Below are 57671 nucleotides of genomic sequence, written 5' to 3' on the forward strand. Positions count from 1 at the left end.
CCTTTAGGTAATTTTCAGTATGTATTTTCTACCGGAAAGAGCCTTGATTCTTTAAGTATACAAGGACATGCCGTAGATGCCTTCACAAGGCTTCCAATTGAGAAGGTCCAGATTTATGCTTATTCAAATCATCAGGATTCAGTTCCTTTAACAACCATTCCTGATTACGTTGCACAAACAGATACGGCTGGACATTTTAATTTAAGTAACCTTAAAGCCGGGACCTATAAAATTTTTGCATTAGTTGATGGTAATCGCGATTACAAATACAATGGGCCAGGCGAAATTATTGGTTTTTTAGATACACTTCTGACTCCGACTGCTCAGACTTTCCAGAAAATGGATAGTATTACGCCCGATTCATCAGCTTTGAGAACCTATACGGCCTTTAGTCCAGCTGACGTTCATATCAACTTATTTGAGGAAGAGAACCCCTTATTATATCTGACCAAGTATGCACGCTCTCGTCGGGAGAAACTAGATTTTGAGTTTTCTTTTAAACGAACTGATGATTTAAAGATTGATTTCTTAGATATAGACGATGATGCCAATAGTTTTCTTATCGAGAGCAATAAAAGACGGGATACTTTATCGTATTGGATTGTTGACTCAAATATTTATAAAAGGGACACATTAACGGCTGTTCTAAACTATTTAAAGACGGATTCTACCAATCAGCTTGTTAGTTTTAGTGATACCGTAAAATTGAATTTTAAAGCTCCTAAAAAGGCGAAACAAACAAAAAAGCAGGAAAAGAAATCTAAAATAAAGAAACCTGTTTATGAATTTAAAACCAATATAAAATCCTCCCAAGATCTGAATAAAGATATTGAGTTTGAATTCAACGAGCCTTTGGCGGAGTTTACTCTTGATAGTATCAAACTTGTCAAGATTGTTGATACTTTAGAGTTTGCTGTTCCTTTTGACTTTGTAAAAGACACTGCTCTGTTAAGGACCTATCATATGAATGTGAAATGGGAATCAGAAACGAATTACCGATTGGATATTGATTCTACAGCTTTTAAAAATATTTTCGGACTTGAAAGTGATGCCTTTACCAAGAAATTTAAGACGAAGGAATTGGAGTATTATGGCAAAATTCTCCTGAAAGTTGATCAGGTTCATAAGCCTTTAATCGTTCAGATTTTAGAGAATAATAAAAATGAAACACTTATACAGAGTAAAAAGATTTATTCTGATCAGACCATCACTTTTGATTATCTTGAACCTAAAATCTATATTATCAAGGTGATTGAAGATTGGAATGATAATGGAAAATGGGATACGGGCAATTATAAGCTAAAATTACAGCCGGAAACCATTCATTATTTCCGTAAGGAGATTAAGGTGCGTTCCAATTGGGATGTAGAAGAAAATGTTGTTTTACCTCAAGCTCATTAAAAATTAGTCTATGTCAGCTCTTTTAGAATTTGCAATTTTCCCAACAGATAAGGGAGATAGTGTCAGCCAATATGTGAGTCAGGTGATTGAAATGATCCGCGAATCGGGGGTCGATTATCAATTAACAGCAATGGGGACTCTTATTGAAACGGATACTCTACCGGAAGCATTGAATATCGTGAATCAGGCTTATGCGATTCTTGAGCCACACTCCGATCGTGTTTATTCAACGATGACTGTAGATATTCAAAAAAATAAGCATAATCGATTAAAATCGAAAGTAACGGCTATTGAAAATAAAATTGGTAAGGTTAATCTTTAATATCTATTGATTTGAAATATACGCTTTTCTTTTTCTTACTCATTATCTCTTTTACTCAGCTGAAATCTCAGGAACAAGCCGGGATAGAGAACTTTGCTTTTCAGTCAGGTGAGAAATTGACATATCGGGGCTATTACAATTGGGGTTTTATTTGGGTAGCTGCCGGCGAAGTTAAGCTCGAAGTGAAAGATGAAGCTTATTCTAACAAACCCGCTTATAAAATTGAGGCGGAAGGTAAAACCTTGAAGGCATTTGATTGGTTTTTCAAGCTGCGCGATACCCTTTCATGTTACGTAGATTCAACCAATTTAAAACCCTTTTATTTTGATAGAAAAACCCATGAAGGGGATTATATTGCCAGACACCAATATTGGTTTGATTACGATAAGGATCAGGTTTATTCCAGAATTAGAAAAAGACAAAAGCCAGTCAAGAATGATACCATAGAGAATAAAAATATCAGTTCGGATATTGTATCGGTTGCCTATTTCACTCGAAATTTAGATTTTACGAAGTATAAAAAGAAAGAGAAGATACCACTTCGAATGTTAATTGATAATGAGATTCATAATTTGTATATCAGATACAAGGGGATAGAAAAAGTCAAACTAAAAAATGGTGAGGTTTACGAATGCCTCAAGTTCTCACCTATGCTTGTAAAGGGTAACCTTTTTAAAGGAGGAGAAGATATGACCATATGGGTGAGTAATGACAGAAATAGAGTTCCCATTATGGTTGAAGCCAAAGTTCTGATCGGAAGTGTAAAAGGCCTTCTGGATTCTTATGAAGGCCTTAGATCAACGCGAGAGTCTTTGTTTAAGAAGAAATCAGGAAGGCTTGAAATTGAATAAAAATTGATTTAATCAATCTTTATTTCGAATAGCTTTGGCCAGCGTTTCCCTGTTACAAAAAGACGATTATTAATAGAATCATAAGCGATACCATTAAGAACGTCATCGCCTTCAGTCAATTTTCTTCTTTCGGCAGGTGTCAGAATTTTAGCTAAGTTTAAATTACACTCAACCTGTCCAGTAGATGGGGTGATTACAACAATACGATCGGTCAACCAAACATTAGCGTAGATTTTATCACCGATGTATTCAAGTTCATTTAGATTTGTTATCTCACCTTTTTCATCATAAACTTCAATCTCACCTATTTTTCCATAATTGTTTGGATCGACGAAGGTTAGTTTATTACTTCCATCAGAAATAACAAGTTTGTCATCAATAGTTGTGATACCCCAGCCCTGGCCATTTGTTGTAGGAGGTCTGAAGAAATCTTTTTGCGAAAAATCTTCCGCATCTATCACAAAGGCTTTTTTCGATTGCCAGGTTAGTTGAATAATCTTTCCCTTGTAGTAGGTAATTCCTTCTCCAAAATAATTTCGCTCCAGTTTTCTATCAAACAGACTTTCTCCTTTTTCGACATCAATTTTGCGAAGACTTGATTCGCCATATTGGCCTGTGCCTTCGTATAAATAGCCTTCGTGATAAAACAAGCCCTGAGTATAGGATTTCTTATCATGAGGGAATGTGTTTACGACTTTGTAAGTCAACTCTCGGGGAACTTTATTTGATTTAATATTGAAGTAGGATGAGATGTTGCCAATTTTTCCATCTTTGTGATAAGCCATAATTTGGAAGTTATGCTTGCCCATCTTTTTTTCGTTAGCAATATGAGAAAAACTCCAGGGCTTCGCATAAAGAGTTTGACTTGTCTTACCATCAACTATGAGTTGTACAGAATCGATGGCTTTTGAATTCTTTCTTTTTTTGATTGAAATTTCAATCGTATCAGCTTTGGTAAAAACCTTTCCTCTTTGTGGCTGTTTCAATTTTAAACTGTGAATAAATTCAATGGTTTTTACTTCAGTTTCTTTTTCTGTTTTTGAAACATTTTTAGGCGTACCATTGCATGAACTTAGAAGCGCTACAAATAAAAGGATGATATGAGATTGAATTTTCATATTTTCAGTGCGAGATGAAATAAAAAGAGATAAGTTGAAAAATAACTACTAACCATCAAAGTTAAAAGAATGTCTTTGATTTAACAATGATAAAAAAAACTGCTCGAATTTAATCGAGCAGTTTTTAAACTATTTAATGATTTCCCATTCGGAACCATCTTTTGTATCTTTTATGGCTATACCATAGCTGGCTAATTCGTCACGAATTTTGTCAGCAGTTGCCCAATCTTTGTTTTGTTTCGCTTCGTTTCGGGTTGTTAGTAATAAAGAAATAAGCTTGTCAAGAATTTCATTCGTTCCCCCTTCAGCTTCGTTTTCATCTTTCAGTCCCAATACGTCGTAAACTAGATCGTGATACAGTTTCTTAAGAGACTCCAATTGTTCCGCTTGAATATTTTCTTTTCCGGCTGCCAATGAATTGATCATTTTCACGCCATCGAAAAGGTGGGCGATAAGAATAGGTGTATTCAAATCGTCGTTTAAAGCCGCATAACATTTCGTTTTCAACTCTTCAACATTAACTGTTGATTCTGATCCGGCTTTAATTTTATCAAGTGTAGCAACAGCAGACATTAATCTGTTGAAGCCTTTTTCGGCAGCTTTAAGAGCGTCATTCGAAAAATCAAGAGGACTACGATAGTGTGCCTGCAAAATGAAAAAACGAATTGTCATCGGACTGTAAGCTTGTTCCAAAACGTCATTATCTCCTGAAAAAAGTTGATCGAGCGTAATAAAGTTACCCAATGATTTTCCCATTTTCTGTCCATTAATGGTAATCATGTTGTTGTGCATCCAATAACGAACAGCTTCGTGACCATGTGCTCCGGTTGATTGTGCAATCTCACATTCGTGGTGAGGGAACTGTAGATCAAGTCCACCGCCATGAATATCAAATTCGGCACCTAAATATTTTTGACTCATTGCCGAACACTCAAGGTGCCATCCAGGGAATCCATCGCTCCATTTTGATGGCCAACGCATGATATGCTCAGGATTTGCCTTCTTCCAAAGAGCAAAATCAAAGCTATTTTTCTTTTCGCTCTGTCCTTCTAGCTCACGAGTATTTGAGATAAGGTCTTCAATTTTTCTACCAGAAAGTTTACCGTAGTCGTGCTTTTTACTGTACGATTCTACATCGAAATAAACTGAACCGTTGCTTTCGTAGGCAAAACCATTTTCAAATAATCTATCGATAACCTCCATTTGCTCGATAATATGCCCTGAAGCACGAGGTTCGATACTTGGCTTAAGTACGTTCAGGTCATCCATGTTTTTATGGTAGCGATCAGTGAAATACTGAACCACTTCCATAGGCTCCAATTCTTCCAAACGCGCTTTTTGAGCAATTTTATCCTCCCCTTCGTCAGCATCGTTTACAAGGTGTCCTACATCGGTAATGTTACGAACGTAACGCACTTTGTAGCCGGAATGCTTTAAAAAGCGGAATAATATATCGAAAGTAATTGCCGGACGAGAGTGCCCCAAATGAGCATCACCATATACAGTAGGACCACAAACATATAAGCCAACATGTCCGGGGTTAATAGGTGTAAACAGCTCTTTCTTTCGGCTGAGTGTATTGTAAATGTGCAAATTATTTTCCATCGTCTTCATGTTTAGGTATCAGCTACTGATTGGAGTGGCTGTACAGCTTTAAATTGATCAAAAGAATCACTGCATTCTTTTGGGTGGGTAAAATTATAAAAAAATTATGGCTTCATCTCTTGATTCTGAGGAATTATGCGCGTTAATTTAGCTCTCTTCAATAGAGTATCAGTCTTATTTTCAATCAGTATAGTCTGTTTTAATGTTGAACAGCCATCTAATTTTGATGTAATTTAACAAAATTCGTCAGTGTCAATTGTGCTTAATCTTTAATTTTCTTTAATTTATGATACACATAAGATAGCTAAAAGGATTTTATCAGACTAATTGAGTACTTTTGTTTACAGAAGCTACTGGACTTCTGTTTTATCCAGTATTAATATCCATATTATGGTAGGAAAAAGAAAGAAAATACAATCCCGATATAACAAGCAAAGTTTGCAACAGCAAGTGCTTGAAATTTTTGTGAAAGAATCATCGAAAACACTGAATTATAAACAAATTGCTGCTGCTCTCGAAATTAAAGACATGGGCATCAAACGACTAATTGTTTCAATCTTATACGATTTGGTCGCCTTGGATCAGATTAGTGAAATCTCGACGGGAAAATTCAAATTAAAAGCCAAAATGGGAACCGTAACCGGAGTCGTTGATATGACTTCCCGAGGTTCGGCCTATATCGTTTCAGAGGAAACAACTGAAGATATTTTTGTGAGTCAGGCAAATTTGAACAGAGCTTTGCATGGCGATCAGGTTAAGGTCTTTTTGTTTGCTCGTAAAAAAAGTAAGCAACCCGAAGGCGAAGTGGTTGAAATTGTAAAAAGAAAGAAAACCAGTTTTGTTGGAACGCTTGAAATCTCGAAAAACTTTGCCTTTTTAATCCCACTGAGTAAGAATATGCCTTATGATATTTTTATTCCTTTGGGAAAATTGAATGGTGCTGAAAACGGTGATAAGGTCATTGCTCAAATCACTGAATGGCCTAAAAAGTCGAAAAACCCGGTTGGGCAAGTGACCGATGTTTTGGGAAAACCTGGTGATAACGATACAGAGATGCATGCCATTCTTGCTGAATTTGACTTGCCCTATAAGTTTCCTGAGCATGTGAATGAAGCGGCAGAAGAAATTTCTGATGAAATCACAAAAGAAGAGATTGCGAAACGTCGCGATTTTAGAGATGTGACGACTTTTACCATTGACCCGGCCGATGCTAAAGACTTTGATGATGCTTTATCGCTTCGTATGCTTGAAAATGGCAATTGGGAAATTGGTGTACATATTGCTGATGTGACTCATTACGTTCGTCCGGGCAGTATTATCGAGAAAGAAGCAAGTGAGCGTGCCACCTCTGTTTATTTGGTCGATCGTGTGGTTCCGATGTTACCTGAGCGCTTATCGAATGGACTGTGTTCATTGCGTCCCAATGAGGAAAAACTAACTTATTCGGCCGTTTTTGAGATGGACGAAAATGCTGATGTTCTTAAAACATGGATAGGTAGAACAGTGATCTGTTCTGATCGAAGATTTACTTACGAGGAAGCTCAGAATGTAATTGAAACCGAAGAGGGAGACTATAAAGAAGAGATTCTGTGTTTGGATAAGCTGGCTAAGAAGCTTAGAGCAAGACGATTTAAACAGGGTGCTATTGATTTTGATCGATATGAAGTGAAATTCGATATCGATGAAAACGGAAAACCGTTGAGTGTTTATTTTAAGGAATCGAAGGATTCAAATAAGTTGATTGAAGAGTTTATGCTTTTGGCAAACAAAAAGGTTGCTGAATCTGTTGGTCGGGTGCCTAAGGGTAAAACGGCAAAGACTTTTGTTTACAGGGTACATGATCAACCTAATACACAGAAATTAGAGACTTTTAATAACTTTATCCATAAGTTCGGTTTTGGAATTAAAACAGCTTCACCTTCTTCAATTTCGAAGTCGATGAATGAGCTTTTGCAAAATGTTAAAGGGAATGCGATACAGAATTTAGTGGAGACTTTGGCCATTCGTTCAATGGCAAAAGCCGAGTACACGACCAATAATGTGGGGCATTATGGCTTGCATTTTGATTACTATTCGCACTTTACTTCACCTATTCGCCGATATCCTGATATGATGATTCATCGATTGTTAAATCAGTATGAAAATGGTGGCAAATCCGCCAATCAGGATAAAACAGAATCGCAATGTAAGCACTGTAGCGATATGGAGCAACGTGCTGCTCAGGCGGAACGTTCTTCAATTAAATACAAGCAAGTCGAGTTTATGCTCGATAATGTTGGAGAGGAGTTTGAAGGAACCATTTCGGGTGTGACAGAATGGGGATTCTATGTTGAACTGAATGACAACAAGTGCGAGGGAATGGTTTCAATTCGTGAGCTTGAGGATGATTATTATGAGTTCGACGAAGATAACTACTGCATTGTGGGACGTCATCATCGAAAGATATACCAATTGGGCGACGAGGTGAAGATACTTGTTACGAAAGCTAATTTGGCTGCCAAACAGCTGGACTTTGTTTTAGCTTAAGTTAGAATACAGTCATAAAGAAAGGCTTCGAGCGTAATTGCTTGAAGCCTTTTTTATAAATATGTTTATTGTTTGAATAGGGTTTGGAACACCTGTCCGACTTTGCTTACAAAGTGAATTTTGATTTTGAACTTTGACGTATCCAGACCTTTCGAATTGTTTTTAGGAATAAAAATATGTTTGAAACCGAGTTTCTCTGCTTCACTAATTCGTTGATCAATCCGATTAACCGGTCTAATCTCGCTGGATAAACCAATTTCTCCGGCAAAACAGACTTCCTTTGGAAGTGAAATATCCATGCTTGAAGAAAGGACGGCTATTATAACTGCCAAATCGATAGCAGGATCGTTCACCTTAATTCCGCCTGCAATATTTAAGAACACATCTTTGGTTCCAATTCGGAAGCCGGCACGTTTTTCAAGCACAGCAAGCAGCATGTTTAGTCGTCTAAGATCGAAACCTGTTGACGAGCGTTGCGGGGTTCCGTATGCGGCTGTACTGACCAAAGCCTGAACCTCGATCAGAAAAGGACGCATGCCTTCCATTGAAGCTGAAATGGCCACGCCACTTAAACTCTCATCGTTTGATGAAAGTAACAACTCCGATGGGTTGCTTACTTCGCGTAAGCCATTGCTGCGCATTTCGTAAATTCCCATTTCTGAGGTCGATCCAAAACGATTTTTGGTTGCACGCAGAATACGATACATATGGTTCTGATCTCCTTCGAATTGCAAAACGGTATCCACAATATGTTCCAAAATTTTTGGCCCAGCCAAATTACCATCTTTAGTAATATGCCCAATAAGGAGAACTGGAACTGAGGATTCTTTTGCAAAACGTAAAAGTTGAGCGGTACATTCTCTGATTTGCGAAATAGAACCCGGAGCCGATTCTACAACTTGAGTGCCCAATGTTTGAATGGAATCAATCACCAGAATATCAGGCTTGGTATTTTTGATATGAGAAAAGATATTCTCCATTGAAGTTTCGCTCACGATCAAACATCTATCATTATCCGAGTTTAATCGATTCCCTCGTAATTTTATTTGTTGTGCACTCTCTTCTCCTGAAATATAAAGAGTTGTGTGATTTTTAAGATTTAAAGCAATCTGTAAAGCCAAAGTCGATTTTCCAATACCGGGTTCGCCGCCAATTAAAACCATTGATCCGGGAACAAGACCTCCTCCTAAAACCCGATTTAACTCATTGTTCTGAGTATTGTATCGTTTCTCTTCAGATGTTTCAATATCCGAAATTTTCTGAGGCTTATTGGGTTTCTGCCCATTACTTCCAACAGTTTGTTTGTTGTTTGTTTTTACAATCACCTCTTCCACAAAGGTATTCCATTCTCCACAAGAGGGGCATTTTCCAACCCATTTAGGTGATTCAACACCACAATTCTGACAGAAGAAAGCTGTTTTTGTTTTTGGAGGCATAGCTAATGAAGGTTAAAGAAGATAAAGGATAAAGTAAAAAGAAGTTTGTAGATAAACGTTTGTTGTAATTAGTGTGTGTTGATGATTTTATTAATGATTCCGGTAGAGGAAAATCCTTCGATAAAATCGAGTGTAATAATTTCACCACCTTTTGCTTTTACAATATCGTAACCGACAATATCTTCAGCATTGTAATCACTTCCTTTTACAAGAACGTCAGGCTGAATAAAGTTTATCAAGTCATAGGGGGTTTCTTCATCAAAAAAGATGACCATATCGATAAATCCCAATGAGGCGAGAAGTAATGCTCTGGAGTATTCATCGTTTATAGGGCGATTGGGTCCTTTTAAGCGTTGTACAGAAGCATCGGTATTTAATCCCATCACAAGTTTGTGTCCCAAATTCGAAGCTTGTGCCAGGTATTCCAAATGACCTCGATGTACAATGTCGAAACAACCGTTGGTAAAGACAATTTTTTCCTCTTTAAAACGCCAGGTTTGAAGGGTGGCGAAGGCTGATTCCTTTTCTTTAAATATTTTATTTTTGATAATTTCGAGCTTATTCATAAATGCTTTTTCTGAAAAATTTGAACCTTGAGGTTCAGAATTGTTAAAAAAATAAGGGGGAAGTTAATCATTCTCCATATGGCTACCAAAGAAAAAAGGCTGTTCGAAATGAACAGCCTTGTGTGTATCGTAAATTGATTGTTTAGATCAATTTATTGGTATCTGTGTCAGGAAAAACTAAGCTGGGTTCCCAGGTCTTAGCTTCTTCAAATTCCATTGAGGCGTAGGATATGATAATCACCACATCACCCACAGCGCACTTACGAGCAGCAGGACCATTTAAACAAATAGTACCAGAGCCTCTTTCGCCTCTAATCACATAAGTTTCCAGACGTTCACCATTGTTAACGTTAACAATCTGCACTTTTTCGTTTTCAATAAGATTGGCAGCATCCATTAAATCTTCGTCAATGGTTACTGACCCAACGTATTGCAGATTCGCACTGGTAACTGATGCTTTGTGAATCTTCGATTTGCAAACTTCAATATACATGTCGCTTAAAACTAAATATTATAAAGAAATATTATCTATCAATCTTACTTTTCCAACTTGAACGGTGATGCAAGCAATTCGATTGTTCGAATCCTCCCATTTTTCAATGGATTTTAAACTTGTATCATCAACAATTTCAAAGTATTCAACTTCTAGATAAGCGTTATTATTAATCTCGCTTATAACCCACTCTTTTAATTGGGATACGCCAAAATCGGGCACTAAGTTACAAGCTTTAAATAAAGTTTCAGATATTTTTACAGCATTTTTTCGTTCTACTTCTGAAAGCAGCATGTTTCTAGAACTCATTGCAAGACCATCTAACTCCCTAACAATGGGGCATGGTACTATATTTATGTCTAGTTTAAGATCCTTTGTCATCTGCTTAATAACAGCAACTTGTTGGAAATCTTTTTGGCCAAAATAGGCATTATCAGGCGTAATATAATTGAATAATTTGCTCACAACCTGCGCAACTCCGTTAAAATGACCAGGGCGATTCTTTCCTTCCATCACTTTATCGAGATCACCAAAGTCGAAAACACGTGTGTCCGGTTCAGGATAAACTTCTTCTACTTCAGGAATAAAGACGATATCGGGTTGGAATTTAGATAATAGCTCTAAATCTTTATCCAGAATTCTCGGATAAGTTTTTAAATCATTAGGGTTATTAAACTGAGTTGGATTAACGAAAATACTAACAACAGTAATATCGTTCTCCTTTTTCGATTGTTCAACTAATGATAGATGACCATCGTGTAAAGCTCCCATTGTAGGAACAAAACCAACACGTTTACCATTTGCCTTGTGTTCGCTAATGATTGATCGTGTTTCAGCAATTAATTTAACTATTTGCATCATTATAATTTCTATTGCCCAATTGGAGGCAATTTTATCGGCTATATGCTATTTAATCAATAAATAGATAATAACAGTTGGTTTATTTGTCTTATTATTAGATAGTCATGCAATAAATTCTTAAACGGATCGTTAGGAAAATTCGCACAAATGAAAGTGCAAATAAATAAAATTAATAAATACGAAGATCATAAATAGGTCATTTAATTGTACACTAGCTGTTTTAGATCGGCTTAAGTAGAAGTATTACAAATTATTTTCTTAATTTTGCACGGATAATCTGTATTACAATATAAGCGATCACATGGAAAAGACTAAAGTACTTTTTGTATCACAAGAAATAATGCCTTACCTCCCTGAATCTGAGATGTCTAAAGTGGGTAGATATTTACCACAAGGAATCCAAGAGAAAGGAAAAGAAATCAGAACATTCATGCCACGATACGGTTGTATCAACGAAAGACGAAACCAGCTACACGAAGTGATTCGTTTATCGGGTATGAACCTTATAATTGATGATACGGATCACCCATTGATAATTAAAGTAGCATCAATTCAAGCTGCAAGAATGCAGGTTTATTTCATTGATAATGATGATTATTTTCACCGCAAGAAGGTTTTATTAGAAGATGATGGTCAAGCTTTCGCTGATAACGATGAAAGAGCTATTTTCTTTGCCCGTGGTGTGCTTGAAACGGTTAAGAAGTTACGTTGGGCTCCTGATGTGGTTCACTGTCAGGGATGGTTTACAGGCCTTTTGCCTTTGTATCTGAAAAAAGCATTTAACGAAGATCCTTTGTTTACGGATACCAAGGTTGTTTTCTCGATGTATGATGATGAATTTCCAAGTACATTTAGCAGCGACTTTGCTGAAAAATCACTGATTGAAGGTGTTAATGCTGAGGACGTGAAGGTTCTTGAAAATGCTGATTATTTAGCGATAAATAAATTGGCTATCGATTGGTCTGATGCCGTTATTATGGGAAGTCCTTCAATTAATGAAGATTTGCTTGCTTATGCTAAGGCTTCAGGTAAAACTTTCATGGAATATAAAAACGGAGAAGAGTATGTACAAGCCTACTCAGACTTATATGATAGCTTGGTTAGCGAATAGTTAATCAGTTAAAAAAATATAAATGGTGAGTTTAAAACGATTGTTTTAAACTCACCATTTTTTTTAGGCTAAAATTTGTTTGTTAGTATTGAATCCTTCGCGTATATTTGAAAGAAATTATGATTATTTACTGATATTAAGGATATTTCATTCCTTTTTATTTCAGATTGATTGATAAAAGAAATAGGGACCTTAGTCCTAAAAATGGAACCTTAAAAGATATTTTTACTATGTGTGGAATAGTTGGATATATTGGAAAAAGGGATGCCTATCCTATTCTAATAAATGGATTAAAAAGACTTGAGTATAGAGGTTATGATTCTGCAGGAATTGCCTTAAGAACTGATGAAACTCGAGTTTTTAAATGTAAAGGTAAAGTACAAGATCTTGAGAATCATGTAGAAGGATTAGACATTTCGGGACATATTGGGATTGGCCATACACGTTGGGCGACTCATGGTGAACCGAATGATGAAAATGCTCACCCTCACCGTTCGATGAATAATAAGTTTGTAATTATTCACAATGGTATTATTGAGAATTATTCGTCTTTAAGAGAGAAGTTAATTCGCAGAGGTTACAAGTTCTCCAGTGAGACAGATACTGAGGTATTGGCCAATCTGATTGAGTATATTTACCTTAAAGGGAATGTAACAGCAGAGATGGCTGTGCGTTTGGCCCTTTCAAAGGTGGTTGGAGCTTATGGTTTGGTTGTTATTTGCGAGGATGAACCGAATCAATTGGTTGCGGCACGTAAGGGTAGCCCACTTGTAATTGGTGTGGGTAAGGGCGAATATTTTTTAGCTTCGGATGCGACACCTATCATTGAGTACACGCAAAGCGTTATTTATTTAAATGACGATGATGTTGCTATCATTAGTCGTGATGAGTTAACGCTTAAAACAATTCACAACGATAAGTTGACGCCACATATTCAAGAGTTGGATCTGGATATTGAGCAGATTGAGAAAAATGGTTACGAGCATTTCATGTTAAAGGAAATTTTCGAACAAACTCAATCAATTAAAGATACGTTTCGTGGACGTGTGGTTCCAGCTTCAAAGGAACTTTTCCTGGGTGGAATAAATGAAGTTATTCCTAAGTTGGTTGATGCTCGTCGAATTTTAATAATTGGCTGTGGTACTTCATGGCATGCAGGAATGGTTGGGGAATATCTTTTTGAAGAATTTGCCAGAGTTCCGGTTGAAGTTGAATATGCTTCGGAATTCCGTTACAGAAATCCGGTTATTTATAAAGATGATATCGTTTTGGCTATTAGTCAAAGTGGTGAAACAGCGGATACCTTAGCTGCAATCAATCTTGCTAAAGAAGCAGGAGCTACAGTTTTAGGTATTTGTAATGTTGTTGGTTCAAGTATTCCTAGAAATACTGATGCCGGAGTTTATACTCATGCAGGGCCTGAAATTGGTGTAGCTTCGACAAAAGCATTTACTGCTCAGGTAACTGTTTTGACAATGATGGCTATGTTGGTAGGTTACAGAAAAGGAACCCTATCTAAGGAAGAATACGAGAAGCATATTGATGAACTTGCTTGTTTACCAGAAAAGATTAAGTCTATTTTGGATAAGAGTGAAGCAATCAAGGAGCTTTCAGCAAAATATGTTGATTCGACCAATGCTTTATATCTTGGACGAGGTTATCTTTTCCCAGTGGCATTGGAAGGTGCGCTTAAGTTGAAAGAGATCTCTTACATTCATGCTGAGGGATATCCTGCTGCAGAGATGAAACATGGACCTATTGCTCTAATTGATGAGCAAATGCCAGTTTTTGTAGCTGCTACTAAGGATAAGTCTTATGAGAAAATTGTGAGTAATATTCAGGAAGTAAAAGCTCGTAAAGGGCATGTTATTGCTATTGTTACCGAAGGAGATACTGTGATTAAGGGTATGGCTGATCATGTGATTGAAATTCCGGAAACACTTGAGGCTTTGGCTCCACTATTGACTGTTATTCCATTTCAGTTGATTTCTTATTACATCGCTGTATTAAGAGGATGTAATGTTGATCAACCAAGAAACCTGGCAAAATCAGTTACTGTAGAATAAGGCTGTACCATACAGATATATTTAAAAGCGATGCTGAAAAGTGTCGCTTTTTTTATTTTTGAGCCAAACATTTTTTTTATCTTGGGTTTTGATCTGTAAACAAAGTTTGAATATGACCTCAAAGATTAAAATTGTAATTAGTGACCTGGATGGGACTCTTTTGCCATCTCAGGGTGAGGTCAGTGATCGTGATCTTGAAACACTAAATAGACTTCAGAAAGAGAAAATTGTGAGAGTCATCGCTACCGGACGAAACCTTTATTCTGTACTTTCAGTCCTGCCCGATGATTTCCCGATTGATTATTTGATTTTTGCATCGGGTGCCGGGATTTATGATTGGAAAAAGAAGCAATTGATTTTTTCTCAAAAACTCGATTCAGAACTTGTGCATGAGATCTCCTTGGAATTGATGAGCTTAGAGAATGATTTTATGATTTTGGATCCGATTCCCAATAACCATCAATTCGCTTATTACCGATCGGGAAAACCTAATCCTGATTTTGACCGCCGATTGAGTTTATATAAGCCCTTTGCAAGTCCCATTGGTCATTCTGATGATACCCAAAGGGATGCGTGTCAGCTAATCGTTATACTCTCCAATTGTATTAATGGATTCAATCAATTAAAAGCAAAATTTGAAAAAGTAAAGATTATCAGAGCAACCTCCCCTTTGGATCACGAGTCAATTTGGATGGAAATTTTCCCTCTGCATATATCTAAAGCTTATGGAGCGGAGTGGTTGTGTAATTATTTGGATATTAACCCCGTATTATCTATGGTGATTGGGAATGATTATAATGATCTGGACTTATTGGAATGGGGTAAACACCCTTTTGTCGTATCAAACGCACCTAAAGAACTGAGAGAAAAATATCAAGTATCGAAATCAGCTGATGAAAGTGGATTTTCACATGCTGTTGACCAGGTTTTGAAATTGAAACTAAATTTTAAGGCATAAAAAAAGCCACCCGAAGGCAGCTCTTTTTGAAGTTGTAAGTTGTTTAAAAATTGTAAGTAATACCGATACTTGGAATAAAGGCAGTGTTTTGGTATTCTCCACCAAAGCCATTAGGATAAGCTGCATTAGGATTAGTATCCATTGCGGTTCTTTTTTCTCCCTTGCTGTAAATGAATGAAGCATCAAGACTAAACTTCTCGTTTAATAAATATGAAAAACCACCTGTGATTCCAATTTTATCAGCACCTGGTGTTTCAGGAGCGTAATATTTGTCATTGGTTGGTGTTTCGTCATAATAGAAACCTGCACGCAGATCTAGCTTTTCATTTGCTGAATACTGAGCACCAATTCTATAAGTCATGGAATTATCCCAATTTCTTGTACTTTTTGTATCAGCTACCACAGGAACATCCATTGTTGTAGTTGGTGATGTAGGTACAGTAATAGAAGATTCATTTTCAAAATCAAAACTTAAAGATTCATATACATCCCATTTTACAAAGTTTACATCAGCAGACACTAACCATTTTTCATTGATTTGATATGCGAGACCGATATTTAAACTTGCAGGTAAAGGAAGAGTTGCGCTAACTCCTCCATTAGGGAAAAGAGTTGAAAATGCAGTAGGTACATTAAATTCAACATCACCATCTTTATAATCTAAATCAACATCTACTTGTGAGCGGTATGAAATACCAATATTTAGCTTTTCATTTGGCTGTAAGAAAATACCAATATTATAACCATATTGAACATTATTTCCTGAAAGTGTAGCTTTACCATCAGGAGCTGATGGGTTTTGAGCTAAACCTCTTAAATCTAGTGCTTTTTTAAGCTCAAATTCACCATAAACGATGTTTAGTCCTGCACCAACAGAGATCCAATCATTTAACTGGTATGATACGGTTGGTTGTATGTAAATTGCTTTCATTGAGATTTCCTGAACAGAATATTTTCCTGCCCAATTATCGCCCCAAACATTAGAACTACCAAAAGGTGTGTAAACGGCTAAACCAACAGCTAATTTATCCGTCAATTTTGCTGATCCATAAAGATAGAACGGAGTCGCCACTGGGTTATCCGTTTCAGTATTTAAGCTTGAGCTTGTTAAATTTGTGTATTCAGTATTTGTCCAAATTAAACATCCACCCATAGCCAGAGAGTACTTCGCATCAATAGTCGCAAGAGCACCAGGGTTAAATTGCATACTACTGGCATCCCAATTTAAGGCAACACCAACGTGTCCCATACCAATTTGTTTAGCACCTTGAACATTAACGGCATAGCCTTCTGCCTTTACGCTATAAGTGAAAGCAATAAGAGCTATTGCCAAATAAATTTTTCTTAACATGATTTGAGTTTTAAAATTTTCGGGTCCAATATAGACTTAATCTAATTTTCAAAAGAATATTCGGTATTCTTAGTGGTTTCTTGTTTTATGGAAGCCTTGATTTTATGATACTTATAGTGGATCATAATTATAAAGAAATAAATTTCTAATAAAACGGACGTTCAGATCTTATTAAATTATTTATATTTTTACTTCAACAAGGAGATTTTATTCAATTTAACGAACGTTAAGCTTAATATGAAAGGCAAGGGGAATTTTATTAATCAAACTTATCGCGAAGGCTATAAAAGCACATCTTCGTTTTTGATTAATCGTTCATTCGAATGGCAGGATAAGCAGATTAACATCATGCTGGAATCCTGCATGCACCGTCTTGGTGAGTTGAATGCTTATTGCAAATATTTTAAAGATATTGATACGCACCTTCCCATGTTTACTGCAATTGAGGTGACGGCTTCGAATATGATGGAAGGGATTCGTTCGAATATAACTCAGGCTTTTCTACCGTCAGTTTCAAAGGGGTATAGAAGTTTGATTGCTCATAAACAAGTCAGGAATTATATCAATTCAATTGATTGGGCAGTAAATGAACTTGAAAAATTTCCTTTGAGCCTTCATATGATAAAGGAAACACATCGTATGCTGTACGCTGATTTGCCTAGAGAAGAAGAGACTGCAGGTAAGCTGAGAATGAAGTATAATGCCAAGGACAACAAGTATCAGGAGTCTGAGGGGGCTAACTACTCGCCACCAAGCAAGCAAGAACTGAAAAGACTCATTAATGATGCAAAGTGGTTTTGGCGTAACGAAGATCTTGAATTGCCCTACCTTATAAAAATGGCCATATCTCTTTGCCAGTTTGAAACCATACTCCCTTTTCTCGATGGAAATGGTCGTACCGCTCGAACATTGATTCTATTGGAATTATTAAGCTTGAAATTTATCGAAAAGCCTATTTTTTGTCTTTCAGTTTTTTTCGAAAAGAATCGATTGGAGTATTACCACAGATTAAATTTAATCCGATCGAAAAATGATGTGGAGCAATGGATTCGTTTTTTCATTACAGGAATGAGTGAAACAGCCTCCTTTTGTATTGAAAAACTGGAAGACTTGCAAGCGCTAAAAGATAGCTATCAGGAAAAAATAGAAACCAAATTAGGTAAAAAGAGACACCCTTCAGCAAAGCAACTTTTACAAATCTTCTACTCAAAACCTTATCTTTCGGTTAATGAAATAAAAGAAGAAATGAATTTGAGTTTTCAGTCTTCAAACCAATTGGTGAAAGAATTTGAGGAAGTGGGTTTTATTAAAGAAATGGCTGGAGCCAGACGAAACAGAGTTTTTTATTTGTGGGAGTATTTGGCCATTTTTGAAATGTAAATGATGAATTATGGAAGAAGGTTTTTTGTTTAAGGATGTGTTCAACCCAAAGCTTGTTGCTATTATGGGGCAAAGAATTAAAGCTGTTTGGCCGCAATTTGATGATGTCTCATTTCAGAATCATATCGTTCCAAATTTAGTCGATTTAAGCTTATCAGAACGATCTCATTTGATAAGTGAAACGCTTTATACACACCTTCCTTCAGAGTATATAAAAGCAATGGATATTTTACTATCCTCCTTTAATCTACCTGTTGAAACAAAGGAGATGACGGGTTTTGATGGGTTTTATTATATGCCCATTGCCCGCTATGTATCCATTTATGGTTTGGATGAGGGCGATTTTGAAACCTCGATGAATGCCTTAATCGAAATCACCAAGCGTTTTACATCTGAAGATGCCATTCGTCCCTTTATTCGTAAATATCCCAAACAGAGTTTTAAATACCTATATAAATGGTCTGCAGATGAGAATGTGCATGTCAGACGATTGGTTTCGGAAGGAACTCGACCAAGGCTGCCTTGGTCTTCTATCCTTAGAGAGTTTATTGTTGATCCGCGTCCGGTTTTGGATTTACTTGAAGAATTAAAAACAGATTCTGAGCTTTATGTCAGACGTTCTGTTGCAAATAATCTGAATGATATTGCAAAAGATCATCCTCAATTGGTTTTAAAAACACTCAGAAGATGGAAATCTATAAACGACAAAGGCACACAATGGATCATTACACATGCTTCGCGCACTCTATTAAAACAAGGTTTGCCTGAAGCCTTGGATTTATTAGGTTATCCAACGGATGTGAAAATTTCAGTGGACAATTTTATCCTGAACAAAGCGGCGTGTAAGATGGGGGAAGAAATTGAGTTTGCTTTCCAAATCGAATCAAATGCTGAAGAAGAACAGAATCTAATGATTGATTTTGTTGTGCATTATATGAAAGCCAATGGTAAAACAGCACCCAAGGTTTTTAAACTCTCAAAGAAAAAACTGCCTGCCAAAGGGAGTCTTAATTTCAAAAAGAAATTATCCTTTAAAGCCATTACCACACGGAAATATTATGAGGGCTTACATCAAATCGAAATTCAGGTGAATGGAAAAAGGTATGGCAAGCGGGAATTTCAATTGAAAAAATGACGTTTTAGGACTAAAATTCTAAAATTGAGAACTTTATGCAATCGTTTCAGGACAAAACATAATACTGATCTATTGTCTTTATTTATAGGTTTTTGAGTTTATATATCAAGCTTTCTTTGTTGCAGAAAAGATAATAATGTAACTTTGTTTTGCAGAAAAAAACTAAATATAATTATATCATGCAAACTATTGATTCATACAATTTTTCAGATAAGAAGGCTATTATCCGTGTAGACTTTAATGTGCCTTTGAACGAGCAATTCGAAATTACTGATGATACTCGTATTCGTGCCGCATTGCCTACTATCAAGAAAGTATTAGAGGGGAATGGTTCAGCTATTTTGATGTCTCACCTTGGTCGTCCAAAGGGAAAAGATGAGAAGTTTTCATTAAAGCATATTGTTGCTCACTTGTCAAAATCGATTGGTGTTGAGGTAAAATTTGCTGATGATTGTATTGGTGAAAGTGCAAGAACAATGGCTGCGGAATTGAAGCCAGGCGAAGTGCTTTTACTTGAAAACCTTCGTTATTACGATGAGGAGAAAAAAGGTGATGAGGCTTTTGCTAAGAAATTAGCTGATTTGGCTGACCTTTGGATCAACGATGCATTTGGTACAGCTCACCGTGCACACGCTTCTACAGCAGTTATTGCAAAATTTTTCCCTGAAGCTAAAATGTTTGGATACGTAATGGAAGGTGAATTAGCAAGTGTTGATAAGGTATTGAAAGACACAAAGCGTCCATTAACTGCAATTATGGGTGGTGCTAAAGTATCATCAAAAATCGAAATCATCCAGACTTTAATGTCGCAGGTTGACAATTTGATCATTGGTGGTGGTATGACTTACACTTTTGTAAAAGCGATAGGCGGAACCATTGGTGATTCATTGGTTGAAGATGATAAGTTGGAAATGGCAAGAGAAATTTTGAAGAAAGCAGAAGAGAACAATGTGAAACTTCACTTGGCTACTGATGCTTTAATCGCTGATGCTTTTTCGAATGATGCTAATACAAGATCTTGCGATGTGAACGCAATTCCTGAAGGATGGATGGGATTAGATGTTGCTGAAGCAACTATTGAAAGCTTCAAAAAAGTGATTGAAGAATCTAAAACAATTCTTTGGAATGGCCCGGTAGGTGTATTTGAAATGGATACTTTTGCTAAAGGAACCAAAGCCATTGCTGATGCGATTGTAACAGCTACTGAAAAAGGAGCTTTCTCATTAATTGGTGGTGGTGACTCAGTTGCTGCAATTAACAAATATGGTTTAGCTGATAAAGTAAGCTACGTATCAACTGGTGGTGGTGCACTTTTGGAGTACATCGAAGGAAAAGAATTGCCAGGTGTAAAAGCTATTAGAGGATAATATAGATTTTGAATTGTAATTTGAGTTTATTCAAATTCAGTTCTTAAGAAATAACCATGAATTCACAGCTCTTATGCCCTGTGAATTCGTGGTTTTTTTATGCTTTCACCCCGGATGTGTTATCATTAAAGAAAGCCGTATCTTTGACCTGATGATGCCCATGTAAATCCACTGCTCCCAGCAGTTTTTTCAAAATAAGATTGAGATATGACAGATTTGAAGCATAAAATATTCAAGATAAAGTCCAACGAAGAATTTAAACAAACCGCTCTTGAAGTTTTTCGATTTCAAGCCATTCACAACCCGGTTTATGCGGAGTATATTAAGCTTTTGAATATTGAAATCGATCAGGTTAAGTCAATTGACCAAATTCCTTTTTTACCGATCGAATTTTTTAAATCACACAAGGTGGTATCCACAACTGAGGAAGCGAAGGCTATTTTTACAAGTAGTGGTACAAGCGGAAATCTAACATCTAGACATTATGTGCCAGATCTTGGGATTTATGAGGATAGCTTTACCAAAGGATTTGAAGCCTTTTATGGCCCGGTGAAGGATTATTGTATTCTGGCTTTATTACCCTCTTATCTTGAGCGCGAAGGCTCTTCCCTCATTTATATGATGGAGAAGCTGATAAAAGATAGCGGACACCCCAAATCCGGATTTTACCTGAATAATCACGAAGAGTTAATTGCTAATCTCGCCCAACTTAAATCTCAAAATCAAAAGGTTCTGCTATTGGGTGTCAGTTTTGCTTTGCTTGAACTTGCCGAAAATCATAAGCTCGAATTAGGTGATGTGATTGTGATGGAAACAGGAGGGATGAAAGGGAGACGAAAGGAAATGACACGAGAAGAATTGCATGCTATTTTCACCTCTCGACTTGGTGTTAAAAAGATCCATTCGGAATATGGCATGACGGAACTTTTATCGCAAGGCTACAGCAAAGGCGATAGCCTATTTGAAACCCCAGCCTGGATGAAAATCCTGATTCGTGATGCTTACGATCCGTTTTCGTATGAAAAAACAGGGCGAAGTGGTGGTGTCAATGTTATTGATCTGGCAAATCTTTATTCCTGTGCTTTTATCGAAACTCAAGATCTAGGTAAGATTCACGCTGATGGTAAATTTGAAATCCTAGGCCGATTCGACAATTCAGATATCAGGGGCTGTAATTTGTTGGTGAGTGAATAGATTGTCTTGTCGGGATATGATGAGAAATTAGCATATAAATAAAGGAGCTTCCAAACTACAGGAAGCTCCTTTTTTATTACAACTTTACTTAAAATTATATTAACATTTTATTGCAATAATCAGTTTAGCCAACGAGAATATATTTTGAAGGATCTGCTTTGCTAACTAGGTAATATGTATCATTACCAGCTTTTACTATATATAATCCTGACGGATCTGTTAAAAACTCCAGTAATAATTTACCTCCATCATTACCGTATATTTCAGACCACCACGCTCCGTATGCACCATATCCCCATGTTACAACAGTTATATCCTCAGCAGCTTTTGTAAAAGCAAATTTTGAGAATCCAGCCCAGTTGCCTCCTTCGTGTCCAGGAGCGTAACCTAGTAAATACCCCCATTCTACATATATTTGAAATGCATTAAATTGTTTAATGTCTTCCTTCAAGCTAGGTACAATTGATGACAAAGCTTGGGAATAGCCATTAATAACTTTAAAATTGGTAGCCATAAATTCTTCATAAACACCGGATTCCTCTGTTAAAGGAGCATTGCCTATTTCAATATTGATTGTTTTACCTTCTACATTTGCTGAGAATAAATCTTTCCCAACTTGATTATCAAATAGAGTTACTTCAACCCCTTCGATTTCAACAGCAGGAGAAAATACAAGTCCATCTTTAGTCATCGAAAATTCATATTCCTTATTCTCAATTTTCCCATCTTTTGATATTGTTCTCCAAATGGCATTTCCTCCATTGGTTACTAACATGGCTTTATAATTGCTACCTTCTACACTAACATGTTTGAAGAAAGATTTCTCCATTTTAGATATTATCTTCTTTACAGTTGCTATATCCTCAGGTACTCCTTTGAAGAATGTTAACTTGGTTTTATTAGCACCTTTATCAGTTTTACTAATAAAATCGATTCTATCGTCCGTAACTTTGTCAAAAAGGAATTCATATTCTCCAGTTGCTAAGTTATCTTCGTAAATAGCTTGAAATACTGAGTGACTTTCGAAAACCAATTCAGGAACCTGAGTGATACTTACTCTATAACTGATTGTTCTATCTTCAGAACCATCGCTATAAGTCGATTCAAATTCAACAGTATTATCTTCGTTGAATTTCATTAGGATTGCAGAGCCTGAATAGTAGGCTATCCAATAACCATCATCTTTGGTTAGGGCAGTTTTGTATTTTGTTAATACATTATTAATTCTTGTTTCGGGGCTATCGTCAAATATTGGGTCTTGTTCGTTATCGCAAGACGTAAATAAGCTTATTGCAGCCACGAATAAATATAATATTTTTTTCATGTTTATTTTATTTATTTGTTTATCTCACTGATTCGTTTCATAATCTCATCGCGAACTTGGTCAAGATCAATTTCGAATTTATTCATATAATAATCCTTAACCATTTTTAATTTAACAGCGATGATATCTCTTCCCTCGTTTATTTCAGCAGCATCTTCGTTAGGATCAAGCATTACTGGGTTTCCATCAGCATCTAATACAGGATTTCCATCAGCATCTACTTTTGCATAGGGAGCTTCATGTTCGTGAGTGATATATCTCTCATTAAATTCAGCTTCAGTAGAAGTGATATATAATGATAAGATCTCACAGAAATCTTCATTCTCGCTAGACGTTCCATAATTAGAAACCATACCTAATGTTATTGCTTCACGAGATATTTTAGGACTACTAGCCTGAACATCACCTGCTAAATTTAACCAGTTATTAGATTTATAATTCTCAGGACTGACCTCTTTAAAACCATCAGGTAAGTTATGACGCTGATGAATAATATGGCCAAATTCGTGTTCAGCAGTTCTTAATTGCATGAACATCCATTGAGAATTAGTTAAGTCATATTCATTGACTTGTGTGAATGTAATACGAACTCCTGCATCTGCATAACCTAGTGTAACTGACTCTCCATCGCTATTATACATTTTAGAACCAATAAAAACCAGTTCTGGTGGAAAATGATCCAACATAAATTTTTCACCAGGCTCAGTCATTGTAAAAGGTTCGATCCAGAATTTTTTAATAAAATCTCCCATTGGAATACAGACGTCACGAAGTGGTGGGGTTACTCTTTTTGTATCATCTACCAAATTATCATCCCATTTCCAGCGAACAGCTGTACCATATGGAGTCAAAAAGTTTTCTCTAAAATAAATACTAATAGGATCGGTTGACTCAATAACTTTTTCGGGGGTATATATACTATTGTCTTCGCTATCACAAGCGGAAAACAAGCTTATAAATACTATACTCAATAATAGTGTTAATTTTCTCATTTTAGTTTTGTTTTTAGCGTGGATTCTTAGCAATTCCTCTCGAACTTGCATTTTGAGGAATTTGTAACACTTTTCTTAGATCATTTGCTTCTAAAGTAATTGTTTCACCATCACTCGTGATGTGGTCAATTGCAATATGATGCCTTTTAATATCAAACCAACGCATTCCTTCTTGCAAATATTCTTTTCTCTTTTCTAATAAATACAAATTCATCAAAGCCGTTTTTTCATCAGGTAAAACATCATTACCATCTGAATCTTTTGTCGAATAATATTCTTGAATTGTGGCTAGGTCCAGAGTTGCAGCACCTGTATATCTTAAACTACCAATCGTATTTAAATCAGACAAAGCAGCAGATAGGTTACCTAACATGATATTTGATTCTATCCGATTAAAAACAAGTTCGATTCCTCTAATCACAGGTTGAACAAAAAATGGATATCCTGTTGTTGCGGTTAAGCTTTCTTTATAGAATTCTTCATGAAATTTTGCAGCTCCAATTACATTTTTTGCTCCATCTCCATAGTATCCCATACTCGATCTAAGGTCTTTATCTGCGCCAGCCCAAATACTAGATGCAGTAAACATGTTTCTCCATTTTTGGATATGTGTTCTGTATCCATAAGAGTGTCTTAGACCAATACCAACTTGTTTTTCAATAATTAGGATGTTACTAGGATCAGTATTTTTTACATAAAAACTTTTTTTAGCAAGTGAACCTGATTGTCCGTCATATGCATTTAGATCTTTTATGTAGGTTGTGTTAACAGTACCTACTCCCAGAATTTTATCTGCATATTCAATACTTTTTGCAAAGTCACCCTTAAACAAGTAGAAACGTGAAGCAAATGCAATAGCAGCAGTTTTAGTAAAATGATACTTTTTGCTACCTGAATAGTATTCATCAGAAACAAGTGCCATTCCGTCTATTAGATCTTTTTCGATCAAACGGTAGGTCTCAGATAATGTTTCACGCTTATATTCTTTTATTAATACATTTTCTGATTCGTTTACATATGGTATTCCTAAATCAGTTTCCGCAGTAGTTGCATCATAATTTTTAGAGAATAATGCCGCTATCATAAAGTGAGAGTAAGCTCTACAAAGCAAAGCTTCTCCTTTGATAGAATTTTTAAAATCAACATTATCAGAATCAACTTTTTCCAGAGCTTCTAAAGCCGCATTTGCTTGAGAAATTGCTGTGTAAGCATTATTCCAATAGTTTGCTGGTGTATTGTATGAATCCTCTTCATCCAGCTCTTTCCACAGAAATGCATCAGTCATTCTTGAGATTTGAGAATTGGATGATATGTAATGGGAATCATCTGTCATCCAATCTGTAAAGAAATAGTCTCCGCGAGGATAAGCTGGGACTAAAAGTTGAGAGATTTTATCAAGTGTGTTTGCTTCAATTCTGTTGTCAGGATTTTCGTTAAGATAATCGGTACAACTTGAAAAACACAGGAGCAGGATTCCTGCATATATTATTTGTATTTTTTTCATTATTGTAAAATTAAATTTGATTAATTCATCAAAATTATATGATGAAAATGACTCTTCTGTATCAACTAATCCTAGAAGCCTACATTAAGTGAAAATGTAAATGTTCTTGGAATTGGTAGGGCTACCCCACCTGAACGATAAAACTCGGGATCTAAGCCATTTAGTTTTTTATCAGAATAGAGTAATAATACATTCTGAGCTTGAAGAGAAATTTTGGCACGTTGAATACCTAAATTATTAGTGAAAGTTTTTGGGAGATTATAACTTAAACTAATCGTTTTCAGTCTAATAAAACTACCATCCGCAACTCTAACATCGGATTTATTATATAACTCATAGAGGTTTAACGATTGTGCATCTAAATCATCATCGAATCGTCTACTTAAAATACCAGGAACATTTGTATAAGCTTCATCACCAGGAGCAGACCAACGATTTAGCATATCTTTTGAAATTGATGAATAACCGAATTCACGTAAACCACCAGTTCCTAATTTAAATAGGTCATCAAGTCTGATTTTATTACCAGCTCTGAATACAAGGCCAACACCCAAAGAGAAATTCTTGTAGGTAAAAGTATTGGTCATACCACCTGATAAAGGGGCATCTAAAACACCTTCATATTTCAAGTAATCCATTACATTTTCTCTCTTTTGTAAACTCAAATTTTCATTGATAGGATTACCTGAGCTATCAATAAATGTTGGCATACCTTGGTTTGTTAATCCATTGAATCTTACCGAATATAAACCTCTACGTGGTTTACCTAAATAGTCACCACCAGTATTTCTGACATAATCACCAATTCGATCATAATTCTCTAGTTTGGTAATTTTACTCTTATTATAATCAATATTGAGATTAGTTGTCCACTTAAAGCTATCGTTGGTTACATTCACTGTATTTAAAGCGATTTCAAAACCTTCAATTTCCATATCTGCAAAGTTCCCATATTTGGTCGCTTTACCACCTAAACCTGAGGTGCGTACAGCTCCAATCAGGTCAAAAGAATTCCTTTTATAATAAGCTATATCTGTATAAATTCGGTTATTAAAAAATGCAGCTTCAGCACCAACACTAAACTCATACATTTTTTCCCATGATAAATCATTATTTGTTAAATCTTCGACATCAACGCCAGTTTCTTTGTCATAAGGGCGCCATGTCTGATAAGCAACTAATTTTTGAATTGCGCTAGCTGATGGTCCCATTACACCACTCAAGCCGTAAGTTGCCTTTAGGCTTAGAAGATTTATTTTTTCATAATTACTCATGAAATCTTCTTCAGACAGATTCCACTTTCCACTTACATTCCAGGAAACTAGGTGGCGAGCTGTGCTTGTTTTTCCAAGCCTGTTTGATCCGTCACGACGAACAGTACCATTAAATGTATATTTCCCTTTGTATGAATAAGCAGCATTTAGAAAATAACCGATATACCGATCACTAATTTCTTCAATACTTTCGCGAGTTTGATTATTCAAACTAAGATACTTCGATAGATCTGGATGTTCATTAAATAAACCACCTCTATCATACTGTATTCCCCAACCATCGCTTGTAATTTCTTTACGATCGGTATATTTTACTTCTTGTCCCAAAAGGAAGCTCATAATATGAGTATCTTCAATACTTGGGTTCCAAGAAACTGAATTTCGAATAGAGTAAAAATCAAGCGTATTATTTACAGTGTTGAAAAACCCTCCTGTTGGTAGAATAGAGATGGGATTTGAATTTGGTTTATCAGGATCGAGAAATAGTAATTGATTGGCATCTCTAATAAATTGAGTACCCATGGCTCTATATGCATTCGCCTGATTTGAAGATTCATGAATTCTGTGCTCTCTTGCAGCAGTATTTCTACGAGCTTGAAATACTGAACTAAAGTCAAGGTTCTTCGCAATATTGTAATCTAAATTAAATTGCGCAATCACATCAGTTGATACAAGGTCTACTTTATTATTTCTTAATTCATGGATGACATTAAAATCAGAATAGTCTCTTCTGAAGAATTCAAGATCTCCATTTTCATCATAGGCGCGCATGCTTCTACTTGCATTCAATGCATATGAAAATGGGTTAATATCAAAATCTCTTTCGTAAACCCCATCAACAGCATTAAAATCGCGGTCTTTAGAACCAGGCAATCTTTGGTCTCTGTGATTCATAGATAGTTTAAGACCAATATTCAATTTGTCAGTAAGTTTAAAGTCACCTTTCATGGTAGCTGTGTATTTTGTTACATCATCAGCAATTGTTCTACCACTATCGTTATACATACTTATCGACGCATAATATTTTGCTCTTTCTGAACCGCCAGAAAAACTTAGGGAGTGTTGTTGTGAAATCGAATTTTTAAACAAGGTTTCAAACCAATCTGTATTGGCGTTACCATATTTAGCCAGGAATTCTTCATTAAAAGTACCATCAGGTCCCCAATTGATCTCGTTGTTTGCTATGCCATTATACATTTTGCCCATAACTCCATAGTCTTTAGCTTTTACAGATGAGGCAAGATCAATCCATCCTTTTCTTACAAGTTCTTTGTAAAAAGAAATCTCAGAGCTAGAATTTGCAATATCAAATTGAGAATAACGTGGTCGTTCTTTAATAGACATACTGCCTGAGTAACTGACCTGCATTTTACCAACTTTACCTTTTTTGGTATTAATTACAATAACACCATTCATGGCTTGAGCACCATATAATGCTGTTGCCGATGCATCTTTCAAAACTTGAATATCTTCAATATCATCTGGATTTAAGCCAGCAACACCAGAGCTTAATACTGTTGATAGATTACCTGAGGTTAGATCATCAGCAGTAACTTCAATCAGGTCCTCAAGAATGACACCATCCACCACCCATAAAGGCTTATTGTTTCCATTAAGGGAGGCATTCCCACGAATTCGAACAACAGGTGCAGCACCAAAAGTACCTGAAACATTATCAACTGAGACACCTGCTACTGTTCCTTGTAAAAAACGAGATACATCAGGAGTCGATTCTAATTTGATTTCCTCTGTTTTAATTTTTGCAGCGGATCCTGTAAATAACCTTCTGTCGATTTTTTGATATCCAGTCACCACAACTTCGTTTAGTTGCTCAGAAGATGAACCTAAAGTTACGTTGATTTGTGTTTGATCCGTAATAGCAATTTCTTTTGGATCCATTCCAACAAAAGAAAAAACTAAAATAGCTCCTTTGGTAGGAACTTCAATCTGATATTTACCATTGATATCTGTTGAGACTCCTGTGCTGGTTCCTTTTATCACGACAGAAACACCAGGTAAAGTTTCACCTTGCTCATCGGTAACAACACCAGAGATCTTTTTATCTTCCTGTACTGTATTTGTGTTGTTAATTGGAGTGTTACTAGCAGGTTTGATAATAATAACACTGTCCTTGATTTTGTATTCTAAGTTTGTGCCTTTTAAACTTTCATCAAGTATTGTTTCAATATCGCCAGTTTTGTTCGAGATAGAAATATTGTTAATATTTTCTACATCCTCAACGCTGTAAAGAAAAGTATAGTCTGATTGTTTTTTAATTGTATTAAAGATCTCGATTAAAGAAGTTTGCTTTAAATCGACTCTTAGTAATGCAGGTTGTGGGGCTGCAATCGAGCTCACATGAATCACGCTAAGCATTAAAAGCATGAGTAGCAGTCGTTTCCCTCTGAGAATGGACCCAGAAAAACAGAAAGACTTTTCTCGTTTTTTTTCCATAATTTTATAGTTGATTTGGTTAGTATTCCATTTCTGCTACAACAGAAATGATTTATTGACAGATACGGAGTTAGTTGCAAGCTTTCTCCGTATTTTTTTTAATTTAATTTTTCTATAAGTACCGATCTGTTTTTTATTGAAAACTTAACTTTATTTGTAAATCCGATCATTTCCAATACATTGTTAAAATCCTCATAACGAGTCAAATCACCTGTAAATCTTAGGTTCTTAGATTCATTATTCAGAAAAAATACTTCAACATTGTACCAGCGTGATAATCGAATCATGATGTCTTCAAGTCTCTCATTTTGGAAAACGAGTCTGCCATTTTTCCAGGCCGTATAGATTTCAGTGTCCACATGAGTTTTCTTAAAATCCCCATTGTGTTTGTTGATGCAAAATTGTTCGTTAGGTAATAATGTCTCCTTCTGATTTCGGAGTTGATCTTTAACTTCAACTCGGCCCTCGACAAGGGTTGTTATGATTTCTTTTTCATCATTATATGCATTCACATTAAATGAGGTTCCCAAAACCTTTATTTGAAAATCATTCATTTTTACAACAAAAGGGAAATCTTTATTCTTGCTGACATCAAAGAAGGCTTCGCCTTCCAGTTCAACAAGACGTTCTTTACCTGAGAATTTAGTAGGGTATCTTAACTTTGAATTGGAATTAAGCCAAATTTTAGTTCCGTCACTAAGAGTCAGGTTGTATTCACCGCCTTTGGGTATAATTATAGAATTATATGTGATTTTTTCTTGGGTTGATGTTTTGTTGTCATTCTTATAAACGAGATGCCCCTCGGTATTGTTAATTTCCAAACCATCTTCTTTAAGCTTAACGAACTCATCTAGGATTATCGTTTCACCTTTATCTCGCATTAAGAGGGCTTGGTTTTTACCAGGCGAAATATGAGCAATTCGATTTGTTGGTTTTTCTGGAATAGAATTAATTAAAAAGAAGGTACTTATACCAATTACAATAATACTTGCAGCATACTTAAGGAATTCAGTTCTGATTCTTCGTGTCTTTTTCTCTTGTAGATTGGTGTTTATTTTATGCCATATTTCTTCTTTTTTTACTTCTTCAAGTTGCTCTTCGTTTTTAAAATAGTTTGTTTCAGGGTTCTTTGAGAGTTTATGATAGAGGTCTAAATTCTCCTTATTTTCGTATTTCCATTCATCTAAAAAATGGCCTTCTTCCAGAGATAATTTCCCGTTTAACCTCTTTGCAATAAGGTCAGCAATTTTAAATGAGGAATTTAATTGATTCATCTTCTTGTTAGCATTAGTAGTTTGTATCTGCTTAAACAGGAAGAATAGAAAAAGGGGTGACAAAAAATATCTTTTTTTCACCCCTTTTTTTCAAATTGTTTTGTTTTGGCTGTGTATTAGTGTTTTAACTAGGTTTTATCTTTTAGCTTTTCCTTTACAAATCGACTCGCCCGAAGTTTCTGTGTTTTTACCGTATTGACCGATATTTCAAGATCTTCAGCAATATCCTTGTTTTTAACTCCTTTCAGACTCAGAAGGTAAATGATACGGGCAGATGCCGGGAGTTCTTTGACAGCTTCGGCAATATGACGATTGACTTCCTCTTCGACAATGTTTCGATAGAAAATATTTTCATCATAGGAGTTTGAATCTTGTCGTAGCTCAAATTTCTTTTTGACAGATTGATGCTCAATATGATTGAGACAGGCGTTTTTTACAGATTTGTACAGAAAAGCTTTTAAAGCTAATTCATGAAAGAAGAAGGCACGTTTTTCCCAGGCTTTAATGAAAATCTCTTGCAAAATATCTTCCATGACATCTTGGGTTGAGACGTATTTCATTCCAAAAAGATACAACGCATCAAAATAGCGTTCGTATATTTTTTTAAAGGCGAAATTATCCCCATTTCTAAATTGCTTTAGAATGGTATTACTTAGGGATTTCATGATTAACTTAGTTAGTAGTGGTTATAATTGGGTCAACAATTATATACATTTTTTCTTATATTTTATTCATGATGAAAGATGCTCTATAATTATATTGATGTAATTCAACTTTAGTAATCAAAGATTATTGTAAATGAATTTTTAGAATGAAGGATTAATTTCCCCTGCGGTAGTGTTTGTTTAATTGCTAGATAACGAGATGTTTGGGGTTTGTTATTTAAACCAGATTATTTATATGGTGCCTCATGATTTTTTTGATATTGGAATTCATTAAAAATTAGGGCTGTTTTTTTTGTAAAATAATTCTGTTTGTATTATAAAATAGAAAATAAAAAAGGCCCGGAGTTTTTACTCCGAACCTTTACTTTGTTTGTCATTCTGATATCCGTAGATCAGAATGAAATATTATAATCCCAATTTGGCCTTGATATCTGCAGGAATGGCATCTTTATGGACCATGATTGCAACTGTTTTAAGGCGAACGTAAGATTCACTCATATTTAAGTAACCACCCATTTTGTTGGAATTCTTAGCCCACGAGTTTTTCGTTTTGTAATAAGGTGTTCCATTCTGATCTTTTACAATACCGGTTAGGTGCATCAAGTGATCATCAGTTGTTTGGTAGTTATCAAAAGTTGCTTGTCTTAGCGCTTGATCAACCTTTACTTCTGATCTGGGTTTATCAAATTTATATAAAGATGCGTTTTTTTCTTTTTTAGACATGGCATCCCATTTCTCAATTTCTGAATTGGTCATGTCTTTTACATCTGAAATAGGAAGAATAGCAACACCATTGCGATGCGAGAAGCCTTTTTCACTAACATCACCATCCCAACATACAGAATAACCATTGGTTAATGCATTGTCAATAACTGCCATTAGTTCGTCAATAGGTAGGTTGTAATACATATCATCCGACCAGTTGTCTGGAATCTCAAGGTTCATTTCCTTGTAAAAAGGATGATGTGAATATGAAGTCAATTCGATATAGTCATCAGGATTAAAACCTGTTTGCTTCATGAACTCAACAGGAGATACCATTTGCCCATTTGAATCGAATTTCTCAGGTGCAGCTCCCATGTAGGTGTCAAGAACACCATTTACTGATTTGTTCCAAACCGGAGTCACTTTTTTATTAGGGTTCTGTACAATTTGATCCAACATGGCTTTGGTTGATTTCACCATTTCCTGATGGATATGATAGTCGCTCTGGTACTGATTACCTGAGTACTCTGATTCGGGAATAAAACCAAACTCTTTGACAACGTTTAAGACATCGTGGGCTTGCCCTCCTTCGCTGTAGTTAGCTTTTCCGTGTAAACGAAAATAGCGCAAGGCTTTTTGTGAATAGGCATGACGTACGGTAAACATTTCAGAAAGGTCAATGTGGCCTGCACCTAAACGGATTAATTCTGTTTCGATGAATGATGTCGTAGCAAAAGCCCAACACGTACCCGTACTTTCCTGATTACGAACTTCAGTTGTTGGCACATCTGCAACAGTGGTAAATTTGAAACCTTCCGGCTCAACTGTTTTTTTCTTTTTAGCGAAAGCTTGTCCTTGAACGCATAATGTCAGTGAAAGAGCAATGACACTTAATTGTTTAAAATTCATGATAGTTGTTTTATGGTTGTGTTTTATAATTCGACTGGAAAGATATTAAGATTAAGGAATTATTTACATGCTTAAAAGCTCATTTTGTAGTTTTTTAGTCAGACTGGCAACGATTAGATTGTAAGAATGATCGATCCACTCTTTGAGTTGATTGTCGGAAATCGCACCATCAATGGCAACCATATTCCAGTGTTTTTTATTCATGTGCCAACCGGGCTGAACTTGTGGGAATTGTTCGCGTAATTCTACAGCCAGTTCTGGGTCACATTTTACACTCATGCTTAGATCCTTGTTGATATTGGTGAGTAAAAACATTTTATTCATCACCTTAAAAACTAGAACTTCCTCGTCGAAAGGAAAGCTTTCGGTTACGCCTTTTTTTGCAAGGCAGTAGTCTCTTAGTTCTTCAATATTCATGGGATTCAGTAATTATAAATTAATCTATAGGAGCAATAAAGGCGTCTTCGATATGTTCAATTTCAAACTTCTCATTTCGCTTGATTACCGAAATAACATCAAAGCGAACTTCCATCTCAATATCTTTTAAATCGACATAAGCTTGAGTCGCCCGGCAAAGAAATTTGATTTTGGGTAGCGTAATTGCGTCAGAGGGGTGTTCAAAGTAATCCGTTGAACGCGATTTGACCTCAACAATCACGAGAAATTCACCATCTGTAGCAACAATATCCAATTCCTTTTTCTGATAAATCCAGTTGCGATCCAGAATTTTATAGCCTTTGCTCATCATGTGCTTAGTCGCCAAATCTTCTCCTAACTTACCTAAATCGTTGTGTTCTGCCATAATTGTTTGAGTTTCACGTTAAGTGCCTTAGAGTTAAAAGCTAGTTTTTCCAACTTAGCTTTACATCTTTTTCTTTTACGTCCAGTCTAACTTTTTTGCCCAGAGGTAAGGGCCAATTTTCATCGATATGTCCTGCCGGGAAATTAAAAACAAGGGGGTATTTATAATCCAGAACGGCTTCTTTAATAATTTCATAGGCTGTTTTACCAAAAGGCGTTTCCCCATCCTTCATATCGCTCATTCCACCCACAATAAGTGCTTCGAGATGGTCCAACTTTCCACTTAGCTTTAAACTTAGCATCAATCGATCTAAATGATATAAATCTTCATTTAAATCTTCGATAAAAAGAATCTTATTCTGTGTGTTGAGTTCGTAATTCGTTGCATTTAAACTACAAATAACGGATAGGTTTCCTCCAACTAATTCGGCTTCACAGGTCCCGGTTCGATTGAGTTGATGCGTCGGAATTTGATAATTTGTCAATTTGCCTTCCAGGTAATCTGCAAGTTTTTGCAGAGAAGAAGAATCAGCAATATTTTCGGTGAAATTGATTGGCATGGTGGCATGCAAACTTCCAAAATGAAGATGGTTTAATCGCGCATGGATGATGCTAATATCGCTAAATCCAATGATCAGTTTTGGGTGTTTTTCCAAACCATCGAAAGTTAGTTTGTCGATAATGCGAATACAGCCATAACCACCACGAGCACAGATAATCGCCTTAATCTCTTCATGGTCGATCATGAATTGAAAATCAGCAGCCCGATCTTTGTCAGTTCCGGCAAATATATGATGTTCATCAAAAACATGTTTGCCCAGTATGACTTCGTAACCGAGTGTTTCCATCACCTTTTGTGCGGTTATTATTTTTTGTTTATCGATTTTTCCTGCGGGAGCAATAAGCCCTATTTTATCGCCTTTTTTTAATGTGGAAGGTTGAAACATATCTGTATGATTGGGATCAATTAAAGATTTAAAAATCAATCGGATTATGATTTCCGTTTCTTTATCTTGATCTTGTTAATTAAGAAATCACAAATTACTAATAAAATCCTTAAATGAGAGAAAATGAATCCTGAATGATTTCAAAGCTAAATGCTTGAATTTGTTATTTCTATTTTATCTTTGCGCTTCAGAGACCGATTCATTAATCGGCTACTCGCAATTTTTTTCATTATTAATACTAAGGTCTTGTTACGTTCCAGGAGACAAATTGATCTCTCTTGTTGAATATAGATCTTCTAAAACTTCTTTTTAAGATGTCAAAATTTAACAGAACACTAGTTACAACAGCTCTTCCCTATGCGAATGGGCCGGTACATATTGGTCATTTGGCGGGCGTTTACGTTCCTGCTGATATTTATGTGCGTTATTTGCGAATGAAGGGTGATGATGTGTTATTGATTGGTGGTTCAGATGAACACGGTGTACCCATTACTATTAAGGCAAAAAAAGAAGGTGTTAGCCCACAGGATGTTGTTGATAAATACCATAATATTATAAAAGATTCTTTCGAGAAGTTTGGAATTTCATTCGATGTTTATTCCAGAACTAGCTCGAAAACGCATCACGAAACGGCTTCAGAATTCTTTAAAACACTTCATGATAAGGGAGAATTTATTGAGAAGACTTCGGAGCAATTTTACGATGCAGAGGCCAATCAGTTTTTGGCAGACCGTTATATCACAGGAACTTGTCCGCATTGTAAAAACGAGAAAGCTTACGGTGACCAGTGCGAAAGCTGTGGAACATCGTTGAATGCAACTGATTTGATCGATGCAAGGTCTGCAATTACAGGTAACAAACCAGAGTTGAAAGAAACCAAACACTGGTATTTGCCTTTAGATAAATATGAACCACACCTAAAGCAGTGGATCCTTGAGGAGCATAAAGAATGGAAACCTAATGTTTACGGACAGTGTAAATCATGGTTAGACAATGGTCTTCATCCAAGAGCCGTAACTCGTGATCTGGATTGGGGTGTACCTGTTCCTGTTGAAGGAGCCGATGGTAAGGTGCTTTACGTTTGGTTCGATGCCCCTATCGGATATATTTCGGCAACTAAGGAGCACACTCCTGATTGGGAAAAGTACTGGAAGGCTGAAGATTCAAGAATGATTCACTTCATCGGTAAGGATAATATTGTATTCCACTGTATTATTTTCCCAGCTATGCTTAAGGCTGAGGGTTCTTATATTTTACCAGATAATGTACCATCGAATGAATTCTTAAATCTTGAAGGTGATAAAATTTCGACTTCTCGTAACTGGGCTGTTTGGTTGCACGAATACCTAGAAGAGTTTCCTGAGAAGCAAGACGTATTGCGTTATGTTTTAACTGCCAATGCACCTGAAACTAAGGATAACGATTTCACCTGGAAAGATTTCCAGGCTCGTAATAACAATGAGTTGGTTGCAATTTTCGGAAACTTTGTGAACCGTGCTCTGGTTTTAACTCACAAGTATTTTGGTGGTTTGGTTCCTGAGGCTGGCGAACTTAATGATTTCGATAAAGAAACATTGGCTCAGATTCCTGTTCTTAAGGCAGAAATTGAAAAGAATCTTGAAACCTTCCACTTCCGTGAAGCACTTAAGGTAGCAATGAATTTGGCGCGTTTGGGTAACAAATATTTGGCTGATACTGAGCCTTGGAAGGTGATTAAAACCGATGAGGATCGAGTTAAGACAATCTTGAATATCTCTCTACAGATTTCAGCTAACCTGAGCACCCTAATGGAACCTTTCTTGCCATTTACGGCAGAGAAACTTCGTGGATTCCTTAATATGGATCGTATCGAGTGGGCAGATGTAACAGCTGATGCACTTCCTGCGGGGCATCAAATTAACAAGCCAGAATTGTTGTTCGAGAAAATCGAAGATGAGACCATTCAGGCACAGGTTGACAAATTGGAAGCGACTAAAGTGGCCAATGAACTTGAAAACAGAGTAGCGACTCCGGTCAAAGAGAATATCAACTTCGACGATTTTATGAAAATGGATGTTCGTGTTGGTACGATTACTGAAGCTGAAAAAGTTGCTAAGACCAAGAAGCTGTTGAAACTGACTGTTGATACAGGTATCGATACCAGAACCATTGTTTCGGGTATTGCAGAGCATTACAAGCCTGAAGATATTATTGGCAAACAAGTAAGTGTGTTGATGAATCTTGAGCCTCGTAAACTAAAGGGAATCGAATCGCAGGGTATGATTCTGATGGCTGAGGATGCTGATGGTAAATTAGCATTTGTTTCTCCGGAACAAGCTGTTGCAGCAGGTTCGGAAGTTCGATAAGCATTTTATTATTTAGATATTGCCCCGGTCGTTCTATAACGATCGGGGCTTTTTTTGTAATGATTACCTCCAATAGTTCTTTCTAAACAAGAACCTAATTCAACCATTTTCCCCACATGGGGAAAATGATCTACATTCTCATAATCGTAGCTTTTACAACCGATTTTGAAGTTAGATAAGTATCAGACCAATTCATAAAAAAAGCACCTCCGATTTCGGAGGTGTTTTTGTATTATTACGAATTGATAACTGTGAGTTACCTTGTCATTTCAACTTTTGCAGTTGGATCTTGATTTTTGTTTCTGTCTTCAACAGCAGCCATTAGTTTGCTTGCCAAATCGGCGAAAGCCATACCTGTAACAGAATCTTCGTTTAAGGCTGCAGGAGCGCCATTGTCACCACCTTCGCGAATGCTTTGAACAATTGGAATTTGTCCCAACAGATTAACGCCTTTTTCTTCAGCCAGTTTTTTACAACCATCTTTACCGAAAATGTAGTATTTGTTGTTAGGCAATTCAGCAGGTGTAAACCAAGCCATATTTTCAACCAATCCTAAAATAGGTACGTTTACGCCAGGTCCTTCGAACATGTTAATCCCTTTTACAGCATCGGCCAAAGCCACATCCTGAGGTGTACTCACTACAATGGCACCGGTAACAGGAACGGTTTGTACCAAAGTCAGGTGAATATCTGATGTTCCGGGAGGAAGGTCGATTAATACGAAATCAAGTTCGCCCCAGTTCCCTTCTTCAATCATTTGCTTAAGTGCGTTTGAAGCCATAGGCCCTCTCCACACGGTTGCCTGAGCCGGATCAACAAAGAAACCGATAGAAAGCATCTTCACACCATAACGCTCGTGTGGCTCGATTCGATCTTTCCCGTCAATTTGTGTTAGTTTTGGACTTGCACCTTCAGAGCCAAACATTTTAGGAACGGATGGGCCATAAATATCAGCATCGATAAGTCCCACTTTTTTACCAGCTTTTGCCAAAGCAACTGCCAGATTTGATGAAATAGTTGATTTACCAACACCTCCCTTACCCGAAGCAACAGCAATAATATTGGTTACATTGGGAAGTACTGAAGGCGCTTCAACAATATGAACGGCTTTTACCTTAATATTCCCTTTGATTTCAGCATCCTTATCAACAAATCGTAGAATATTTGTGACACAAGCCTTCTTTAATGGGATAATATTGGGATCGTCAGATTTCTGAAAAACCAAATCGAATCCGATCTTTTTGCCTTCAATTTTCATATTACGAACCATATCCAGGCTAATAATATCTTTATCGCTACCCGGAAACTTTACAAGTTTTAAAGCATCGGTAACTTGTTTATTAGTATATGACATATCTTGTTAATTTGTTAGGGTGTTAATTCGTAAAATGTGTTTTAAACGGGGAAAGTTGTCCCGTTAAGAAACACTTAAAAATTAATACACCTCAAAGATAACTATCTAGATCTAATTTAAATAACAAAAGTGATGAAATTCTATTCTGAACAAAAATCTTCGGGAAGTTCCTTTATCGGATCCCAAAAATGTTTTTCGAAGTTTTGAATTTGATCATCGATAACAACGATTCCTTCGTTTTCGAGGAGTTGTTGCATCACGTTCTCACCAGGGAAATGATGTTTACCCGAAAGCATGCCAATACGGTTGACCACTCTGTGAGCTGGTATATAAGCATCGCGACTATGAGAGTTGTTCATGGCCCATCCCACAAGTCGGGACCCACGGGGAGAACCAACATAGCGTGCTATGGTACCATAATTACACACACGTCCAGGGGGTATTTGTTGTACCACCTTAAATATGCGTGTGTAAATATCTGACATGCCCTTTGGTTTATTGATTGTTCTTTTTAATGATGTCTTTTTCTTCAGTAGGTTGTTTACGTCTATCGCGGCCAAAACTGCGATATTCGTCCAGTTCAAGTTCTACATCCGGTTCTACAAACTCTTTTTTCCCTTCGAGAAGAAACTGAAGGTACTTAATCGGAATACCCTTACTTAAAAATTGGGCCTCATAATAGGTTTTAATACCCAAAATGTCGTTCGCGTATTCTGAATTGTACAAATCATCGGTATCGGTTAATACTTTCAGATTATTTTCCTGAATCATGTAGCGTGTGTAATGGTATAGAAACTGGCTATCAGATTTCAAATGAATCATTCCATTATCTGCCATCAAATCGCTATAGAGTTGCATGAAACGGGTTCCGGTAAGTCGTTTGGTGACTTTTTTCATTTGCGGATCAGCAAAGGTGATCCAGATTTCCGAAATCTCACCGTTTGCAAAAACCGAACGCAACAGCTCCACTTTGGTTCGAATGAAAGCCACATTTTTCAGATCTTTTTCAATCGCATCTTTAGCACCTTGCCAAAGTCTGGCTCCTTTAATATCGATACCAATAAAATTTTTATCCGGAAAACGTTCAGCTAAACCGACTGTATATTCGCCTTTACCACACCCAACTTCCAGAACAATAGGGTTATCATTCTTGAAATATTCCTTATTCCATTTACTCTTAAGTCTGAATTCTTTATCCCACACATCCTCGTGTGAAGGCTGGAAAACATTCTCAAAAGTTTCCATCTCAGCAAAACGCTTTAATTTATTCTTTCCCACTTTTTTACTATATCAGAGTAGACTACTTTGTAGATATTCAGTCTACTTATTTTGAGTTTCTAATTGTTTTGTTTTATCAATTTTCAGACCAATATTCACGATTCCGGGTAGGTTGTCATCCCGCATACCTTGTACCATTTCGAAGATATACAGTCCGGGTTTTGAAAATGAAACGGTAGGTTTGTATAAAACCTGCAGGTCGAATATATTTCCAAAACCACTACCAAACCACTCACCGGTATCATCTGCTAAATGGCATTCAAATTTGTCTTCGTTTGTGACGCCCTCCGGATCTGTTTGCTTAATGAAAAGCCAAAGATTACTGTAAGGATACCTGCCCGTATTTCGGATATCGATATAAATGTTGTGCAACTGAATGGAGTCTGTTATTTCCACTTCAAATCGAGCAATATGCTCTTTATTCCATTTGTGATTCGGAATATCGACATAATTCTCATACAGACGATTGTCCTGACAGGCACTCGAGATGAATATCAGTGCAAAACTCAGCAGTAAAAGGGTTTTGGATTTAAACTTCATTGATTTAAAATATCAAGTCTTTAATTCTCTTAAGCCAATAAAGTATTGAGTAGATGATTTATCTAAGTGCTCAATACTTTATGATTTTTTTATTTTATTAGACGAATGCTACTCTTTTGTTTTATTTATTTTGCGAGGCTTACGTCGGAATTTACGTTTGGGGCGTGGTTTCTTCACGGTCTCTGATTTATCAAAACGATTCAGACTGTCTTGTCCCACTACATTTTCGTAATCAAGTGCTTTACGAGTGATTTCCTCTTTTTTAATGACGAGCTCGTTTACTTTGGTGCCTTTTTTGTTTAGACGAATGATTTCTTTCACTCTTTCAACAGGAATCTGCACCATATTGACTGCATAGTTCTTATCGAAACTGTACCACATCAGGCGTTTAAAAATATCTGTTTTTTGATGATAAGCTGTCCCATCCTTGCATTCCAACGGAATATTGGTTGGTGGGAAATCCTTACGGGCATCAATGTAAACGTCCATTTCGTAGTTTAAGCAACATTTTAGCTTACCACACTGACCGGCTAGTTTTTGCGGATTTAAAGAAATCTCCTGATAACGAGCGGCGTTGGTTGTTACCGACACAAAATTTGTGATCCAGGTTGAGCAACACAGTTCGCGCCCACAAGGTCCAATTCCACCAATACGACCGGCTTCCTGACGGGCTCCAATCTGTCGCATTTCAATTCGGATTCTAAATTCTTCGGCTAAAACTTTAATTAATTGACGGAAGTCAACTCGCTCATCAGCGATATAATAAAAAATGGCCTTGGTTTTATCACCCTGATATTCCACATCGCCAATTTTCATATTCAGCTTTAGTTCAGCTGAAATCTGGCGTGCTTTAATCATGGTTTTGTGCTCAAGAGCAATGGCTTCGTGCCACTTTTCAATATCTACGGGTTTGGCTATGCGGTAAACTTTTTTGGCTTCGTAAGTTTTAGCGTCGAGCTTTTGTTTTTTCATTTGCTCAACTACTAAATCGCCTGTTAGCGAGACAATACCAATATCATGTCCGGGAGATGCTTCAACAGCAATTATATCGCCACGCTTAAGTCTTATTTTATTGTTGTTAGAATAAAAACCTTTGCGTGTATTTTTAAATTTAACTTCTATAATATCGGGACATAAAGCGCTTTCAGGAACGTCACCTAACCAGTCGTAAACATCTAGTTTACCTGCCAAAAGTCGATGATCGGTTTTACCTTTAGCGCAACCGCCACACTTGCCTTTTGGTTCCTTCTCTTCTATCATATGTATATATATTGAGTGCAGTAACTTGTTGATGTACGGAAATTTGTACACCAATAGTTTGCATGATTTGTATTTAAGATTCGAAAATTGTTCGAATTTGAAAGTTTATAATCGTGCCTGCAAAATTAGCTAATAAAATGGGATATCTATCAGATTTACTGAGAGTCTATACCATAAATAACCCCTAAAGTTAATTAATTTTTTAAAGGTCTGAAGAATCCGAAAAAATATCTGGAAAAAGAACGTGGTATAGATTTGATTGAAAGAATGTAATAGTCATGAAATTCAGTTCAAATAGGGGGCTGAATAGGCTAATAGATCCTTAAATAAGAGTCTTTATTATGGTCGTAACAATTTAACCCAGCGCAAACTTAAGTCAAGGAAAATAATTTTTGCATTTCCATTTCGTTCGATATCGTTGTAGGCTTTTGTCAGTTCATCAGCAATGGGCCAAACATTATCTTCGTTGATAAATGGTGAAAAACGTTGAGAAAAGTTCATCTCTTCGCCATTAAGGAAAACCATTTCTTCCTGTTTTAGGTTCAGGATAAAGTTTTCCCGAATCATTTTTAAGCAATAATGCAGAAAACTTTTCTGTCTTTCGCGACCAATTGCGCTAATTTCTTCAGCCCAAGTCATCAGTTCGAGCACATTTCGGGCATAACAAATACGCATGATGCTGACAAAACGATCGAAATTAAAGGCATTCTCATCCGAATTTTTGATTAGAACCTTAGCCTTGCGGTAACTTCCTTCGGATAGTCTGACCAAATTAATCAGCTCAGTATCCGATAAGTTATATTCCGATTTAAGGGCTGAACGAAGAGCTTCTTTGTCAATTCTTGGAATTTTAGTCATTTGAGCTCTTGATCGAATTGTTTGAAGGATTCGGTTAGGCTCTTCAGAAACGAGAAAGAAGAGGGTTTTTGTTGGGGGTTCTTCAATGAGTTTAAGCAACTTATTGGCACAGGAAGCATGCATTTTCTCCGGTAGCCAGATGATCATGATTTTATAATCAGACTCATACGTTTTAAGGCTTAATTTCTTAAGAATTTCATTGCTTTCATTGGAATAGATCATGCCCTGAGCATTTTCAACTCCCAAGCTCGCATACCAATCATTAAGATCGAAATAAGGATCGCTGATCACCTGTTTTCTCCAATTGTTGATGTAGGTGTCGCTAACAGGATTGCTCACCCCTTTACCTTTAACAACAGGAAAAACAAAGTGTAAATCAGGGTGAACCAGTTTTTGATATTTTTTACAAGAAGGGCACTGTCCGCAAGAATCATTGGCTTGTTTGTTTTGGCACGAAACGTACTGAGCAAAAGCAATTGCAAGAGCTAATTTGCCCACACCTTTTTCACCAACAATAAGTTGCGCATGACTCACTCTATTATCCTTAACGGTCTGAATAAAGCGTGACTTCGTATCCTCTTGTCCAATAATATCTTTAAACTGCATGTGTTTTTGTATGAATCGTTAAGCCAGTGATCTTGACATTTTCAAATAGATACCAAAGGTAAAAAAAATAGGGTTTGTTCAGATATGTTTTTTCAAGGATAAATTCGGATGAAGGGATTCTCAGTTTTGGAAGATAAGGTTAAAACGAAAGGTCGAACAAACTGCTCGACCTTTGGTTCAATATATGAGGGGTTAGGGTTATTTTACACTAGCGGTAAGCATATCTTTAATGCCACCAATTGAGCTTAACACGCCTGTTGCTTCGTATGGCAGATAGATAACCTTATTATCTTTTCCACTTACCATTTCTTTAAGCGTGTCGATATAGCGAACTGCAATCAGGTAATTAGCAGGATCTCCACCCTCCTGGCTGATAGCTTCGGTAATTCTCTGAATGGCTTCAGCTTCAGCAATTGCTTTCTTAATTCTGGCTTGTGCCTCTCCTTCGGCTCTCAGAATCTTCGATTGCTTTTCACCTTCAGCCTTATTAATTTCAGATTCTTTGATCCCTTCAGCCTCAAGAATACTTGCGCGTTTCATTCCTTCAGCTTCGAGAATCGCTGCACGACGATCACGCTCAGCACGCATCTGTTTTTCCATGGCAGCAATAATATCCTGTGGCGGGTTAATGTCCTGTAATTCTACTCGATTCACTTTCACACCCCACTTGTTTGTGGCATCGTCAAGAATTCCTCTGAGTTTTGTGTTTATGGTATCGCGGGAGGTTAATGTTTGATCCAATTCTAATTCACCAATAACGTTTCTTAAGGTTGTTTGAGTTAATTTTTCAATGGCATCGGGTAAATTTTCAATTTCATAAATTGCTTTCACAGGATCCATGATTTGGAAGTATAATAAGGCATTGATTTGAACACCAACATTATCTTTTGTAATCACGTTTTGTTTTGGGAAATCATATACGGTTTCTCTTAAATCGATACGCGCTTTATTCTTAAACATGACAATTTTTTGTCCATTAAAATCTTCTTTTACGTAGCGCCAAACAATATCTCTCGTTTGATCGAAGATTGGAATAATGATATTGATTCCTGATTGAAGCGTTCGGTTGTATTTACCAAGACGTTCAATAATAATTGTTTCAGATTGACGAACAATTTTAAGGCCTGAGGCCATGAAGATGATGACTAAAAGAGCAATTGCTCCTGCCAGGATAATTCCACCCATGTTAAACTTTATTTTACGGTTAAAACAATACTTTCATAACTCACTATGGTCACAATCTGCCCTTTTGGAATTTCCTGTCCATCAAAAGAGTTTGCTTTCCAGTTATCCCCATCTATTTCAACGCGTCCGCTTCTTTTTTTGTGATTGATGGTTTCAACCACTGTTGCTTTTTTACCTAAAAGAGCATCAGCATTGGTGTTGACATACGCTTTTGATTTTAGAATAAATTTTTTTGCAAATGGGCGAACAAAGAAGAGACTTAGAAATGTGAAGGCCGAAAATAACACGAGTTGTTGCGTGATATCCAAACCTAAATATGCACCTATCCCTGTTACCAAAGCTCCTGTTCCAATGCAGACTGCAACGAAACTGGTCATAAATATTTCAATGATGAATAAAAGGACTGCGGCGAGTAGCCAAATGTGCCAAATTTCAATTTCCATAGTTAGAATCTTAATTTATATGTAAATTTAGATTATACAACTAAAAAAAACTACTGTCAAATCTGTCAAGTTTGTCAGAGGGTATTTTTCATCTTTATTTTAAAAGGAATAGTTGTATTTTTGGGAGTTGTTTTTGGAGCTTAAAGAAGAATAAATTGATCATGATTTTATTTTACATAGCCCTAATATTTTATTCTGAATCGTTGTATAGAAATTAACGTTATGATATTTAGTAGGAAAAAGAAAAGAGATAAAGCTGATCTGAATTCTTTTGGGAAAATAAAAGAGGATGTGTTTAATTTCGATCAGATTGAGAGATATTTTAGAAATAAGAAACATGAAGATTCATTTCAGGTTTTATCTGATAAAACATGCCAGGATTTGGACTTTGATGAGTCATTTATGTTTTTGGATAGAACCCGATCTAAAGTAGGACAGCAATACCTTTATAATAAACTAAGGAATATCCCTTCAAATCAGGATCGTTTAGATAAAAGTGAACGTTTGATTAGAGCTTTTAGTGAGGATGTTGAATTGAGAAATAAAACCAGTAGGGCTCTTTCCCTGTTAGACGATAATGATTCATATTATATTACTGCTCTTTTTCAGGATGAGCATATACAAGAACCCAAGTGGTTTTTTATGATTCGAATTTTATCTTTTACAAGTTTATTATCTTTGATACTTTTTCCAATAAATGGCAAACTGTTTTTTGTCTTATTGGGTGTTTTTATTATCAACCTAGGGATACATTTTTGGAATAAGAGAAATCTATATTTGAACTTAAAATCGATACCACAGCTTATCAAGTTAAGTGGTGCTGCTCGACAACTTAATGAGATAGCTTGTTTTAAGGGTTTTGACGCCACCTTGAAAGTCTCTATAAAAGTTATTGACCAACTTAAGTTTCGAATGTCTTTTTTCAAATTAGGATCGAGTTCAGCTAGTGAATTCGAAGCACTATTTTGGTTTGTGATTGAATTGGTGAAAATTGTATTTCTACTAGAGCCCCTTTTATTATTTGGGATATTAAGACAACTGGATAAAAACAGAAGTGAGATAGAAGCTCTTTTTACTTTCGTTGGTGAAATAGATGCCTTGCTAAGTATTGCTTCATTGAGAGAGGGAACCGATAAATGCTGCATCCCTGAAATCTCTGAAGAAAAGTCTCCTTTGTCAGCAGAGGCACTTTATCATCCTTTGATTGTTAATGCGATTACGAATTGTATTCGAGTGAATGACAAGTCCGTTTTATTGACTGGTTCAAACATGTCGGGCAAAACAACTTTTATTCGAACAATTGGAATAAATACACTAACAGCTTTGACTATAAACACGTGTTTTGGGCAGTCTTTTTCTTTGCCTCGAATGCGCATTTTTTCCGCGATTCGAATCAGCGACGATTTGCTTAATGATAAGAGTTACTATTTTGAAGAAGTCCTCACAATAAAGAAAATGATTGAGGCAAGTCAGTGTGGCAAAATGAATTTATTTCTTCTCGATGAGATATTTAAAGGGACGAATACGGTTGAGCGTATCTCTGCAGGTAAAGCGGTTTTGTCATCCTTGACTCAATTAAACAACTTTGTTTTCGTTTCGACCCATGACCTTGAATTAGCGGACCTGCTTCAGGAAGAGTATGATTTGTATCACTTTAGTGAAATAGTAGGCAATAAAACGGTTGATTTTGACTACAAGCTTAAGGAAGGGAAATTAATGAACAGAAATGCCATTAAGATTCTTCAAATCAATGGCTATCCGGAATCCGTCATTCAGGAAGCTTATTCTCTAGCTTTGGAGATGGATGAGGTTTTGTGTATGAATAATAATTAATTGAAAGTTGTTAAAATCATCTTGTTTTTATCAAAATTCATTCTAAATAATTTTTAGAGATAAAGGATTTTATTTACGTTTGCTAATTAAAAGACATTAAAGTCTGTTATTGTAAAAAAAGCAAAAACAAAATATGAATCCCTATACAAATAAAGAACACGATACGCTTCGATTGAAAGTGAGAGAATTTGCTGAAACGGAGGTGAAAGTTTTGGCTGCTGAACTGGATGAGAAGGAAGAATTTAGCGCACATTTAACCCAGAGAATGGGTGATCTCGGTCTATTTGGAATATACATCCCTCAAGAATACGGTGGACAGGGCAAGGATTATTTATCGCTGCTGATCGCTGTTGAAGAATTGGCTCGAGTGGATGCATCTCAGGCCTCAACATTGGCAGCTCATAATTCACTTGGAATCGGACCCATATATTATTTTGGAACTGAGGAACAAAAGCAGAATTATTTACCTCCTTTAACAACGGGTAAACATGTTTGGGCATTTGGCTTAACTGAAGAGAATGCCGGATCTGACTCCAGAGGAACTCAATCGAGAGCTGAATTAATCAATGAGAATTGGCTGATTAACGGAACAAAGAAATTTATATCAAATGCTTCATCTCAATCATCCTTGGGGGTTACTTTACAGGTGATTACGGATGAAAAAGATGGTGAAAAGGAATTATCTGTTATCTTAGTTGATAGAAAAACAGAAGGTTTTAAAGCCGAATCGATTAAAGGGAAGATGATGTGGCGTGCTTCTGACACGGGAGAATTATCATTTGAGAATTGCCAGGTTCCCAAAGCAAATTTATTGGGAGAACTGGGACAAGGAGCTAAAATCATGCTGAAAACCCTTGATTCAGGACGATTAACGATTGCTGCCATGGGGCTTGGGTTGGCACAGGGTGCCTATGAAGAAGCTTTAAAATATGCCAATAAACGTGAGCAATTTGGAAAACCTATTGTTAACTTTCAGGCGATCGCTTTTAAATTAGCCGATATGGCAACCAAGATTGAAGCGGCACGTTCATTATTGTATCAGGCCTGTTGGTTGAAAGATAATGGACATGAATTTGGGAAACAGGCGGCTATGGCAAAACTCTTTTGTTCTGAGATTGCCAGAGAAGTGGCGACTGATGCCGTGCAGATTCACGGCGCTCATGGCCTTTTAAAGTCTTCAGAAGTGGAACGCTTCTATCGCGATCAGCGTATGCTGGAAATTGGTGAAGGGACTTCAGAGATATTACGATTGGTCATATCGAGACATATAACAAGTAAAAAGGTTAAAGTAGAAGAAGATAAAGCTAGATTAGCTTGTAGTGACAACTGATAACCGAAAACAGATATAATAATGACAGACAGAAAACGAGACCATATTGATTTGGCTTTCCGTTCGCATATGGAACATGCGTTGGCTGACAAACGGTTCTATTACGAACCCTTGTTAAGTGCTCACCCTGATAAGGAGCTTGAGCCTTTCGAGTTTTTAGGCAAGCAATTGCGTACGCCTATTTGGGTGTCGAGCATGACCGGCGGAACAGAAAAAGCAGCTAAAATCAATTTGAATTTGGCTCGGGCCTGTGCACAGTTTGGAATGGGAATGGGACTTGGTTCTTGTCGTTCTTTGCTGGATAGTAAAGCTCATTTTGCTGATTTCGATATGCGTTCCGTTATCGGTGATGATTTGCCTTTGTATGCAAATTTAGGCATCTGTCAGATTGAGACATTGATAAAAGATAAAGCCCTCGACAAGATCGAAACGATGCTTCAAAACCTGAGAGCTGATGGTTTGATTGTTCATATTAATCCGATGCAAGAGAGTTTGCAGCCTGAGGGCGATCTGTTGTATCGTTCTCCGATTGAAACTTTACAGGAGTTGATGTCACAAGTTCATGTGCCACTAATTGTGAAGGAAGTCGGTCAGGGGATGGGACCAAAGAGTTTGGAAGCTTTGATGCAACTCCCACTTCAAGCCATAGAGTTTGGCGCATTTGGAGGAACTAATTTCGCAAAAATCGAGTTGATGCGACATCCTGAAAAAGGAGGAATGCTTTTGGAGGGCCTGAGTGAGATTGGACACAATGCTGAGGAGATGCTTGAATGGACCAACCAAATTTATGAAAAGAATCAGTCTGTTCAGTGTAAAGAAATTATCATTTCAGGAGGTATATCATCTTGTTTAGATGGTTATTATCTGATGAAAAAAAGTAAAATACCTGCTGTTTACGGGCAAGCTTCGGCCTTGTTGAAGCATGCGCAGGGCGAGTATGCTGACTTAGAGATGTACATTCAGAGTCAGATAAAAGGCCTTAAATTGGCTGAAGCCTATTTGGATCTGCGTTAGTCGAATAAGAATTTAAGTGTAGTAAAGCTATATCCTTATGGAGAATAAGATAATAAAAGGGTTTTCGAAACTGTCACGGATTGAGAAATTGAAATACCTGGGAGAGATTAGTGGGAAAGGCGATCAGATTGAAGCCGATTTGGACTATTTCAGATTGAATGATTTGGAACAGCAAAGCCTGTTGGATGAAATCAGTGAAAACACATTGTCTAACTTTTTTCTTCCCTTTGGAATTGCACCTAATTTTGTCATCAACAATAAGGTTTATCACCTCCCGATGGTGACTGAGGAAAGCTCAGTGATTGCAGCTGCTTCACGTTCGGCCAAATTTTGGGCAGACAGAGGTGGCTTTCATGCCAAAATTGTTTCTGTTGAAAAAACGGGGCAGGTCCATTTCATGTGGCAGGGGAAAAGCGATCGGTTGAAGCAAGTTTTTCCTGATCTGAAGAAGGAGTTGATGTGCGCTACACATAGTTTAACGACTAATATGCGACGCCGTGGCGGTGGTATTCTTGATGTGTCTTTGATTGATATGAGCCATGAGTTGGATAATTATTATCAACTGCATGTGAGTTTTGATACACTGGATGCCATGGGGGCTAATTTCATCAATTCTTGTCTGGAAATGATGGCCAGCACGCTTGAAACGTTTATTCACAATCAAAAGGATTGGACTGAAGAGGAACGTGAGTGTGAAATAGTCATGTCTATTTTATCAAACTACACACCAGATTGTCTGGTGGAATGCTGGATTGAGTGTGATATTAAAGATTTAGATGGGGTTTACGATGGCATGACAGGTGAAGTTTTTGCCAACAAGTTTTTAAAGGCAACCCAAATTGCTGAGCTCGATGTTTACAGAGCTTGTACGCACAATAAGGGTATTTTAAATGGTGTTGATGCTGTGGTTTTGGCAACAGGAAATGACTTTAGAGCAGTAGAAGCCAATGCACATGTTTGGGCCTCTCAAACCGGGAAATATAAGAGCCTGACCAAGGCAGATATCAGTGATGGAAAATTCAGATATGAATTGAAATTACCCCTTGCATTGGGAACGGTTGGCGGCCTAACCAAATTGCATCCTTTGGCAAAATTGGGTCTGGAACTTTTAGGTGACCCTTCTTCTCGAGATTTGATGATGATGACTGCAGCAGCCGGCTTGGCAAATAATTTTGGTGCGATTCGCTCATTGGTGACAACGGGTATTCAGCACGGACATATGAAAATGCATCTCTCAAATCTTTTGAATGCTTTTAATGCCAATAAAGCTGAAAAATTGATGGCTAAAACCCGATTTGCTCAATCAACGGTGAGTTACAGTGAGGTTGAAAATTTTCTGAATACACTTAGAAACACAAAATAAATAGGATTTGGATCAAGCTCAGTATTTTTATTCGAACGGCAAACTCTTAATAACAGCAGAGTATTTGGTACTTAAAGGGGCCTTGTCTTTGGCTATCCCTACTCAGTATGGACAATCACTAGCTGTCTATCCCAAAGCAGACGAAGGCTTCACCTGGCAAGCATTTGAGAATGAAAATGAATGGCTGAATTTTCATTTTTCTATCGATGAAATATTGAGTTCAAAGAATGACGTGCCCGTTGAGAAAGCGTTTGTTCTTGAACTTTTAAGGCAAGCTGTGGCTTTGAATCCAAATTTCCTTAGGGAAACCCGGTATAGGCTGCAAACCCGTTTGAATTTCAATCGAAATTGGGGTTTGGGTTCCAGTTCCACTCTAATTAATAATGTGGCACAATGGGCTCAGGTTGATGCTTTTAATTTCCTTGCTCGAGTTTCGAAAGCATCGGGCTACGATATTGCCTGCGCACAGAATGATACTCCCATTCTTTTTCAAAGAGTCAATAATAAAATTTCGTACGAAGCCTGTATGTTCTCCCCCGAATTTAAGGAACAGATTTATTTTCTATACTTGGGGAAAAAGCAGAAATCGGAGAAGGAAGTTAAGCGATTCCTTGAGCAAGAGAGGGATTTTTCTCTTGAAATACAGGAAATATCCGCCTTGTCATTACATCTTCTCGATGCTGAAAAGGCAAGGGACTTTGATAAAATTATCGAGGAGCATGAAGCGATTACTTCAAATCTGTTAGGCATTCCTGCCTTGAAACAGAATGCATTTTCTGATTTTGAAGGATCGATGAAATCTTTGGGAGCCTGGGGCGGCGATTTTGCCATGCTACGGAGTGATTGGGATAAAAAAAGATTAACAAACTATTTTGAATCGAAAGGCTTGGAAACCCTTATCCCTTGGGATAATATGGTGCTCGAAGATGAAAATGACGTGTAAAAACAGAAACAGACTATAATGAAACGAGCCATGAGAAAAGCTTTAACATACACGAAAACGATTAAAATGGCGGCTTCCATTCGACCAAAATATAAAATTATAACTGGATGAAAAATACAATTATGTGGGAAAGCCCATCCAATATTGCTTTAATTAAATATTGGGGGAAAATGGGTGAGCAACTGCCCTGTAATCCTTCTTTGAGTATGAGTTTAAAAGCGTCTGTATCTCGTTTTGAACTGACCTATTCACCTAAAAAAGGAGGGGAGAAAGATTTGGTATATCTTTTCGAAGGGAAAGAGAATAAAGCCTTTGAAGAAAAGTTGAGTCGATTTATTGCTTCTGTTTCAAACGATTTGCCATGCTTGAGTAAATATCAGCTTAAAATTTCCAGTTCCAATACCTTTCCTCATTCGGCTGGTATTGCCAGTTCCGCTTCTGCGATGAGTGCTTTAGCCTTATGTCTTTGCAGTATGCAAGAGGCTATTGATGAAATGGAAATGCCTCGTGATTTTTTCTTTCAAAAAGCCAGTCGGATTGCTCGCTTGGGGTCTGGGAGTGCCTCACGTTCTGTATTTGGACGATATGCCATCTGGGGTGAGATAGAAGGTCAGACTGAAAGCTCAAACTATTTCGCCATCCCTTTTAAAGAAAACATTCATCCCGTTTTTCAGGAACTTCAGGATACCATTTTAATGATCGATTCTTCACCTAAGAAGGTTTCGAGTACGGCAGGTCATGGGTTGATGAAAAATCATCCCTATGCGGATGCCCGTTTTCATCAAGCTCGTTTGAATATGGCCGATTTATTGGTCGTTTTAGAGGAGGGGAATTTTGATGAGTTTGCTCGTATTGTCGAGAATGAAGCACTTAGTTTACACGCTTTGATGATGAGTTCAAATCCATCTTATACCTTGTTAAAACCCAATACACTTATTGCCATCGAGCGAATTAAGGAGTTTCGTGATAAGTCTCAAATGCCACTGTGTTTTACACTTGACGCAGGACCGAATATTCATCTTCTGTATCCTAAAGCACATGAAGAAATCATTCAAAACTTCATACAACAGGAATTGCTTGAGTTTTTGGAAGATGGCAAATATATTCAGGATGGTATGGGGAATGGACCTAAGAGAATTAAATAAGATTTTACAATGAATCGTAGACCCGAACAATATTACGCTAAAATTCTACTCTTTGGGGAGTACGCTGTTCTGTTTAATTCGATGGGATTAAGCATTCCCTACACGCATTTTAAGGGAGAGCTGAGTTTTATTGATGAGAATAAATATACCGATAGACAATTTGCTCGCAGATCAAATGAAGAGTTGAGTAAATTCAGCGCCTTTTTAAAAGAAAATAAGCTAGATGATATGATTAAGCTTGATGCATTAAATCGGGATATTGCAAAAGGTTTGTATTTTGAATCGAGCATTCCCGAAAGTTATGGTTTGGGGAGTTCGGGCGCTTTGTGTGCCGCCATTTATAAGAAATATGCACGAAAGGCAATTCCGAATAATCGAATTATCCGAACAGAACAGATCACAGAGCTAAAAGCTCAGTTTTCTCAATTAGAATCAGGCTTCCATGGGCAAAGTTCGGGTTTAGACCCTTTGAATTCGTATTTAAAATTACCCTTGTTGATTCATAATTCCCAGAAAATTGAATTGGTCACATTGCCAGGTCGCAAATTTGGTCAGGATAGCGCTATTTTTCTCGTTGATACCGATAAGCAGGGCAATACAGCTCCTTTGGTAAAAGCTTTTCTTAAATCGTGTGAGGAGGAAGAATACTCTGAGCAAATCAGACAAGAGTTTATTCCTTTAAACAACAATTGTATTCAGGAACTCATAAAAGGAGAATCTGCACCTTTCTTTAACAATGTAGCCAAGCTATCTCATTTCCAGCTACAACATTTCCGGTCGATGATACCAGATGAATTTTTGTCTATTTGGGAATTAGGTCTCGAAAATAAAATGTTTTCTCTTAAACTTTGTGGCTCGGGTGGAGGTGGTTTTCTCTTAGGATTTACTCAAAACTATAGCCAAACTCAGGAATTGCTTAAGAGCAAGGGACACAAGATTGTAACGGTCTATCAGAACAATTGATTTAAGTCCTTCAAAAAAAATCCCGACCTACAACAGCAGATCGGGATTTGTTTTTGAAATGTTTTCTTGACTATTTCAACTTCGCTTTTCTTCGACGCTGTGCTCTAAAATAGAGGAATTGTGCACGAAGGCTGTAAATCCCCCCTACAATAACAACAAGAAAGATAATCTGTTTTCTACCCAGACTAAATTCAGCCAACAAGCCTTTTGTTAGCATTACAGTTGACATCACAACCAAAATAAGTGTTAACACACCTGCCAGATGTCCTATTACGGCATTTTCATTTTTAATGCCTTTGGTAAACGCAAATAGAATCAGACCAAATACAGCTGGAATAAGTGCCGTGTATTGCATATCTCCCAGTTCCATATAACGCATGATGAAACCAAATAATCCTAATAGAATAAGGATAAGGGCGTAAAATTTATTGATGTTATGTGCTTTGTCCATAATTGAATTATTTATTTTATTTAGAATAAATAAAAATACTAATTATTTCATATAATACAACAAAGTGCCCTAAGAGAATTTTCGTTGGCTGTTTATTTAGGAGAAATGAGCATAAAATAAGAGCGGCTGCCCGTAATGGACAGCCGCTCTTGGACAACCTTAAAACTCAACCATGAATTGATTATCGAGCCTTAACTACTAGGAATTTTGAAGACTTCCAAAATTCGTCAGCATTTGTAATTGTAATACCCTTACCTTCTTCAATCTTATAAGAGCTTGAAGGGTGAGTCGTAATCAATTTAACACCTTTTCCTTCAACAGGAATCATAGTAGTCTCGGTGATATCAATTTTCTTAAATTCTTTTGTATCTGCATTCTCACTTAAAACTTTAGCTGAAGCAATTCCGATGATACCACCTTTAGTAGCGATTACATTCTTAGCTTTTAGCTCAGAAGTTGTTCCCACTACATAGTAAGCAGTGTTCATTGCAGTAGTTCTTTCGCTAATAGTTTTTGCCTGATCAGCATTTTCTGTAGTTAATTCAGTAACTGCAGTGTTCAATTTAGTAACGTCAGCATTTAAACCTTCAACTTTAACGTTAAGATTTGCAACTTGCTCGTTTAATGCAGCGATATCAGCTTCTTTTTGAGCAACATCAGCTTTTAAACGATCAGTTAATTTTCTCAACTTTGAGTTTTGGTACCAGCTATTCTTAAGTTTCTTATCTAATTCAGCAATTTTAGCACGGTTTTGCTCTAATAAATTGTTGATAGAAGTGATATCTTTTGCAATTTTTTGCTTTTGAGATTTAGTAGGCGTTTCAGAATCAACAGCTACAATTTTCTCTTTTTCTTTAATAATCTCAAGATTCTCTTCAATAGAATTTAAAGTCGCGATGAACTCGTTAATTGCAACTTCTTTCTGCTTAGCAGTTTCAGTTAGTTGTAAATTTTGTTCTTTAAGTTGCTTTAGCTCTTTTTGATTACAAGCAACAAAAAAAGGCAAGATTAATAGTGCAAAAATAATACGTTTCATAGTCATGTTCTAATTATATAATATTCAAAATAAATTCTAAGATACATATAATAAATAGTGTGCCAAAAAATAAATTTTGAAAAATTGGATTTAAATTTATGTTGTAATAGCCTTTGTTTATAGGGCTTATGTGTTTTATAGTATTTCCCCTATTGTATATTGGGGTGAGCTAGTTGAAATAAACTGTGGAATAATTCCACAGTGTTGTGGTGCGATTACTCAATTATGTAAGGAATTTATTTTACTGAAAGCACCAAATATGTTAGAAAAGAAGAAAGGTCATCAGAAAGAATAACCTTTCATTATACTTAGCTTACATTAAAATTCGACTAGCGTACTCTAACAACAAGATATTTTGAAGATGCCCAGAATTGTTCAGCATCAATAATGGTTAATCCTTTGCCCGCTTCAAATTTATATGAACTCAATGGGTGAGTTGTAATCACGTCTGCTTTTTCACCTTCAATTGGAATCAAAGCGATCTCTCTTTTATCAACTTGATTGAATACTTTTGTATCAAAGTTTTCATTTAAGACAGTTGCTGAAGCAATACCCAAAATACCACCTTTTTTTGAAACAATGTTTTTGGCTTTCAAATCAGAGCTTGAACCAACTACATAATACACTGTGTTTAGGTTGTTTGTCTTCTCTTCGATGATTTTAGCTTTTTCTTGGTTTTCAGTACTTAAATCATTAACAGTCGTATTTAGATTTGAGACATCTGTAGTCAAGCCTTCAACTTTGATATTTAAATTTGCAACCTGCTCTTTCATTGTAACAATATCTGCTTCTTTTTTAGCAATATCAGCTTTTAATCGATTGGTCAGTTTTCTTAACTTCGAGTTCTTGTACCAACTGTTTTTAAGTTTCTTATCCAAATCGGCAATGTTCAAGCGATTCTGTTCAAGAATATCGTTGATGGAAGTAAGCGTACTTGCAATCTTTTGCTTTTGTGATTGATCCGGGTTTTCTGAATTAACAGTTACGATTTTTTCTTTTTCTCTGATGATATCCAGGTTTTCCTCTATAGAATTCAAGCTTGCTATAAAATCATTAATGGCCACCTCTTTTTCGTTAGCTGTTTTTGTCAGAAGTTGATTCTGTTCTTTAAGTTGCTTAATCTCTTTTTGATTACAAGCAACAAAAAAAGGCAGGATTAATAAGGCAATAAAAATACGTTTCATCTTTTTTAGTTCTTTAATTATGTGATTCGAGTTATTTTCTGCGATTTGTATTGTAAATACTGTGCCAAAAGCGAAACAGTCCGTTGTTTTTATTCCATATTTGACTGTAAAAACCTGAATATCTGTGTGTAGTTTGAGTTGTTGTAGTTGTGTTGGTTAATTTTAAGCGAAGAAGATGGCGAACAAGTGGGGAATATTTATCCAAAACTGAGGGAGAAATCCTCAATTGTGAATTTTTAACAGCTGTTTATTTATAAAATCCTCTAAATTTGTAGTTTACAAACAGAGACTACCCTTATGGTAAAATCAAAGGATCAACATATCAGACTTAAAGTGATAGCCGGTTATCTGGTATTGCTGATAGCTATTGTAAGTGCTGGACTCATTGGTCAATCAAGCTATGAGAGATTGATGCATTCGGTTTCTTTACTTTCAAAGCCTGATGCTGAGATTTCCCGAATGAATCATCTGCTTACCGATTTGTCTGAAGCTGAGAATCATATACGGGTTTATTCGTTGACGAAAAAAGATCAGTATTTAAATCTGTTTGGCGAGAAGGTTGAGTCTATAAAAAACGAATTGGATTCTTTGCGTTTAAGCAATATTAAGAACACGCATTCTATACAGATGATTGATTCAATGATCTATTTGATTGGTGTTCGATCTAAAAAGTTGAATGAGTTTGCAAAGATTAAAAAAGCAAAGGAAGGCATCAACTATACAGAACAAGCCCTGAAAGAATTGAGTGATGCTTCGCAGTATTCCCGAACGCAGTTTGAGAGTTCAATTACAAAACGAACCATCGTTGACACCATAAAAAAGATCAAGAAAAAAATAGACAAACCCAAGAGCTTTCTTGGAATTCGATTCGGTAAGACAAAGGAGTCTAAATATGAGGTGGTCGACCGAGTGATTGAACGTCAGGAAGTGGGAATTGACAGCAGTTATATTTTAAAGCAAGATAGCTTATTCAATAGTTTTAAAGAAGAACTTGAATCTTCTCGAAAAAAGGAGAGGCAGACCAGAGAAAGGCTGATGCATGAAGAGTTGAAGTTGGTTGACGAGAATTCTATTATTCTGCAAAAGGTGAAAAAATTGCTGAATGAGCTCGAAAAGCAACAGATTAGGGATATCAATAAAGAGGTCGCTCAAACTGAGGAAATAGCTCAGGATTCAATAGTAATGATCACAATTGTAATTATTATTGGCTTTATTTTTGGTGTCTTGTTTATTTTGTTCACCCTTCTGGACCTTTCAAAATCTGATTATTTAAAGAGACAGCTAATGCTTGCAAAGGCCAAAGCTGAAAAGTTGGCTAAGGTAAAAGAAGAGTTTTTGGCATCTATGACTCATGAGATTAGAACGCCTTTAAATGCCTTGATTGGTTTCTCGCGTCAGCTCGAAAAAACGGAAATGAATGCGGAGCAAACGAAATATGTTGAGGTTATAGAGAACTCCTCCAATCATCTTCTCGGTTTGGTAAATGATATACTTGATTTTGCTAAAATTGAAGCTGGTAAACTTGTTATTGAGGCCCGGAATTTTGAGCCTAAAAAATTGATTCATGAGGTTTATTATCTCTTAAGCGATTCTGCTCAAAAGAAAAATCTGGATTTTTCATGGGAATACGAAGGAGAAGAGAAGCATTTCTTTGTGAGTGATCCATTTCGTTTAAAACAAATTCTATTGAATTTAGGTTCGAATGCAATAAAATTTACCGAGAAAGGCTCAGTGAAAATTAAGGCTGTTATGGAATCTGAAGGGGCTAAGTACAAACTTAAGGTCAGATTAATTGATACTGGTATCGGAATTTCATCTGATAAATTGGAGCATGTGTTTGAAGATTTTAGTCAGGCAGAATCCTTTTCAGCGAGAAAATATGGTGGAACCGGTTTGGGCCTTTCTATCAGTAGGCGTTTGGCTCGAATGCTAGGAGGAGATCTAACCGTG

General features: G+C 36.6%; 48 protein-coding genes (1 of these 48 running past the window's edge). 20 read left to right on the plus strand and 28 right to left on the minus strand.

Annotated features, from left to right (window positions below):
* The 3 genes from EV201_RS16425 to EV201_RS13325 form a co-directional block, all read left to right on the plus strand.
* Positions 1 to 1401, plus strand: a 1401-nt coding sequence (locus EV201_RS16425; RefSeq protein ID WP_165389664.1) for a carboxypeptidase-like regulatory domain-containing protein, incomplete at its 5' end; no start/stop codon positions are given.
* A 10-nt stretch (positions 1402 to 1411) separates the two neighbouring features.
* Entirely contained in the window at positions 1412 to 1723 is a 312-nt protein-coding gene (locus EV201_RS13320; protein ID WP_130308141.1) for an MTH1187 family thiamine-binding protein, read from the plus strand.
* Positions 1724 to 1734: 11 nt separating this feature from the next.
* On the plus strand, positions 1735 to 2574 hold the full coding sequence (locus EV201_RS13325; protein WP_165389665.1) for a DUF3108 domain-containing protein: 840 nt from the start codon (positions 1735 to 1737) through the stop codon (positions 2572 to 2574).
* An 8-nt stretch (positions 2575 to 2582) separates the two neighbouring features.
* Here EV201_RS13325 and EV201_RS13330 read toward each other — a convergent pair whose 3' ends face one another.
* On the minus strand, positions 2583 to 3692 hold the full coding sequence (locus EV201_RS13330) for a glutaminyl-peptide cyclotransferase (protein ID WP_130308143.1): 1110 nt from the start codon (positions 3690 to 3692) through the stop codon (positions 2583 to 2585).
* Between the two features lie 129 nt (positions 3693 to 3821).
* On the minus strand, positions 3822 to 5297 hold the full coding sequence (cysS, locus tag EV201_RS13335; protein WP_130308144.1) for a cysteine--tRNA ligase: 1476 nt from the start codon (positions 5295 to 5297) through the stop codon (positions 3822 to 3824).
* A 390-nt stretch (positions 5298 to 5687) separates the two neighbouring features.
* Here cysS and rnr point away from each other — a divergent pair, with 390 nt between their 5' ends.
* Positions 5688 to 7823 (plus strand): ribonuclease R, encoded by a 2136-nt coding sequence (gene rnr, locus EV201_RS13340; protein WP_130308145.1) that lies wholly within the window; start codon positions 5688 to 5690, stop codon positions 7821 to 7823.
* 65 nt (positions 7824 to 7888) lie between these two features.
* Here rnr and radA read toward each other — a convergent pair whose 3' ends face one another.
* From radA to panC, 4 genes are all read right to left on the minus strand, one after another.
* Complete coding sequence (radA, locus tag EV201_RS13345) at positions 7889 to 9259, minus strand: DNA repair protein RadA (RefSeq protein ID WP_130308146.1); 1371 nt, start codon at positions 9257 to 9259, stop codon at positions 7889 to 7891.
* Between the two features lie 68 nt (positions 9260 to 9327).
* Positions 9328 to 9825 carry a D-glycero-beta-D-manno-heptose 1-phosphate adenylyltransferase gene (gene rfaE2, locus EV201_RS13350; protein ID WP_130308147.1) on the minus strand — a complete coding sequence of 166 codons (498 nt, stop codon included), beginning with the start codon at positions 9823 to 9825 and terminating at the stop codon, positions 9328 to 9330.
* 142 nt (positions 9826 to 9967) lie between these two features.
* Complete coding sequence (gene panD / locus EV201_RS13355; protein WP_130308148.1) at positions 9968 to 10318, minus strand: aspartate 1-decarboxylase; 351 nt, start codon at positions 10316 to 10318, stop codon at positions 9968 to 9970.
* An 18-nt stretch (positions 10319 to 10336) separates the two neighbouring features.
* Positions 10337 to 11176: a pantoate--beta-alanine ligase gene (gene panC / locus EV201_RS13360; RefSeq protein ID WP_130308149.1), complete on the minus strand. Its 840-nt coding sequence runs from the start codon at positions 11174 to 11176 to the stop codon at positions 10337 to 10339.
* A gap of 304 nt (positions 11177 to 11480) precedes the next feature.
* Here panC and EV201_RS13365 point away from each other — a divergent pair, with 304 nt between their 5' ends.
* The 3 genes from EV201_RS13365 to EV201_RS13375 all read left to right on the plus strand — a co-directional run bounded on the left by EV201_RS13365 (position 11481) and on the right by EV201_RS13375 (position 15314).
* On the plus strand, positions 11481 to 12290 hold the full coding sequence (locus tag EV201_RS13365) for a glycogen/starch synthase (RefSeq protein ID WP_130308150.1): 810 nt from the start codon (positions 11481 to 11483) through the stop codon (positions 12288 to 12290).
* A gap of 230 nt (positions 12291 to 12520) precedes the next feature.
* Positions 12521 to 14356, plus strand: a complete 1836-nt coding sequence (glmS, locus tag EV201_RS13370) for a glutamine--fructose-6-phosphate transaminase (isomerizing) (protein WP_130308151.1) — start codon at positions 12521 to 12523, stop codon at positions 14354 to 14356.
* Positions 14357 to 14468: 112 nt separating this feature from the next.
* On the plus strand, positions 14469 to 15314 hold the full coding sequence (locus tag EV201_RS13375; protein WP_130308152.1) for an HAD family hydrolase: 846 nt from the start codon (positions 14469 to 14471) through the stop codon (positions 15312 to 15314).
* A gap of 43 nt (positions 15315 to 15357) precedes the next feature.
* Here the strand turns inward: EV201_RS13375 and EV201_RS13380 are convergent, their stop codons facing one another.
* Positions 15358 to 16665, minus strand: coding sequence for an OmpP1/FadL family transporter (locus tag EV201_RS13380; protein ID WP_130308153.1), 1308 nt, complete (start codon positions 16663 to 16665; stop codon positions 15358 to 15360).
* A gap of 237 nt (positions 16666 to 16902) precedes the next feature.
* Here EV201_RS13380 and EV201_RS13385 point away from each other — a divergent pair, with 237 nt between their 5' ends.
* The 4 genes from EV201_RS13385 to EV201_RS13400 all read left to right on the plus strand — a co-directional run bounded on the left by EV201_RS13385 (position 16903) and on the right by EV201_RS13400 (position 21741).
* Entirely contained in the window at positions 16903 to 18045 is a 1143-nt protein-coding gene (locus EV201_RS13385) for a Fic family protein (protein ID WP_130308154.1), read from the plus strand.
* 10 nt (positions 18046 to 18055) lie between these two features.
* A complete protein-coding gene (locus tag EV201_RS13390) occupies positions 18056 to 19180 on the plus strand; it encodes a DNA alkylation repair protein (RefSeq protein ID WP_130308155.1) in 1125 nt (374 codons plus the stop codon).
* Positions 19181 to 19359: 179 nt separating this feature from the next.
* Positions 19360 to 20547 (plus strand): phosphoglycerate kinase, encoded by a 1188-nt coding sequence (locus tag EV201_RS13395; protein WP_130308156.1) that lies wholly within the window; start codon positions 19360 to 19362, stop codon positions 20545 to 20547.
* A gap of 207 nt (positions 20548 to 20754) precedes the next feature.
* Positions 20755 to 21741 (plus strand): LuxE/PaaK family acyltransferase, encoded by a 987-nt coding sequence (locus EV201_RS13400; protein WP_130308157.1) that lies wholly within the window; start codon positions 20755 to 20757, stop codon positions 21739 to 21741.
* A gap of 124 nt (positions 21742 to 21865) precedes the next feature.
* On the opposite strand, the gene EV201_RS13405 is transcribed toward EV201_RS13400, so the two are convergent.
* The 10 genes from EV201_RS13405 to EV201_RS13450 all read right to left on the minus strand — a co-directional run bounded on the left by EV201_RS13405 (position 21866) and on the right by EV201_RS13450 (position 34590).
* A complete protein-coding gene (locus tag EV201_RS13405) occupies positions 21866 to 23065 on the minus strand; it encodes a DUF4302 domain-containing protein (protein WP_130308158.1) in 1200 nt (399 codons plus the stop codon).
* 11 nt (positions 23066 to 23076) lie between these two features.
* Positions 23077 to 24036, minus strand: a complete 960-nt coding sequence (locus EV201_RS13410) for a substrate import-associated zinc metallohydrolase lipoprotein (protein ID WP_165389666.1) — start codon at positions 24034 to 24036, stop codon at positions 23077 to 23079.
* Between the two features lie 34 nt (positions 24037 to 24070).
* Complete coding sequence (locus tag EV201_RS13415; RefSeq protein ID WP_130308160.1) at positions 24071 to 25561, minus strand: RagB/SusD family nutrient uptake outer membrane protein; 1491 nt, start codon at positions 25559 to 25561, stop codon at positions 24071 to 24073.
* 71 nt (positions 25562 to 25632) lie between these two features.
* Positions 25633 to 29289: a SusC/RagA family TonB-linked outer membrane protein gene (locus tag EV201_RS13420; protein WP_130308161.1), complete on the minus strand. Its 3657-nt coding sequence runs from the start codon at positions 29287 to 29289 to the stop codon at positions 25633 to 25635.
* A gap of 98 nt (positions 29290 to 29387) precedes the next feature.
* Positions 29388 to 30563, minus strand: a complete 1176-nt coding sequence (locus tag EV201_RS13425; RefSeq protein WP_130308162.1) for a FecR family protein — start codon at positions 30561 to 30563, stop codon at positions 29388 to 29390.
* Positions 30564 to 30691: 128 nt separating this feature from the next.
* Positions 30692 to 31228, minus strand: a complete 537-nt coding sequence (locus EV201_RS13430; protein WP_130308163.1) for an RNA polymerase sigma-70 factor — start codon at positions 31226 to 31228, stop codon at positions 30692 to 30694.
* 405 nt (positions 31229 to 31633) lie between these two features.
* Positions 31634 to 32842 (minus strand): C1 family peptidase, encoded by a 1209-nt coding sequence (locus tag EV201_RS13435; RefSeq protein ID WP_130308164.1) that lies wholly within the window; start codon positions 32840 to 32842, stop codon positions 31634 to 31636.
* Positions 32843 to 32905: 63 nt separating this feature from the next.
* Positions 32906 to 33259, minus strand: a complete 354-nt coding sequence (locus EV201_RS13440; RefSeq protein WP_130308165.1) for an MmcQ/YjbR family DNA-binding protein — start codon at positions 33257 to 33259, stop codon at positions 32906 to 32908.
* Positions 33260 to 33278: 19 nt separating this feature from the next.
* A complete protein-coding gene (locus EV201_RS13445) occupies positions 33279 to 33644 on the minus strand; it encodes a YraN family protein (RefSeq protein WP_130308166.1) in 366 nt (121 codons plus the stop codon).
* A 40-nt stretch (positions 33645 to 33684) separates the two neighbouring features.
* A complete protein-coding gene (locus EV201_RS13450) occupies positions 33685 to 34590 on the minus strand; it encodes a S66 peptidase family protein (protein WP_130308167.1) in 906 nt (301 codons plus the stop codon).
* Between the two features lie 314 nt (positions 34591 to 34904).
* Between EV201_RS13450 and metG the strand changes: the two genes are divergently transcribed.
* The gene (gene metG / locus EV201_RS13455) at positions 34905 to 36935 is read left to right on the plus strand and encodes a methionine--tRNA ligase (protein WP_130308168.1); all 2031 of its coding nucleotides are present in this window, start codon (positions 34905 to 34907) and stop codon (positions 36933 to 36935) included.
* A gap of 256 nt (positions 36936 to 37191) precedes the next feature.
* On the opposite strand, the gene EV201_RS13460 is transcribed toward metG, so the two are convergent.
* From EV201_RS13460 to EV201_RS13495, 8 genes are all read right to left on the minus strand, one after another.
* Positions 37192 to 38289, minus strand: coding sequence for an Mrp/NBP35 family ATP-binding protein (locus tag EV201_RS13460; RefSeq protein WP_130308169.1), 1098 nt, complete (start codon positions 38287 to 38289; stop codon positions 37192 to 37194).
* Positions 38290 to 38429: 140 nt separating this feature from the next.
* Entirely contained in the window at positions 38430 to 38774 is a 345-nt protein-coding gene (locus EV201_RS13465) for an MGMT family protein (protein WP_130308170.1), read from the minus strand.
* A gap of 10 nt (positions 38775 to 38784) precedes the next feature.
* On the minus strand, positions 38785 to 39567 hold the full coding sequence (trmB, locus tag EV201_RS13470) for a tRNA (guanosine(46)-N7)-methyltransferase TrmB (protein WP_130308171.1): 783 nt from the start codon (positions 39565 to 39567) through the stop codon (positions 38785 to 38787).
* 42 nt (positions 39568 to 39609) lie between these two features.
* Positions 39610 to 40107, minus strand: a complete 498-nt coding sequence (locus tag EV201_RS13475) for a gliding motility lipoprotein GldH (protein ID WP_130308172.1) — start codon at positions 40105 to 40107, stop codon at positions 39610 to 39612.
* A gap of 108 nt (positions 40108 to 40215) precedes the next feature.
* Positions 40216 to 41367 (minus strand): PSP1 domain-containing protein, encoded by a 1152-nt coding sequence (locus tag EV201_RS13480; protein WP_130308173.1) that lies wholly within the window; start codon positions 41365 to 41367, stop codon positions 40216 to 40218.
* Between the two features lie 339 nt (positions 41368 to 41706).
* Positions 41707 to 42831 (minus strand): DNA polymerase III subunit, encoded by a 1125-nt coding sequence (locus EV201_RS13485; protein WP_130308174.1) that lies wholly within the window; start codon positions 42829 to 42831, stop codon positions 41707 to 41709.
* Between the two features lie 198 nt (positions 42832 to 43029).
* Positions 43030 to 44016, minus strand: coding sequence for an SPFH domain-containing protein (locus tag EV201_RS13490; protein WP_130308175.1), 987 nt, complete (start codon positions 44014 to 44016; stop codon positions 43030 to 43032).
* Positions 44017 to 44024: 8 nt separating this feature from the next.
* Positions 44025 to 44459, minus strand: a complete 435-nt coding sequence (locus EV201_RS13495; RefSeq protein WP_130308176.1) for an NfeD family protein — start codon at positions 44457 to 44459, stop codon at positions 44025 to 44027.
* A gap of 222 nt (positions 44460 to 44681) precedes the next feature.
* On the opposite strand from EV201_RS13495, the gene EV201_RS13500 reads away from it, so the two are divergent.
* From EV201_RS13500 to EV201_RS13530, 7 genes are all read left to right on the plus strand, one after another.
* Complete coding sequence (locus EV201_RS13500) at positions 44682 to 46292, plus strand: MutS-related protein (protein WP_130308177.1); 1611 nt, start codon at positions 44682 to 44684, stop codon at positions 46290 to 46292.
* Between the two features lie 133 nt (positions 46293 to 46425).
* Positions 46426 to 47622 (plus strand): acyl-CoA dehydrogenase family protein, encoded by a 1197-nt coding sequence (locus EV201_RS13505; RefSeq protein WP_130308178.1) that lies wholly within the window; start codon positions 46426 to 46428, stop codon positions 47620 to 47622.
* A 21-nt stretch (positions 47623 to 47643) separates the two neighbouring features.
* A complete protein-coding gene (locus EV201_RS13510; RefSeq protein WP_130308179.1) occupies positions 47644 to 48636 on the plus strand; it encodes a beta/alpha barrel domain-containing protein in 993 nt (330 codons plus the stop codon).
* Between the two features lie 37 nt (positions 48637 to 48673).
* Positions 48674 to 49999: a hydroxymethylglutaryl-CoA reductase, degradative gene (locus EV201_RS13515; protein WP_130308180.1), complete on the plus strand. Its 1326-nt coding sequence runs from the start codon at positions 48674 to 48676 to the stop codon at positions 49997 to 49999.
* 7 nt (positions 50000 to 50006) lie between these two features.
* Positions 50007 to 50942 carry a GYDIA family GHMP kinase gene (locus EV201_RS13520; protein ID WP_130308181.1) on the plus strand — a complete coding sequence of 312 codons (936 nt, stop codon included), beginning with the start codon at positions 50007 to 50009 and terminating at the stop codon, positions 50940 to 50942.
* Positions 50943 to 51049: 107 nt separating this feature from the next.
* Entirely contained in the window at positions 51050 to 52087 is a 1038-nt protein-coding gene (locus EV201_RS13525) for a diphosphomevalonate decarboxylase (protein WP_130308182.1), read from the plus strand.
* Positions 52088 to 52096: 9 nt separating this feature from the next.
* A complete protein-coding gene (locus tag EV201_RS13530) occupies positions 52097 to 53050 on the plus strand; it encodes a mevalonate kinase family protein (RefSeq protein WP_130308183.1) in 954 nt (317 codons plus the stop codon).
* 70 nt (positions 53051 to 53120) lie between these two features.
* On the opposite strand, the gene EV201_RS13535 is transcribed toward EV201_RS13530, so the two are convergent.
* The 3 genes from EV201_RS13535 to EV201_RS13545 form a co-directional block, all read right to left on the minus strand.
* Positions 53121 to 53501, minus strand: a complete 381-nt coding sequence (locus EV201_RS13535) for a hypothetical protein (RefSeq protein ID WP_130308184.1) — start codon at positions 53499 to 53501, stop codon at positions 53121 to 53123.
* A 181-nt stretch (positions 53502 to 53682) separates the two neighbouring features.
* Positions 53683 to 54537, minus strand: coding sequence for a Cbp1 family collagen-binding glycoprotein adhesin (locus EV201_RS13540; RefSeq protein WP_130308185.1), 855 nt, complete (start codon positions 54535 to 54537; stop codon positions 53683 to 53685).
* A 329-nt stretch (positions 54538 to 54866) separates the two neighbouring features.
* The gene (locus tag EV201_RS13545; protein ID WP_130308186.1) at positions 54867 to 55721 is read right to left on the minus strand and encodes a Cbp1 family collagen-binding glycoprotein adhesin; all 855 of its coding nucleotides are present in this window, start codon (positions 55719 to 55721) and stop codon (positions 54867 to 54869) included.
* 297 nt (positions 55722 to 56018) lie between these two features.
* Between EV201_RS13545 and EV201_RS13550 the strand changes: the two genes are divergently transcribed.
* A protein-coding gene (locus EV201_RS13550; protein WP_130308187.1) for an ATP-binding protein crosses the window boundary here: on the plus strand, positions 56019 to 57671 show its 5' portion. Its footprint extends 879 nt past the window's final position; the window shows 1653 of its 2532 coding nt (coding positions 1-1653); it begins with the start codon at positions 56019 to 56021; its stop codon lies beyond the right edge, outside the window.

Source organism: Ancylomarina subtilis (genome assembly GCF_004217115.1).
GTDB classification, from domain to species: Bacteria; Bacteroidota; Bacteroidia; order Bacteroidales; family Marinifilaceae; genus Ancylomarina; species Ancylomarina subtilis.

What these genes read in the sequence shown, in the direction of transcription:
- EV201_RS13320 (WP_130308141.1), top strand. Translation starts at nt 1,412, where the DNA reads ATGTCAGCTCTTTTAGAATTTGCAATTTTCCCAACAGATAAGGGAGAT.
- EV201_RS13330 (WP_130308143.1), bottom strand. Translation starts at nt 3,692, where the DNA reads ATGAAAATTCAATCTCATATCATCCTTTTATTTGTAGCGCTTCTAAGT.
- cysS (WP_130308144.1), bottom strand. Translation starts at nt 5,297, where the DNA reads ATGGAAAATAATTTGCACATTTACAATACACTCAGCCGAAAGAAAGAG.
- rnr (WP_130308145.1), top strand. Translation starts at nt 5,688, where the DNA reads ATGGTAGGAAAAAGAAAGAAAATACAATCCCGATATAACAAGCAAAGT.
- radA (WP_130308146.1), bottom strand. Translation starts at nt 9,259, where the DNA reads ATGCCTCCAAAAACAAAAACAGCTTTCTTCTGTCAGAATTGTGGTGTT.
- rfaE2 (WP_130308147.1), bottom strand. Translation starts at nt 9,825, where the DNA reads ATGAATAAGCTCGAAATTATCAAAAATAAAATATTTAAAGAAAAGGAA.
- panD (WP_130308148.1), bottom strand. Translation starts at nt 10,318, where the DNA reads ATGTATATTGAAGTTTGCAAATCGAAGATTCACAAAGCATCAGTTACC.
- panC (WP_130308149.1), bottom strand. Translation starts at nt 11,176, where the DNA reads ATGCAAATAGTTAAATTAATTGCTGAAACACGATCAATCATTAGCGAA.
- EV201_RS13365 (WP_130308150.1), top strand. Translation starts at nt 11,481, where the DNA reads ATGGAAAAGACTAAAGTACTTTTTGTATCACAAGAAATAATGCCTTAC.
- glmS (WP_130308151.1), top strand. Translation starts at nt 12,521, where the DNA reads ATGTGTGGAATAGTTGGATATATTGGAAAAAGGGATGCCTATCCTATT.
- EV201_RS13375 (WP_130308152.1), top strand. Translation starts at nt 14,469, where the DNA reads ATGACCTCAAAGATTAAAATTGTAATTAGTGACCTGGATGGGACTCTT.
- EV201_RS13380 (WP_130308153.1), bottom strand. Translation starts at nt 16,665, where the DNA reads ATGTTAAGAAAAATTTATTTGGCAATAGCTCTTATTGCTTTCACTTAT.
- EV201_RS13385 (WP_130308154.1), top strand. Translation starts at nt 16,903, where the DNA reads ATGAAAGGCAAGGGGAATTTTATTAATCAAACTTATCGCGAAGGCTAT.
- EV201_RS13390 (WP_130308155.1), top strand. Translation starts at nt 18,056, where the DNA reads ATGGAAGAAGGTTTTTTGTTTAAGGATGTGTTCAACCCAAAGCTTGTT.
- EV201_RS13395 (WP_130308156.1), top strand. Translation starts at nt 19,360, where the DNA reads ATGCAAACTATTGATTCATACAATTTTTCAGATAAGAAGGCTATTATC.
- EV201_RS13400 (WP_130308157.1), top strand. Translation starts at nt 20,755, where the DNA reads ATGACAGATTTGAAGCATAAAATATTCAAGATAAAGTCCAACGAAGAA.
- EV201_RS13405 (WP_130308158.1), bottom strand. Translation starts at nt 23,065, where the DNA reads ATGAAAAAAATATTATATTTATTCGTGGCTGCAATAAGCTTATTTACG.
- EV201_RS13415 (WP_130308160.1), bottom strand. Translation starts at nt 25,561, where the DNA reads ATGAAAAAAATACAAATAATATATGCAGGAATCCTGCTCCTGTGTTTT.
- EV201_RS13420 (WP_130308161.1), bottom strand. Translation starts at nt 29,289, where the DNA reads ATGGAAAAAAAACGAGAAAAGTCTTTCTGTTTTTCTGGGTCCATTCTC.
- EV201_RS13425 (WP_130308162.1), bottom strand. Translation starts at nt 30,563, where the DNA reads ATGAATCAATTAAATTCCTCATTTAAAATTGCTGACCTTATTGCAAAG.
- EV201_RS13430 (WP_130308163.1), bottom strand. Translation starts at nt 31,228, where the DNA reads ATGAAATCCCTAAGTAATACCATTCTAAAGCAATTTAGAAATGGGGAT.
- EV201_RS13435 (WP_130308164.1), bottom strand. Translation starts at nt 32,842, where the DNA reads ATGAATTTTAAACAATTAAGTGTCATTGCTCTTTCACTGACATTATGC.
- EV201_RS13440 (WP_130308165.1), bottom strand. Translation starts at nt 33,259, where the DNA reads ATGAATATTGAAGAACTAAGAGACTACTGCCTTGCAAAAAAAGGCGTA.
- EV201_RS13445 (WP_130308166.1), bottom strand. Translation starts at nt 33,644, where the DNA reads ATGGCAGAACACAACGATTTAGGTAAGTTAGGAGAAGATTTGGCGACT.
- EV201_RS13450 (WP_130308167.1), bottom strand. Translation starts at nt 34,590, where the DNA reads ATGTTTCAACCTTCCACATTAAAAAAAGGCGATAAAATAGGGCTTATT.
- metG (WP_130308168.1), top strand. Translation starts at nt 34,905, where the DNA reads ATGTCAAAATTTAACAGAACACTAGTTACAACAGCTCTTCCCTATGCG.
- EV201_RS13460 (WP_130308169.1), bottom strand. Translation starts at nt 38,289, where the DNA reads ATGTCATATACTAATAAACAAGTTACCGATGCTTTAAAACTTGTAAAG.
- EV201_RS13465 (WP_130308170.1), bottom strand. Translation starts at nt 38,774, where the DNA reads ATGTCAGATATTTACACACGCATATTTAAGGTGGTACAACAAATACCC.
- EV201_RS13475 (WP_130308172.1), bottom strand. Translation starts at nt 40,107, where the DNA reads ATGAAGTTTAAATCCAAAACCCTTTTACTGCTGAGTTTTGCACTGATA.
- EV201_RS13480 (WP_130308173.1), bottom strand. Translation starts at nt 41,367, where the DNA reads ATGATAGAAGAGAAGGAACCAAAAGGCAAGTGTGGCGGTTGCGCTAAA.
- EV201_RS13485 (WP_130308174.1), bottom strand. Translation starts at nt 42,831, where the DNA reads ATGCAGTTTAAAGATATTATTGGACAAGAGGATACGAAGTCACGCTTT.
- EV201_RS13490 (WP_130308175.1), bottom strand. Translation starts at nt 44,016, where the DNA reads ATGGGTGGAATTATCCTGGCAGGAGCAATTGCTCTTTTAGTCATCATC.
- EV201_RS13495 (WP_130308176.1), bottom strand. Translation starts at nt 44,459, where the DNA reads ATGGAAATTGAAATTTGGCACATTTGGCTACTCGCCGCAGTCCTTTTA.
- EV201_RS13500 (WP_130308177.1), top strand. Translation starts at nt 44,682, where the DNA reads ATGATATTTAGTAGGAAAAAGAAAAGAGATAAAGCTGATCTGAATTCT.
- EV201_RS13505 (WP_130308178.1), top strand. Translation starts at nt 46,426, where the DNA reads ATGAATCCCTATACAAATAAAGAACACGATACGCTTCGATTGAAAGTG.
- EV201_RS13510 (WP_130308179.1), top strand. Translation starts at nt 47,644, where the DNA reads ATGACAGACAGAAAACGAGACCATATTGATTTGGCTTTCCGTTCGCAT.
- EV201_RS13515 (WP_130308180.1), top strand. Translation starts at nt 48,674, where the DNA reads ATGGAGAATAAGATAATAAAAGGGTTTTCGAAACTGTCACGGATTGAG.
- EV201_RS13525 (WP_130308182.1), top strand. Translation starts at nt 51,050, where the DNA reads ATGAAAAATACAATTATGTGGGAAAGCCCATCCAATATTGCTTTAATT.
- EV201_RS13530 (WP_130308183.1), top strand. Translation starts at nt 52,097, where the DNA reads ATGAATCGTAGACCCGAACAATATTACGCTAAAATTCTACTCTTTGGG.
- EV201_RS13535 (WP_130308184.1), bottom strand. Translation starts at nt 53,501, where the DNA reads ATGGACAAAGCACATAACATCAATAAATTTTACGCCCTTATCCTTATT.
- EV201_RS13540 (WP_130308185.1), bottom strand. Translation starts at nt 54,537, where the DNA reads ATGAAACGTATTATTTTTGCACTATTAATCTTGCCTTTTTTTGTTGCT.
- EV201_RS13545 (WP_130308186.1), bottom strand. Translation starts at nt 55,721, where the DNA reads ATGAAACGTATTTTTATTGCCTTATTAATCCTGCCTTTTTTTGTTGCT.